Origin of the sequence: Mammaliicoccus sp. J-M40 (assembly GCF_022386395.1) — a bacterium.
Taxonomy (GTDB): Bacteria; Bacillota; Bacilli; order Staphylococcales; family Staphylococcaceae; genus Mammaliicoccus; species Mammaliicoccus lentus.
In genome coordinates this window covers 57672-115342 of sequence record NZ_JAJNIQ010000007.1, presented here as the reverse complement: position 1 = coordinate 115342, position 57671 = coordinate 57672, and the positions used below count along the sequence as shown (strand labels likewise).

Sequence of the window (57671 nt, the reverse complement as noted above, 5' to 3'; positions counted from 1 at the left end):
TGCTGTTTTACATCAAAAGAAAATGCTTAAACATGGGCCACCAGAACAGCAAACTTTTGATAATATAGCAGAAAATGGTGAGATGACGAATGCCTCTATTGAATGATATTTTAAAATTCAATCAGACCTTTGTGGCAAACAAAGAATATGAGAACTTTATTACTACAAAAACACCTAACGCAAAAGCAGTTATATTAACTTGTATGGATACACGGCTTACCGAACTATCAACAAAAGCATTAGGCTTTAAAAACGGTGATGTTAAAGTCGTTAAAAATGCAGGTGCTACTATATCGCATCCATATGGATCAACAATGCGAAGTTTATTAGTGGCAATATACGCTCTTGGCGCAGAAGAAATTATTATAATGGGTCATAAAGATTGCGGAATGGGTAACCTTGATGTAGGTTCAGTAATTGAAACTATGAAAAGTCGTGGTGTTACTCAAGAGACATTAAATACGATTCAACACTCTGGCATTGACATTCAACGATTTTTAAGAGGATTTGACGATGTAATACAGAACATTGAATCGAACATACAAAAAATTTATAATCATCCATTATTCGACCAATCAATTCCGATACATGGATTAGTCATTGATCCACATGACGGGTCATTAGAACTTATACAAAACGGTTATGACGCTATTAAATAGCACTTTAACTTGTAAAATACTATTAGAGATTTAAATATCAATCACATAGTCAAAATAATGCTGCTACTTCGTTGAATTTTAGTCAACCGAGTAGCAGCATTTATTTATATATGATTTTGTATGTGTGTACTTATTTTTAATTTATCAAATTGTGTTGAAAAGCGTAAATAACAGCTTGTGTTCTATCTTGTACTTCTAATTTACTCAAAATATTACTTACATGTGTTTTTACAGTTTTAATCGTAATATGTGAAGCACTAGCAATTTCTTGATTAGAATAGCCTTTTGCAATTAATAATAGTATTTCCATTTCGCGATCTGTGAGCATCTCAAATAATTCAGCTTTTTGATTCATACGGTTACGCATTTTAACTAATACTTCCGCTTCAAATACTGATTCTTTATTATAAGTTTTACGAATAGCATTAGCGATATCATCTGCTGAAGTTGTCTTTAAAATATAACTATCAACTCCTGCATCTAAAGCTTGATATACTTCATTGTCATCTATAAAACTTGTTAACATCACAATTTTAACGCTTGGCTCGTGTTGCTTAATATATTGAGTTGCTTCGATACCGTTCATATCATCCATCACTAAATCCATTAATATTATATCTGGTTTCAGTTCTTCTGCTTTCTCGATTCCTTCTCTACCAGAAGCAGCTTCACCCACTACTGAGATATCTTCTTGTGTTGATAAATAACTTGATATACCTATTCTTACCATTTCGTGATCATCAACGAATAATACTCTAATTGTCATACTCTTCCTCCTTATTATTCGGTACCTTCACTTCTATTCTCGTTCCTGAATTAGGCATAGAAATAATATTAAGTGTTGCGCCAATTTCAAGTGCACGTTCATTCATAGTATTTAAACCATAGCTTTGAGGATCTCTTTTAGATGTGTCAAAGCCTACGCCATCATCTTGTAATCTTAAAATAACGTAATCGCTTGTTTCGATTAATTCTATTGATAACTTCGTACCTTTAGAGTGACGTAATGTATTTGAAATTGCTTCTTGCGTTATTCTAAACAAGTGGTCTTCAGTACCTTTAGCAATTTCTATATCCTCTATATCATAAACAACTTTCATAGGTATTTTTTGTTTTAAATCGACGACTAAATCTTTAATACCTTCACCTAATGATTTGTTTTTTAAACCTAATGGTCTTAAATGGAGTAACAATGCTCTCATTTCAAGTTGTGAATCTTGAATCATCTTTTCTAATAAATTAACTTGTTTTGCTAAAGGATCGGTTAATTCAGTAGATTTAATAGCAGATAACATCATGCTCGCAGCAAATAATTGTTGGCTGACAGAATCATGTAGTTCTCTAGCTAATCTTTGTCTTTCGTCTTCTATAATTTTCTTTACAACAGAATCTTGCATTTGGTAAGACTCATTAATAATTTGTTGAGATTTCAACCTTAATGTATAAAGTTCTTCATGTAATGGGATTAAAGTTTGATAAATTTCTAACGTTTCTTTGTGTAAATCTATTTCATGATTATTAACGCCCAACACTTCACCTTGAAAAGAACGTTCTAATTGTTCTTTAATCCAATGGTGTTGCTGATTAATCTTATAAGCTACTGCTGAACCTATGATAATACAAAGAAGTATAACAACAATATTAACGAATAAAAAGGCAGGTATACCCATTATTTGTGTATAAAACAAACCTTGAAAATAAATAATATTAATAAATATTCGATCTAAGAAAAACAATACAACTACAATTGAATAAACAAGTATTAACATTGAACCAATGATACGTGAATAGTTATTCATCGGAAAATCACCTCAACATCTCCCATAAATGTTGAGTAAAATATATTCACTTTAAATGTATTTTTGTGACTATTAACGTTGTAGTGTACAGTTTCATTTTTAACTCTGTAAACTTCGTCATTTAAATATAATCTACCAAAAAGAGCTGTAACATGTACATTAACTTGGTAATTATATGGTACGATAACTTGAGTTTTACCTATAAGTTGCCTTACAACTATTACATTGTTTTCGGATAAATTGGCAGCTAAAGATAAATCTAATTCTACATCTCCTACAGCTTGTTGAATTTGGATATCATCCCATTTATATATGTAGTGAGGTGTTTTTTGAGGTAAGAACCAACGTTGTTTAATGAAAGACTCATTTATGTTTTCGTTAGCTGTCGTTTCGACATGCTCGACTTTCAAAGGTTTTTTCCTGTATATAATATAGCGAATCACTAAAAATATTAAAAATAAAAATAAAATCATAAGCATGTACGGGTTTGAAAGTAACGCATAAATTAACAAGATAGCCCCTATCCAAAATAAAATTAGACCCCTTAATTTATGGAAGTATAAATAGCCTACATAAATAAAAATCATGCCCGTTATTACAACAAGCAGTAATCCTATTTTTTCAAAGAAGATATAGTAAATATTCGATAATAAAATTAAAATTGTTAATACAATTAATAATTCTGTCGATATAAATTTATTCTTCAATCTACCACTCCTATTTTAGAGAAGCGAATTCATTTGTGTGAGCATTGACCGCTCAGCTACAGCATGTGCAATTTGATCTAAAGTACGTTTTATCGTTTCTTCAATCTTTGCTGAATCACTTTCTAACATATTGATTTGTTTTTGTAACCATACTAAATCATGGTCTTCTAATTTTTTGGCATACGTAATTTTAAAGTCTTCTATTTTGTCCATATACTTATTGTCTAATTCTAAAGTATACTTTTCAATTAGTTCAAATAAGTTTTGACGCTTTTGTTCTAAATATAAAATATATTCTTCCATTGCTTTTATTTTAACATCTAATTGCTTTGCACATGTATCTAAACTTTCATAATAAGAAACAAGAATAAGTTGCTTTAATTGATTTGAAACAACATTAAACATAGAATCACCTATTTCTTTCAGATTAACCTCTATTATAAAATGTTATTAAAAATCTCGAAATGGACCTAGGAACCAACTTTCTATAGGTCCTTAGTCTTAGAAAAGAAAGTATATAGAATGAATTAGGCTGAGACATTGATCAATGTCTCAGCCTCTGTTTTTAGTCTTCTAATTTCGTTAATAATAATGGTCCATCTTTAGTAACAACTATAGTATGTTCTATTTGAGCGACAAAACTTTTATCTTTCGTCTCAAATGCCCATTCATTTTTACCATCGCCAACAATTGTAGCGTTTGATGAAATAAACGGTTCAACTGCTAAAACCATTCCTTCTTTTAGCAATTGCTTTTCTAAAGGATCAAAATAGTTCATAACATGTTGTGGTGAGTCATGTAGTGAACGACCAACACCATGGCCAGTTAAGTTTTTAATTACTTTCAAGCCATTCTTTCTTGCTGTAGAATTTACAGCTCTACCAATTTGAGATAATTTAGTGCCTGGTTTAATCTTTTTCATTGCTTCTTCAAAAGCCATTGCTGCAACATCTACTACAAGTTGTTTTTTAGGATCATCTGCTTCTCCTACAACGAAAGAAATACCTGTGTCAGCATAGTATCCATTCTTTCTTGCTGAAACATCTATATTAACTAAATCACCTTCATTGATTACACGGTTACCAGGAATACCATGCGCAACTTCTTCATTTACACTTATACATGTATAACCAGGAAAATCATATTCTGCGATAGGAGCAGATTCTGCTTCTAATTCCTCAAATCTTTCCTTCGCTATGTTATCCAACTCTTTAGTTGTAATTCCGGGTTTCGTTGCTTCTTTCAATTCATCACGAATTATTGCACAGATTCTGCCTATTTCTTTAAGGCCTTCAAGTTCTTCATTGTTTTGAATAATCATTTAAATCCCGTTCTTTCTTTTAAATTTTTTGTCGTCTTTATTATATCAGAAAATACATGGTATACTATAAAAAAATGATTTTGGAGTTTTGTATATGAAAGAAAATTGGTTAATCAGATTTATAGGTGCAAGAATTATCAAAACAGGTTTAGCTACATTTTTAACTGCACTAATATGTATGGTTTTGAATTTAAATCCCATTTTTGCGGTTATAACATCAATTGTCACAATAGAACCTACAGCAAAAGCATCTTTAAAAAAAGCTTTTGTCCGCTTCCCAGCTTCTATATTGGGCGCATTTATAGCAGTAATCAGTACATACTTCTTCGGTGAGTCGCCATTAAGTTATTCTTTGGCTGCTACAGTAACTATATTTGTATGTTACCAACTTAAACTTATAGATGGTATGCTCGTAGCTGCTATTACAGCGGTTGCAATGGTGCCTGTTATCCATGATGCTTTTGTATATAACTTTATATCTCGTTTAGCAACAACGACAATCGGGTTAACAACAGCAGGTTTAGTAAACTTCATTATATTACCACCCAAATATATTACACAAATTGAAAACATAAATAAAAATATGGAACGTCGTATTTTAGAAATTTACATAAACAGATTAAAAGAATTACTCATCGGAGAATATGAATCCAATATATCAATGAAACAAATGACTTCATTGCAACAGTCAGCAACAAAAATAGAACAATTGATTAAATATCAAAAAGAAGAATATGATTATCACCGTACAAAAAAAGAATCTAAAGCATATATTAGAAAAGTCGAAATGGCCTATCACACAAATAGATTATTGAATTCTCATTTATTAAATCTCATTTATTTACCTGAAGAAACATTCATAACGTTTACTGAAAATGAAAGAAGAGCAATTTCTAATTTAATCATTTCTTATAAAGATTTATTAAATCATAAAGAATTTAAAAAGCAGAAAAAAGCTGCATCTATCCTTAAAAACAGCGTTAAAGGCCTCGATGAATTTGATGAAAACCAAATAAAAAGCCATATCATATACGAAATCTTAATGATAAACCGAATTATAAACGATCGTTTTTCTAATATAACGAAAAAGGGTTAAAGTAATAAAACAAAAGTCTGGGACATTAATTATGTCCCAGACTTTTGTTTTTATATTATTTTTCTTTTAACAACCTATTTATAATAGCTCGTTTTGCTGCTTCTTCAACTGAATTATCTAATTCTTCTGGACTGAATTCAATCTCTTTTCTTTCACAAGCTTTTTTCAATAAATAATCAGTAATTTCATGATTTTTTGGTAATATTGGTCCATGTAAATACGTACCTATTAAGTTTTTATAATGTATACCTTCTTTTTTATCTGTATCATTATTTCCGTACCCATTTATAACTTTACCAAGTGATGGATATTCATGATATGTACGACCACCATGGTTCTCAAAACCAACAATTTGACCAAATGTTTCAGACTCCATAACAATATCTCCGGTAAGCCTTTGTTTTTTAGATTCAGTATATATGTCTAAAATATTTAAGCCTTCAAGTCTCGTACCGTCTGGCGTTACATATTCAGAACCTAAAAACTGATAACCACCACAAATCGTTAATGTTGGCAAGCCGTCTTCGATTGCGTCTTTTAGTTGTGTTTTAATTTTCTTAAGTTGTTCAGTAGCAAGACTTTGTTCTCTGTCACTGCCTCCTCCAATAAAGAAAATATCACAATCATCCAAACTCAAACCTTCTGTATCTATAATATCTACGACTTCTACTTTAATATTGCGCCATTTAGCACGTTGCTTTAAAGCAATAATATTACCGATATCTCCGTAAAGATTTAATTTATCTGGCATAAAATGAAATATTTTTATCGCTGACATTATACTTCCTCCTTAAACGCTCTATTTAGTACACGATGCATCGGAGATAGTGAAGTATAGTTAGGTATAGCAACAGTAAATTGAGGATACTCCATTGACATTCCAGTCGCTTTTTCAATAGACTTTTCAATGATAATGTCTGCATCTACTTCTGCATATTTTAATCTAAGTGCTAGTTCTTCAGCTCTTTGTCCCGTACATATAACTGCTTTTATATTTTGGCGTGATAACTTTTCAAAGTCCGCATCGTAAATCCAAGAAATATCTCTACCATCAGCCCCATTATCATTTAAACTGATAATGTATACTTTCTCCGAATCTATTTGTTCACCTACTGATAGACTAGCATTTAAACCAGCTGGATTTTTAGCTAAGTTAATTAATACTTCTTTATGACGATTTTTGTAATATTGCATACGCCCATTATCAGACGTATAAGATTCAAACCCGGCATTAATACTCTTATCGTTCAACCCTAATTCCCTTAAAACTGTATATGCAGCAACAACATTAAACACGTTGTAGTCTCCAGCTATTTTCATATCAAAAATAGTACCATTTATACCTGCATCTATAAATGGCTCTTGTTTAAAGGAGGAAACTTCATATTTAGGTTTTTCACGTTTAAATCCACAAACACAATCATAATGACCAATTTGATTGTAATGAACATGTTTGTAATTTAATAATCGACCACAATTCGGGCAATATTTACTTTCAACCATCGTACTTTGTTCAAATTCATGAATGCCCGCTTTCATGCCGTAGTATATAACTTCATCACTAGCAATTTTTAATCTACTTACGAATGGATCATCAGCATTTAATAATAGTTTAATACCCCTACCCTTAATTGTATTAGCTATATTATCGACCATTGTATCAATCTCGCCAAATCTATCCATCTGGTCTCTAAAGAAGTTTGTTACGACCATCATCGTTGGTGTCATTTCTTTCAATACTCTTGGTATTGAACCTTCATCAATTTCGATAATAGCAATTTTAGTATCTTTATTAGACTGAATAACAAAGCTTGAAGTAATACCCGCTGCCATATTGGCACCTTCATTATTATGTATTATATTTATATTATTTTTCTTTAAAGTATGGCCAATTAAATTGGAAGTAGTCGTCTTACCATTTGTTCCACTTATCATTACAATTTCATCAACATCATTTGCTAACTTTCTTAATATAAGTGGATCTATCTTACGAGCGACTTGTCCCGGAAGGTCGGTACCTTGTTTTCCCATTTTTCTACTTGCAAACCTAGCAAGTTTAGCCATATTTTTCGCAACATACTTCTTCATACGTTACCTCCTTATTCTGTCATATTATTATAACACGTTCAAAAGCATTTAAAAAAGACTTTCACTAAGTTAAAACATTGGTATACCCTTACAAATAATGTATAATAAATATATAAACAAGTTTATTATAGAAGGGAAGATTTTAAATGTTATCTAAAAATATACTAGACGCTTTAAACAATCAATTAAATCACGAGTTTTATGCAGCACACGCATATATGGCTATGGCAGCATATTGTGCGGATAAGAGTTATGACGGTTTTGCAAACTTCTATATTCAACAAGCTAAAGAAGAACGTTTTCACGGTATGAAAATTTATAATTATATAAATGACCGTGGTGAAAAAGCTATCTTTACATCATTAGAAGCTCCAAAGACTGAATTTAATTCATTATTAGAAACATTTAAAGATGGCCTTGAACAAGAAAGAGATGTAACACGTCGCTTCTATAACTTATCGGAAATCGCTAAAAATGAAAATGACTTTGCGACTATTTCGTTCTTAAATTGGTTCTTAGATGAACAAGTTGAAGAAGAATCAATGTTTGAAACACACATTGACTACTTAGAAAGAATCCAAGAAGATAATAATGCACTATTTATATATGAAAAAGAATTAGCTGCTCGTCAATTTGATGAAGATGGTGAATGATTCTTAAGATAAGTAAAGGTCTAGGACATAAATGTCCTAGACCTTTTTATATTGCAATTTTAAAGTTGAACGTTGCACGTGAATCTCGTCTTGCAACATTCGCCCTCCCCACCATCTTTATTTTTATCATTTCGAACAATTTTATTTACATTTTCATTATATATCCATATAATGACTTTCAAAGGAAGTGATTGAATGTCTTCATTTGTCGCGTTAGATTTTGAAACGGCTAACGGAAATCCTGAAAGTATTTGTTCAATAGGAATGGTTAAAGTTGTTGACCATCAAATTACTGAAGATTTTTATACTTTAGTTAATCCTAAAGATTATTTTTCTAAATTTAATATTAAAATTCATAAAATACAACCATCTGATGTGGAAAGCTCCCCTACTTTTGATGTAGTCTTCCCTTATATGATGGACTTCATAGGCGATTTACCTGTTGTCGCACACAATGCAAAATTTGATATGAATGTATTATTTAAATCGCTTATCAAATTGAATATAGAAATACCCGATATGACATATTTTTGTTCTTGTATATTAGCAAGAAAAACAGTAAATAATCATAGATACGGTTTAGCGCATATGATGTCTTATTATAATATTGATTTTAAAGGTCATCACCACGCTCTTAACGATGCAAAAGCATGTGCAATTATCACTTATAGATTGTTGCAACACTATCAAGATTTAAACAGTGTCATAAACATTTACGGTAAAACTTTATCTGACAAAAAATATGTATATAAAAAATAGGGAAACAACTTAATTAAAAGTTGCTTCCCTATTTTTTATTTTATTCTTTGTGCTGAAATTCTTTTTTAATATCTCTTTTAAGACTTGCTTTATTGACTGGTCTTTCTAATTTTCGATCTGCCCAGAATAATAATAAAGCGATAGCAACAATACCTATTAATTTAACAATATCAAAACTTCCTGTATCGATTGTACTCTTTACAAAAAGTAAAATCATTAATACTGTTATTCCGATAATAGCAAATTTAAATTTCATATCAATCTCTACTTTCTGAATAATGAATAATGAATAATGAATAAATACCCGTTCAATGTGATTTCAAAACTTAATCACAATCTATATTAGGATACTAGTACTTTAACACTTTATCAAGTTTTCTACTTATAAAAAGTCATATATCGTCAAATTCCGGTATGTTTTAGACACTAAATTTCCTATTGAAACACCAATTAATCTAATTGCTGTATCTTGATCTTTAAGACTGTTATATAGTTCATATGCAATGTTATATATTTCTACTTCATCATGTACAGGGTTATTCACACTTGTTTGTTTAGACAATGTTTCAAAATTATGAGTTTTCATTTTCACCGTTATAGTACGACCTGCAAGTTCGTGCTTATCTGCTCTAACAGCTACTTCTCCACTTAAAGTACGTATTTTATTTAATATGAAATCATCATCATTTTGGTCTGTTTCAAAAGTAGTTTCTCTACCTATAGACTTTCTAATTCTTACTGGTTTAACAGGTGAGTTATCAATTCCTCTTACTTTATTATAAAAACTCAATCCTCTTTTCCCAAACATTTGAATGAGTTCCATTTGACTATAATCATATAAATCTTGACCAGTATGGATGTTCAATTCTTTCATTTTTTCTTCAGTCACTTTACCTACTCCTGCAAACTTACCTATTGGTAGTGACATCAATAAGTCATGTGTGTTCTCATAATTTATAACTGTTCTACCACTCGGCTTGTTCATACCACTAGCAAGTTTTGCTAAAAATTTATTATACGAAACACCTGCCGAAGAAGTAAGTTGTGTCTTATCGTAAATGTCTCTTTGAAGATATTGAGCAATAGTAGAGGCTGATAAATCTCTGCGAACTAGTTCAGTTACATCTAAATATGCCTCATCTAAAGATAATGGTTCAACTATATCAGTATAACTTTTAAATATCTCCATAATTTCATTAGAAACTTCTCTATAATGATTAATTCTAGGCCGAACATAATAACCATCAGGACATAATTGATGGGCTCTAGCCATAGGCATCGCAGAATGTACACCATATTCTCTAGCTTCATAGCTTGCAGTCGATACAACGCCACGTCCAGAAGCTCTACCACCGATGATAACCGGTTTACCTTTTAACTTTGGATTATCCCTCACTTCTACTTGAGCAAAGAATGCATCCATATCTATATGAATGATTCGACGTTCCATCTTAAACACCTCAATAAAAAATAGGAATATGGTTTCCCAAATTCCTATATATTATAACAAAAATTGTATTAAGTTGTTGAAGATATGTTTTTCTTGTCAGTATATAAATTTATGCCTACATCAGTATCTTCGATATATTTCATTTGTTGATGATTATATAAAACTTGCACCATATAGAAATCCCCTATACAAGCTGCACCATGGAATGCAAAAATATATATAATCGAACTTAATTTCAACCATAATAGTACCAAAAGTAAACCAATACTAATAATTACAAATGGAGCTAGCGCGATGGTATAAAATTGTCTACGTGTAAATATTTCTTTTGGCATAGATGCGTAGAACATACCACTTTTGTAACCGTATTTTACTTTTTTCGATGGTTGAAAAATTTTAAAACAAATACCATGAATAAGTTCATGAATAAATATTAAAATTATTAAACCAATAACACCTACAATAATATTTCTAAGAATACCTTCTTCTTGTATATATATAAAATTCGCCATTACTTTAAAACCAATTAATACGAGTGAAAGAAATAGGACAAATTGTAATAATGCTAATCGTTTTAATATAGAAGTGCTATTGAGTAAGTCAATTTTTAACATACAATTCCTCCATCAGATTGAATCTCTTTATCCGTCCCCTCATATTATAGATTAAAAACGATATTAATTCTATTCTTAATTTAACTTATTTGATATTATTTTAATTGGTTTAATGGTATTTTATATAGCTTATCATCATTATCAGAAGGATTACCTCTACCATCTGAATTATTACTAATGAAATACAACGTTTCTCCTTCAATCATGACATCTCGAATACGTCCGTGATCTGTAATGACCTTTTTAACTTTATCATTTTTAGTGTCAAATTCTAGAACTGCTTCGCCTCTTAAAGCTGCAGAATAGATTTTCCCATCATGGTAAGCTAAACCTGAAGGAGCCCATGTTTCATCTGCTCCAGAAGTAAATAATGGTGACACCATACCATCTTTTTCTTCATTACCTTCTATAACCGGCCAACCATAATTTTCACCTTTCTTTATGTCATTAATTTCATCATTAGCTAAGTCTCCGTGCTCGCTAGCATAAAGCTTATTATCTGAAGGCCACACAAGACCTTGTGGATTTCTATGACCATAACTATAAACATATGAATTTGAAAATGCATTATCTTTCGGTTTACTACCATCTAAATTTAATCTTAAAATCTTGCCACCTAAAGAATCTTTATCTTGTGCAATTTCATCATTTGCAGCGTCACCAGTAGTAGCATACAACTTATCATCAGGACCAATCTTCAATCGACCACCATGATGGAAATCTCCACTCGGAATTTTGTCTAATAATACTTCCTCTTCTTCCCATGAGTCTCCATCTAACTTCAATTTTACAATTCTATTAAACTGCCCTTCGTTGCCTTCATACGTATAATAAGCATAAGCTTCATTGGATTCTTTAAAGTCAGGTGCCAACACAAAGCCTAATAATCCCGCTTCAGCAGCAGTTGCAATCTTCTCATCTAAGTTCACCTTTTGATCAGTCTTCTGATTACCCTCAATCTTAACAATCTTGCCAAGACGCTCAGTTAAATAAAAAGTATTATCCATCTTCTCAATAGACCAAGGTGTGTTCAAACCATCAACCACAGTCTCCATACCTTTAGATTCCTCATCATTAGACTTCTTCTCATCCGAATCACTTTGTTGTTTATTAGAATTATTTTGCTTTTCATCACTACTCTCTTCAGTCTTATTCACACTCTCCTCAGAATCATTACCACAAGCCGTTAATAAAAAACTTACAGAAATAGCACTTGCCAACATTCGTTTCATAAACAACCCTCCTTAACTTATTTATACAGATGAATGCGTTTACAAACAATAATATCGCTCAAAATAATAAAAAACAACCAGCTAATAAACTGGTTGTATAATAAATTTATTTACTTAAATTCTTCTTCGTAGATCCAATTAAATATCCATTGTAAATTTATTTTTGGTTTAGGTTGAACGTCAATAATTGGCTGAACGATATCTCTAATTTTTTGCTTCGTTTCTTGTTCCATTTCGGTGCTAAGTGAGTAACTATATCCTTCTTCATCTTTATATACAGAAAAAAATTCATATTTTTTATTAAACTCATATATATATCTTTTTTCATCAAATAAATCTATATCTCCGAAACTATACATAACATACATATCAAGATCAAATTTATTACCACTATAATTTATTTTTTTAACGAGATTTTCACCTTTAACATAATCATAAACTAAAAATTTTGTTTTTGGCTTTTCAATATATTCTAAATTTTTCATTACCATTTGAACCTCAGGGTCTTTATCATGACTATGTTTTATATTCTTCGCATAATAAACAGAATAATAATCAAGGTGTGAAAATAAAAAATATTTTAAGAGGAAGAAAATAACTATACTAGGGACAATATACAAGACACTTATTTCAAATATTTTTTTAATTAATATTTTTATAAATTTCAAAGGCAATCACCTCCGATGTTAAATATTTATTGGTTTTTAAATTCATCACCATACCACCAAGTAAATATCCATTGTAAATTGATCAGGGGTTCTGTTTGTTCATCTATAACAGGTTTCACAACTGCATACATTTCTTTTTTTATTTTCTTTTCATCTATACCGTTGATAGGTTTTTCTGTAAAGTTATCGACATAGTAAGAGAATATTCTGTAATTTTCTGTAAAGTGATAGCTTTCATTTCTATATGAATATAAATAACCATTAAGTTCCCTATCCAATTCTACATTTCTGTACTCTACTGAACCCTCCTTTCCTTCCGAGACTCCTTCAATACCAACTTTGCGATATTTTTGACAGTTTCCTAATTCTATCACACAAAAATTTAAATAATCTAAACCCTTTATTTCAGGTGTATATACTTTATCTAAATTATGTAATAGCATTTCTACTTGCGGATTTCTACCTTCACTATGAGGTATATATTTAGCATAATATACAGAATTTCTTGTTAAGTTGGAATACACATAAATGGAAAGCAGACTCAAAATTACAAACGACCTCACTAAGCTTAAATAGAAAGTAAAAACTAACGATACTTTGAATTCTTTCCAAGTTTTTTTAAGCACACATATCACTTCCAAAACATTTTCTTCAAATATCTTTTTATATTCTTAAAATTAACTCTTCTATTTTTATTTCTATATTTTCTATTTGAAAATACGAATTTTCTTATATACCTTTTTACTGGTCTCACTACTCTACGTATTGAATTTGTTATTCTTCTTTTTATATATCTTCTTGCCGGTCTCATTACTCTACGTATTGAATTTGTTATTCTTCTTTTTATATATTTACCTATTGCTTTTATTGTTGGTTTAAGGGTTTTTGTTATTTTTTTAACTTTTGACCTATTACTTTTTATTGCTATTGGTTTTATTCTATTTTGTTTAAAAGGTTTAAGGATTTTTTTAGCTTTATTAACTATACTATTTAAGGATTTTTTTAAAGTAGCTTTTATCTGATTTTTCATAGATTTAACAATTGTGGGTCTTAAATTCTTAAGCATTTTAAGTAACTTCTCTCGATTATTTTTATTTTTAAATATTAAATATAATCCGACTACACTGAATATAGAGCCCATAATTAAAAAACTATGTTTATCCCCTTTAATATCAGGAAATGCTATTTTAAAAGCTTCGTTATAATATTCTCTCCTTTTTTCTTTTAAATCTTTTTGACCATAATACTTTTTTATTCTTTCATTCAAAGGTAAATCTTTAAAATCTGGATGATAGTTTAAATTAAACGAATCAATATTTGTATTATTATCTTTCGAATCCAAATTTGTTAACAAGTCACCAACATGTGAGTTTAATTGAAAAAAACATCCTTAGTTGAAATACCTTTAAAATATGTTGGAGAGTATCCAACAATATGTTTTAGAATTTCTTTATACCAACTACTTTTTTCTACTGTTGACAATGTAGCACCCAAGTGTGGAAAATCTATAGGGTAATCACCATGATTATGCATAACATCAAAGAGATCATCACTTTTCTTTCTTTGCCCACTTTCTTTATTTATTATCATGACAAATTTATCTGAACTTTTGAGATTTACTTTTACTTTTACAAAATCATTAACAAAATTTTGTAATGTATCATTATGGTATACTCTATAAGAGATGGCATTTGCAACTTCATGGTTTATTTTATTAATATCTCCGTTAAATTTTTTTCTTGCTATCCTCGCTATATTGTCAATATATTCTATAAATTTCTTTTTTTCTCTACCTTTTAATCCTGTATTTATTGCGAACCAATCTATGTCATTTTTTCTAGGAATGAATATATTTTTATTCTCCTTAAAATTTTTTCTAACTATACTTAAAGAATAGTTCTCTTTTTCATTATGTTTGATCCTAGTATTTAAAGTGCTTTTTTGAGTTTTATAGATTATATAATTACTATTAATTGAGATACTTTTATTTTCTATGTTTTTTGGTTGATAAGAAATATTCGCCTGAGGTTTTATATATTTTTGAGGCTTTTTTGACTTTGAGCTATTTCGAGGTTTATTGCTAACTCTAGTTGCATTAAAATTTTTAGAATTGTTTTTGAGTGCTACTGTATATTTACTTTTATTAGTCATTCTTGGTATATTTTTCTTTATATCTAAGTTTTTAGGCAATGCTTTAAAATGTTTTTTCTTACTTAAATTTTTATTTTTTTTAATTGCAAGTTTTTCATTAAAAATTTTAGCATGTTTATAAATAAAGTTATGAACATTGTCTTTTTCTATTACTTTATTATAATTTTCAGGTTTCATAAATCCTTTAATCAAGGGTGGAGTGTAATTTAAGTGAGTTCCTACCTTCTCAATCCGGGTTATTGATTTTTTTAATTTTTCACCCTTTTCATCAATAAAATTATAAATAATTCTAGGAACCTTGTTAAAGTATATATTTACAATCGGATTATTTTTATTACCAAAATTGATAGTATGATGTATTTTTGTGAAATTATTTATTTTAGGTACATTTATTTTATACACTTTATCTGTATACCCATAATAAACTTCAGGTTTTTTAAGATTCTTACCTTTTATATCTAAATAATTTACATCGATTTTTTGTTTTATTCTTGTATCTATTTTAACTTGTAAACTACTGCCGAAAATATCATATCTAACTGCAACTGCATGATTGTAAGAACTTTTTCTTCTATTTGGGGCAGGTGAATAAAATGTATAGTTAAAATTCGAAAGAAATCCTGCACCTAGATATCCACCGTGTGGCAAGTCTACTGAACCATTTAAACCAACAACCCTTGGAGTAGCATCGTAGATTACATTATCACTAACCTTAAGATTCGATTCCTTAGGTATTATCTGTACAAGGTTCGCTAAATCACTTTTTACACCTTGAGCTGCGTCTATATCTGTGGAAATAAAACTCAATAAAACTGGATTTTCTTCAAAAGTTCCATGTTTTACTATTTGATAAAAAAGACTAAGTTTATTAGCTTCATTATAAAGAGTAACGATTGAATTACCACTAGTATTTGGTATTAACTGTTCTCCTGTAAAAGCTAATCCCTTTACGCGACCGTTATTACTATAACCAGAATTCTTTTTCCATTCTTTATTATCAGAATCTTTAACAGTCCATAATAAATCTAAGTTTATTCCTGATTTTGTTTTGCCTACAAAATTTATCCTTCCTTTATCACCATTATTCATACTATACGCTTTTACTGGTTTGATAGGTGTATTTTGAAAGCCAAAGGTGTCTATATCATTAATTTCTCCCCTTTCTTCTCCTTTAATAATATCTACATGCGTTTTATCTGACCAATGTAACCCTTCTTTTGTAAGAATATTATCATCAGTAATGTTTTCACTAGTTACTTTTATTTTTATATTGTCAAAGTAAGCAACTCCTGTTTTGCTATTATCTTCTTCTCCTTCAACCTCAGTATTTGTTATAATTGGTTCAGTATTTTCAGATATTAAATCGGTTTCAATACTTGGAGAAATAGGTTTCTGGTCAGTGGAGTTATTATTATAAATAATTATAGTATCCGTTTTATCTTCTACCTTAATTGCTTGCAATTCTGTTTTTATACTTCCATTCTTATCAAGATTGTTTTCATTAGTTTCTGCATATGTCTTTGATTGTGTAATTATTAGAATAATAATTACGATTAAACAAAAACTTATTTTCTTAAATGCTTTCATATTTCATCTTCCCTTATTCAATTGTTTTCATAGTATCTATATCATCACCCTCTTTATTTTGTTTCTTCCTTGTAATTAAAATAATTTTCACTCAATATATCAAATAGCCATTGTAGATTGATTATAGGATCAGGTTGATAATCAATAATTGGAAATACAATATGTTTAATTTCTTTTTTAACTTCATTAACATTCACTCTATTTAATGGAACTGATTTATGTTCGCTATCTGATGCTTCAACTAAATCAAATTTCAAATTGAAAGTATATGTATATTTCTTAGAATCTATCAACTTTCTAATGAGTGAGAAAATTATGACAATTGTTATCCACATTTTATTTTTGCTCATTTATACCCCCTGCTTTCGACTCTTTAAGTTTATAATTATATCCATTTTTTATTATTTATATAATATATAATTTAAAAATAGAATTCAAGATTTTATATGTAAAATTTTAGATAAATATATTAAAAAAACAACCAGCTAATAAACTGGTTGTTCAATAAATTTATTTACTTAAATTCTTCTAACCTGTGAAGTTGTCTTCCTTCGTCATCAAAATTCTCTTCTGCCAACCATTTATTAAATGCTTGTTTATGCTTCGGCCATTCCTCTATTAACATGGAAAACCAACATGTGTCTCTTGAGCGATTTTTATAGACTACAGCGTTTCTGAAAGTCCCTTCATACTGAAATCCTAAACGCAATGCAGTTTTATAGGAGTTAGCATTTAAAGAATCACATTTCCATTCGTAGCGTCTGTATTGAAGTTCTTCGAATACATATTTAGCTAATAAATAGTGTGCTTCTGTAGACATTCTTGTTCTTTTTAATGAATCTGAAAAGTTAACATGTCCTTCTTCGACTACTCCGTTTGCTTGATCAACTCTCATTAAACTAAATATTCCTAGAGCTTTGTTTGTTTCTTTATTTATCACCGCATAGAAGATAATTGTCGTGCTTTCAATCTTTTCGTTTAACTCTTCTTCAAAAGATTCATAGTCTTGAGGATACTCATATGGTAAGTAAGTCCAATTACTAGGATGAGAATCTCTATATGCATTATAGAGGTCTTTAGTGTGTGAATGAGATAACCGAGTAATAATAGTATACTTACCGACATAATGTATATCAGTAGGAAACTTTCTTGGCTGCCAGTTAGGTAACTCTTCACCAATTGGTAGGTTGTATTCGTTAATTCTCTGTTTCATTTAATCACCCCATTACTTATTTATTCACTTATTTTCTCTATTAAAGCGACTGTTTCTACATGTGTCGTGTGTGGAAACATATCCACTGGTGTGATTTCTTTTAGTTGATAACCGCTTCCTTTTAATATTTCTACATCTCTTACTTGTGTTGCTGGATTACATGATATATACACAATACGCTTTGGTGACAATTCAATTAGTGTTTCTATGAATGTTTGATCGCACCCTTTTCTTGGTGGATCGACCATAACGACTTCTGGCTTAATACCTTCTTTTTGCCATTTTAATATAACTTCTTCTGCTTTTCCTGCTTCCCATGTCGCATTCTCTATATGATTGATTTTCGCATTTTCTTTTGCATTTTCTATAGCTTGTTCTACTATCTCTACACCATATACGTGTTTAGCTTTTTGTGACATATATGACCCTATTGTGCCAATTCCACAATATGCATCAATTACTGTTTCTTCACCGTTTAATTGTGCGTATTCTAATGCTTTGCTGTATAGTTTTTCGGTTTGAGTTGGATTAATTTGATAGAAAGATGTATCTGATATTTTAAATTGATATTCTGCTAGTTGATCTGTAATTGTATCTTGTCCATAAAGTGTATAAGATGTTCTTCCCATTATAACGTTTGATTTTTCTCGGTTCACATTGTGTTTAATACTAACTACATTATCAAATTCTGAAGAAATAAATTCTATGATTTTATTTTTATGACTTAATTGTTTACTGTTTGTTACAAAAATAACCATAGTTTCCCCAGTATAATAACCTGTTCTTAAGATGATATGTCTTAATTCACCTTTATGCTTATGTTCGTTATAAATACTTAAATTCAAATCTTCTATTAATCGCTTTATTTTAACCATAATTGTGTCATGCTTCTTATCTTGTATCATGCAGTGATCGATATTTACAATATCATGGCTTCTTTGTCTATAAAATCCTAATTCAATTTCACCATGTTTATTTTTCCCGACTGGTATTTGAGATTTATTACGGTAATGCCAAGGGTTCTCCATACCTATTGTGTCATGTATAACGGTATCTTCAAAATTCGATTTACGCTTGAATAAATTGACGACTTGTTCTTTTTTCATTTGTAATTGGGCTTCGTAGCTTAAATGTTGTAATTGACACCCACCACAAACTTTATAATATTCACAAGGTGGTTCAACTCTTTCATTTGATGTTTCTTTTATAGTTAACAGTTTACCAATAGCAAATTGCTTTTTTACTTTTATAACTCGGAATTCTATTTCTTCATCTTTAATTGCATTTGGTACAAATATTGGGTATCTATCAAATTTTACAACGCCATGACCTTCATGTGTAAAATCTATAACTTGTCCCGTATACACTTCGTTTTTATTTACTATACTTGCCATAATTTCTCCTTCTTTCACGTACAACATAGAAAAAAGGGACAGTTAAATGTCCCTATGTATTTATTCTTCAGTTTGCTCTTCGTGAAGTCTTTCTCTTTCTCGTTCTACAGTTTCAATACCATGCTCTGCTTTCACACGTTCTAATTTAGAAAATACTTGTATATGTCTTTTTAAATTCACAAAATTGGCTGGTAGAACACCACCAAATTCACCATCTACATTCAACTGTATTTGTTCAAATGATGATACGTTAATCGTTTTTGCTTTTGTATAATGTACTTTAGGGTGGTTAATGTGATCGCCTCTAGAAGCTAATGTCATAATATGACCAAGTTCAGCAAAATTAACTTTCTCTAATATTAATAAAGTGAAATTACCATCATTGATTTCAGCATCTGGTACTAATTTTTCAAAACCACCAATTGAATTTGTTAAACCTATTAAAAACATCATGGCTTCACCTTGAAAAACATTCCCATCATATTCAATTCGAATATCTGTTGATTTAATTTGTGGTAACATTTCTAAACCTTTGATGTAATAAGCTAATGGTCCTACCATAGTCTTTAATTTGCTTGGTGCTTCATATGATACTTCGGTGATTTTACCACCACCAGCAATATTTATAAAGTAGCGATTGTTCATTTTACCAACATCTACTGGCACGAGATCACCTTTAATGATTGTATCTACAGCTTCCATAATATCATTAGGTATAAGCAATGCTCTTCCAAAGTCATTTACCGTCCCCATTGGAATTAAACCTAATTTAGGTCGATTAGTTGCTTCAGCGATACCATTGATAACTTCATTAAGAGTACCATCTCCACCAGCTGCTATAATAACATCATAATCATGTTTCAAAGCTTCTTTAGCAGCATATGTAGCATCTCCAGCACTCGTTGTAGCATGAGCGCTTGTTTCGTATCCAGCTTGTTCTAATTTAATCAACACGTCTGGTAGTGCTCTCTTAAATAACTCTCTACCTGATGTTGGATTATAAATGATTCTAGCTCTTTTTTTCATTGTGATCCCTCTTGTATATTCTTATATCTTTATATTATAGCAAATGATACATATTAGAAAGTAAAATATATTAACGTTTTGTGTACTATAAATATTTTTATATATCATTTTAATTGATTCCACAAAGTATTGAGTAATAACAAAGGTTATACCAAAGAAAAAATGGGTCTGAGACAATTAATTATGTCTCAGACCCATATATTTATCTTTTATCTTTTTTCTAATTCTGATTTTAGTAATTGGTTAACAACTTGAGGGTTCGCTTGTCCTTTTGAAATTTTCATAATTTGACCAACTAAGAAGCCCATTGCTTTGCCTTTACCATTTTTAAAGTCTTCTACTGATTGTGGATTATTGTCTAATGCTTCAGTAACAAATCCTAATAATGTTTCTTCATCAGAAATTTGAACAAGACCTTTATCTTTCATAATTTGTTGAGCGTCGCCGCCATTTTTAGCTAATTCAGGGAACACTTTTTTCGCAATTTTACTACTCATTGTTCCATCTTCAATTAACTTAATCATTCCAGCTAAGTTTTCTGGTGTTAATGCAGTATCTTGTAAATCGATTTGATTTTTATTTAAATATTCATTAACGCCACCCATTAACCAGTTTGAAGTCAATTTAACGTCTGCTCCATGCTCAATCGCTTCTTCGAAGAAATCAGACATTTCTTTAGTTAATGTTAATACGTGAGCATCGTATGCTGGTAAACCTAAGTCATTTACATAACGCTCTTTACGAACGTCTGGTAAGTCAGGAATTGTTTGTCTTACACGCTCTTTCCATTCATCATCAACATAAAGTGGCACTAAATCTGGTTCTGGGAAGTAACGATAGTCGTCTGAACCTTCTTTAATACGCATTAAGATTGTTTCGCCAGTAGCTTCGTTAAAGCGACGAGTTTCTTGTAGAATTTCTCCACCTGCTAATAACACTTCAGCTTGACGTTTTTCTTCATGTTCTAAACCTTTACGAACATAGTTGAAAGAGTTTAAGTTTTTCAATTCTGCTTTAGTACCAAACTCTTCTTGGCCGTATGGACGTAATGAAATGTTAGCGTCACAACGAAGTGACCCTTCTTCCATTTTACAGTCTGATACGCCAGTGTATTGGATAATAGCGCGTAATTTTTCTAAGTAAGCATACGCTTCTTTAGGTGAGCGAATATCTGGTTCAGATACGATTTCAATTAATGGCGTTCCTTGTCTGTTTAAATCGACTAAAGAATAACCATCTTTATGAGTCAGTTTACCCGCATCTTCTTCCATGTGTAAACGTGTGATACCAATACGTTTTGTTTCGCCGTCAACTTCTATATCAATCCAACCATTTTCACCAATTGGTTGATCAAATTGTGAAATTTGGTACGCTTTCGGATTATCTGGATAGAAATAGTTCTTTCTATCAAATTTTGATTCTGTAGCAATATCCATGTTTAATGCCATTGCTGCACGCATAGCCCAATCTACAGCAGTTTTGTTTACTACTGGTAGAACACCTGGATATGATAAATCTATTACATTTGTGTTTGTATTCGGTTCAGCACCAAAATGAGCTGGTGATGGTGAAAACATTTTTGATTCTGTTTTTAATTCGACGTGTACTTCTAAGCCGATTATTGTTTCAAAATGCATTCAGATTCACTCTCCTTGTAATGTTTTATAGTCATCATGTAAGTTAAATTGTGTTTCATATTGATAAGCAACTTTGTATAATGTTTTTTCATCGAATGGTTTACCAACAATTTGTAAACCAATTGGACGACCATTTGATTTACCACAAGGAATTGATATTGATGGTACGCCAGCTAAGTTAACAGGAATTGTTAAAATATCATTCGCGTACATTGTTAATGGGTCATCAACTTGTTCACCAATATTAAATGCTGTTGTTGGAGCAGTTGGTCCAACGATAACATCATAGTCTTTAAATATTTTTTCAAAGTCTTGTTTAATTAATGTTCTTACTTTTTGAGCTTTTTTGTAATAAGCATCATAATAACCAGAACTTAATGCAAATGTTCCTAACATAATACGACGTTTAACTTCATCTCCGAAACCTTCGCCACGAGATTTTTTATATAACTCTTCTAATGTATTTGCAGATTTAGAGTGGAAACCATAACGGATACCATCGAATCTAGCAAGGTTTGCAGACGCTTCTGAAGATGCAATGATGTAATAACTTGCTACACCATATTTAGTATTCGGTAATGAAACGCGATCAACAGTAGCACCTAAAGATTCTAAAGTTTTAACAGCTTCAGTAACTGAATTTTTCACATCTTCAGAGACACCTTCACCAAGAAACTCTTCTGGAACTGCTATTTTTAATCCTGTGATGTCTTTACCTATTTCTGAAGTGAAATCTACATCTTCAACAGGTGCACTTGTTGAATCTTTTTCATCATGACCTGCGATTGTTTCTAAAATTAAAGCATTATCTTTTACGTTTCGTGTAATCGGTCCAATTTGGTCTAATGAAGATGCAAATGCAACTAAACCAAAACGTGATACACGTCCATATGTAGGTTTCATACCTACTACACCACAATATGATGCAGGTTGGCGTATTGAACCACCTGTATCTGAACCTAATGAGAATGGTACTAAACTAGCCGCAACTGCAGCTGCTGAACCACCAGAAGAACCACCAGGAACAGCTTTATGATCAAATGGGTTTACGGTTTTCTTAAAATAAGAATTTTCGTTTGAACCACCCATTGCGAATTCATCCATGTTTAATTTACCAATTAAAATTCCATTTTCAGCTTTTAATTGATTCATTACAGTAGATTCATAAATAGGAATGAAACCTTCTAACATTTTACTTGCACAAGTCGTTTCTACGCCTTCAGTAATAATGTTATCTTTGATACCCATTGGAATACCAAATAGTTTACCTTCCATTTTATCTTCTGCTTGTAATTTATCTTGTTCTTCTGCCTGTTTTAAAGCTTCTTCTTTGTTAAGAGCTAAGAAAGCTTTTATGTTTTTATCATCTGATTCAATTGCATCAAAAATGTCTCTTACGATATCAGATGGTTTGATTTCTTTGTTTTTAATCATTTCTGATAAACGTTCTACCGTTTCATAACGAATTGTCATGCTTTAGTCCTCCTCGTTCATAATAGCTGGTACTTTAAATTGGCCAGCTTCAGTTTCTTTAGCATTTTTTAATGCTTCTTCTTGAGGAATCCCTGATTCACTCTTATCTTCTCTTAGAACATTTTGTAAATCTAATACGTGGAATGTTGGCTCAACATTTTCTGTATTAGCTTCATCTAATTGTCCTGCAAAGTTTAAGATATCCTCTAACGATTGTGTGAATTCATTGACTTCGTCTTGTGAAACTTCAAGTCTAGCTAAATTAGCAACATGTTCAACTTGCTCAGATGTTACTTTCGTCATGTGCGACGCCTCCTTAGTTAATCTAACATCATATAATTTTAACAAATTTTCATATAAAAATCTAAAGTTAATAGAAAATAACTAAATGAAAGCGTATACATTGATGTATAATAAATTATCAGAATAATTTCTGAACTTAAGTCAATGAGTGAGAGGTGGTTTTTCATGTTAATACTTGGAAATACGTTTAAAAATGTAAAAGTCGAAACTTCTTGGGAAACATATGTCATGATTGCTGTATATTTTACGATTTTGTTAGCAATCGGATTTTATGCATACAAAAGATCGACAAGCACGCTTGACGAATATATGTTAGGCGGAAGAGATTTAGGTGCATTAGTAACAGCATTATCTGCTGGGGCTTCTGATATGAGTGGTTGGATGATTATGGGGCTGCCTGGGTCTGTTTATAGTATTGGATTATCAGCTACTTGGATAGCTATCGGGTTAACGATTGGTGCATGGCTTAATTACATATTAGTTGCATCACGTTTAAGAATTTACACAGAGCTTTGCGACAATGCGATAACATTACCTGATTTCTTTGAAAAGCGATTATCGGACAATACTAGAATTGTAAAAATAATTTCTGGTTTAGTAATCGTCATATTCTTTACTTTATACACACATTCAGGAATGGTAGCAGGTGGTGTTTTATTTAATAGTGCATTTGGATTAAACTATCATGTCGGTTTAATACTAGCTGCTAGCATCGTTATTCTCTATACATTATTTGGAGGTTATTTAGCTGTATCATTAACTGACTTCTTTCAAGGTGTCATTATGATATTAGCTTTAGTGCTCGTTCCAATAGTAGCTATACTCAAATTAAATGGTCTAGATACATTTTCAGAAGTCGGCCGATTAAACCCCACTAGTCTAGATTGGTTTAAAGGAACAACAACAGTTGGCATAATCAGTTTACTCGCTTGGGGTTTAGGTTACTTTGGTCAACCACATATTATAGTACGTTTTATGTCTATTAAAACTCACAAATTAATGCCGAGAGCTAGAAGAATCGGCATTTCATGGATGGCAATTTCTTTAATCGGAGCATGTATTACAGGTCTTATCGGTATCGTTTTTGTGGAAGTAAACAATGTAAAAGTCGATAATCCTGAAACTATTTTTATTGTGATGAGTCAATTTTTATTCCATCCATTAATCGGCGGATTTTTCTTAGCAGCTATTTTAGCAGCTATTATGAGCACGATATCTTCACAATTACTAGTAACTTCTAGTGCATTAACTCAAGATTTTTATATGCTTTTAAGAGGTAAGACATTACAAGATAAAGAACACGAAAAAGAGTTCGTTCTCGTCGGACGTATTTCAGTATTAATCGTATCCTTAATCGCAATGTATATTGCTTGGCATCCAAACGATACAATACTCAATTTAGTGGGAAATGCTTGGGCTGGCTTTGGAGCGGCATTTGGTCCCCTTGTACTATTATCGTTATATTGGAAACGCCTTACTAAATACGGAGCTATAGCTGGGATAGTAAGTGGTTCACTAATTGTAATATTTTGGATATTAATGAAAGAACACGGCGGTATTTTTGAATTTTATGAAATTATTCCTGGTTTTATAACGAGTATGATTTTAACAATCATTGTAAGCCTATTCACAAATCCTCCAGAGGAAAAAACAGTAAATAATTTTGATGAAATGGTTAAAATTCTAAAAAATTAATAAGAAATTTTTAATATTTTAATTAGTCAAACTTTTAAGTTTTGGCTGAATTTTAAAAATTCGCTATACCCTACATAAACACAGGCGTCAGCATATTTTACTTTTATTCGAATTGTGTACAATTTGTGACATGAAAATCAAAACATGGTAAGCTAAATATACACTTTGGTTACTTTTTACCCTTTGAATATTATTTCAATTGTGTATAATGGGCAACGTGCAACTTTAAAATATATAAAAAATATAAAGGAGCGGGAAAATGTTTATTTTAGGACAAATTGACGCTAGTGCTGGAGTTGTTTCAGGCTGGCAGACTTACTTCATGATTATAGTCTATTTTGTTGTACTATTAGCGATTGGTTATTATGCATATAAACAATCTACAAGCAATTTAGATGAGTACATGTTAGGTGGCCGTAGTATAGGTCCTTACGTAACAGCTTTATCCGCTGGTGCATCCGATATGAGTGGTTGGATGATCATGGGGCTTCCGGGAGAAGTTTATAGCATTGGTCTATCAGCAACATGGTTAGCTATCGGTTTAACAGTAGGTGCTTGGTTAAATTACATATTAGTCGCACCAAAATTACGTGTTTATACAGAACACACAGGAAACGCGATTACAATTCCAGATTTCTTTGAAAAACGCGTAGCAGATAATTCACATGTATTAAAAGTTATTTCAGGTATTATTATAGTAGTATTCTTTACATTGTATACATCAGTAGGTATGGTTTCTGGTGGTACACTATTTGAAAGTGCATTCGGTTTAGATTATAGAATTGGTACTATTTTAACAATGGGTATCGTTGTTATATATACTTTCTTTGGAGGATACTTAGCTGTTTCTTTAACAGACTTCTTCCAAGGTGTCATTATGTTAATAGCGATGGTTATGGTCCCTATTGCAGCACTAATAACGCTAAATGGTTTTGATACATTTAACACAGTTGCAGAAGTAAAACCTACAAACCTTGATTTGTTTAAAGGTACTTCAGCAATTAGTATCATTGGTTTAATAGCATGGGGCTTAGGTTACTTTGGTCAACCTCACATAATCGTTCGTTTCATGTCAATTAAATCTCATAAACTTTTACCAAAAGCTAGACGTTTCGGCATTGGCTGGATGGCTATTTCATTAATTGGTGCTTGTTTAGTAGGTTTAACTGGTATTGCATACATTCATGATACAACTCAAACAATTGATAACCCAGAAACAATCTTTATTTTAATGAGTCAAGTATTGTTCCATCCATTAGTTGGTGGGTTCTTCTTAGCTGCTATATTAGCTGCTATCATGAGTACAATTTCATCTCAATTACTTGTTACATCAAGTGCTTTAACTCAAGACTTCTATAAGATTATAACTAGAAAAAGAGGTAAAGAAGCAGATAGAGATAAAGAATTTGTATTAATAGGACGTTTTGCAGTATTACTTGTAGCAATCGTTGCTATCATGTTAGCATGGACGCCAAACGACACTATTTTAAACTTAGTAGGTAATGCATGGGCTGGTTTCGGTGCAGCATTCGGACCTCTAGTATTAATGTCATTATACTGGAAAGGCTTAAGTAAAAGCGGTGCTATCGCAGGTATGGTAACATCATCTATCGTAGTATTATTCTGGATTATGATGAAAGGACACGGAGGTATTTTCGAACTTTATGAAATTATCCCTGGTTTCTTAACTAACGTTGTTGTAACAACAGTTGTAAGTTCATTTACGAAAAAACCAGAAAAACACGTTATTGATAATCTAGATAAAATGAATCGTATTTTAGATGAAAAATAAAATAAATGATTATAGATTATAATATTTGTAGTCAGAGTAAAGCTCCCGATCCGATGGATTGGGAGCTTTATTATGTATTGATAGCGTAAAACTGGAGACGCTATGTTGCACGTGGGCTACGTCTTGCAATTTTTAGGATTCTTATTGTCTTTTCTCATCAAACGTGTCAATAACGATAGTCTTATTGCCTTTTCTCACCAAACATGTCAATAACGGTAGCCTTGTTGCCACTTCTCGCCAAACGTGTCAATAACGATAGCCTTGTTGCCACTTCTCATCAAACATGTCAATAACGGTAGTCTTGTTGCCACTTCTCACCAAACGTGTCAATAACGGTAGCCTTGTTGCCACTTCTCACCAAACGTGTCAATAACAGTAGCCTTATTTCCTTTTCTCCATAGTCTTGGCAATAACGAGATTTCTACCCCACTCATATATTAAAAATTCTCCTAATCTGCTATTTAAAAATTAACGGATTAGGAGAATTATTTTAAGCTCTTATTTATTTGTAAATATGAATTTCTGGTTCTTTATCATCTTTTGTTTTAGTAATTAAAGACTGTGGTTCTTCCCCATCAATTATTGAAATTTCAATATCATCTATACCTTTAAAGTACTTCTCAGATAAATCTGCGACATATTGCGTCACACCTATAACTTCGGCTTTGCCATAATAATCTAGTGGAATTTTAATTTCAAGCTCTGTTAGTTTATCATCTTCAAACTTACCTGTACCTACTGATTGTGTAAAATTAGGGAAATATTTTTGTAAGTCCTGGTTAAATTGTTCGAAATTAGAATTTAAATTTTTGTCTAAATCAGCTGCTTCTGATGATGGAATCGTGACATGTTTTTCATTCATATTTTCCCAGCTTTTAACTGACCTTTTACCGCCTTCACTTGTTCCATATGTTACAAACTTACCAGGTTTAATATCACCTTCACCTGATTGAATGAATATAGCAAAATTAATCGGGATATTTTTTATATCATCTCTTACACGTAATCGAGATAAGATTTCTTCCGCCATTTCTTTACCTTGTTTCTCTGCTTCTTTTTCATCTAACTTTTTAGTATATGTTTCACCATATTCTTCTTTTTGATATATATGCTCACTGTTCATTGCTAAACCGATTGTCATACCTGAGATCTTTTGTTTCTTAGCATCACTTTCGGTAAAGTAATCTTGCTCAATAATATGAGATAAGTATGTAGGAGAATTCTCAGCTATTTTTTCAGGGTCTGTTTCGCCTTTATGACTTGGGTTCAGACCTAAATTTTCACCAGCTTGTTTTTCTTCCTTTTCTTCAGCACTCATATTCTTTATTTCATCTTTAGTATATTTAGGTGCTAAATAAGCTCTAACTGTATCTTTTTCAAGATATTGACCATCACGGTACAAATATTCATCAGGTGAAAATGTTTGTTTACTAATGTCTAACAAGCCACTTTCAAATGCTTCGCTATTATAACTAGATACCATATTATCTTGTGTTAATCCTCTAGCAGCACTTATTTTAAATGGTAATAAAGTACGATAATAATCATTTGAGATTTGCATACCAGTAGAAATCTGTTTTGTTTGTTCTTTATCTTTTTCAGATTTGTTTTGGTTATCTTTTTGAGTTGTATCAGATGAGCATGCTGTAAGTAACATAACAGATGCTAATATTAGTAACCCTTTTTTCATATCATTAACCTCTATTCATTGATATTACGATATTTATCCAACCAGTCTTGTTCTGACCAAACTTCGATATTTAATTTTTCTGCTTTTTCGAGTTTAGAACCTGCTTCTTCACCAGCTATTACAACATCTGTGTTTTTAGTAACACTATTTGTTACTTTAGCTCCATATGATTGTAATATATTAGTAGCTTCTGGTCGTGTCATCTCTGTCATTTTACCAGTTAAGACAAATGTTTTTCCACTAAAATCTGGATGACCTTCTATTTCGGATTGTTTAACACCTGTATATGTCATATTAACATTTTTCTTTTTTAATTTTTCAATTAAAACTTGTATGTCTTCATTTTCCATATATGTTACTAAAGATTGAGCCATTTTATGACCAACATCAGGAATTTCAGTTAAGTCATCAATTTGTGCTTCGAATAATCGATCAATCGTCTCAAACTTTTCAGCAATCACTCCACTTGCTTTAATACCAAGATGTCTTACACCTAATCCGAATAATAGATGTTCTAATGATTTTTCTTTAGATGCTTCGATTGCCGTTAATAAATTTTGAACTTTTTTCTCGCCCATTCTTTCTAACGGTAATAAATCTTCTTTTGTTAAATAGTATAAGTCGCCTACGTCTTTAATCTTATCGTGCGTGTATAATTGTTCGATAATTTTTTCGCCTAAACCATCTATGTTCATAGCTTGTCTTGATACAAAGTGAATGATCCCTTCGACAAGTTGAGCTGGACATTTAGGATTAATACAACGTAGAGCAACTTCTCCTTCGATTCTGACAAGCTCATGATCACAACTAGGACAATGTGTTGGCATATGATAAACTTCGCTATCTTCTGCTCTACTTTCTACTATACTACGTATAACCTCAGGTATGATGTCTCCTGCTTTTTTAATAACGACTTTGTCGCCTATTCTAATATCTTTTTCATGGATTAAATCTTCATTATGTAATGATGCTCTAGAAACAGTCGTTCCAGCTACTCTAACTGGTTCTAATATAGCAGTTGGTGTTACTACACCTGTTCTACCTATACTTAATTCAATATCTAACAATGTTGTTAAAACTTCTTCTGCCGGGAATTTATAAGCAATTGCCCATCTTGGTGATTTTTGAGTAAATCCTAGCTCTTCTTGCTGACTTAAGTCATCTACTTTTATAACAATGCCATCTATATCATAAGGCAATTGGTTTCTTTTTTCTGTCCATTTTTCAATAAATGATAATACACCTTCAATATCATCAAATGTTTCTCTTTCTATATTCGTTTTAAAACCGAGTTCATCTAAGTTGTTTAACGCTTCTGATTGACTGCTCGCTTCAATTTCTGTTAAATCATTCACACTATATAAGAAAATATCTAACTTTCTCTTAGCAGTTAGCTTAGAGTCTAATTGTCGCAATGATCCTGCAGCCGCATTACGAGGGTTTGCAAATAGTTGTTCTCCATTCTTTTCTTTTTGCTCATTTAAAGAAAGGAAAGAACTTCTAGGCATATATGCTTCTCCACGCACTTCAATAGAAAGAGGTTCTTTAATTTTTAAAGGTATTGCGTGAATTGTTTTTAAGTTTTCAGTAATGTTCTCACCAGTAGTACCATCACCTCTTGTTAAACCTTGCACAAAACGCCCATTATCATATTTTAGAGATACTGCTAGTCCATCAATTTTAAGCTCACAAGTATATTTTATATTACTTACTTTATCTCTTACACGCTGGTCAAATTTTCTAAGGTCTTCTTCGTTAAAAGCATTACCTAAAGATAACATCGGTGTATCGTGATTAATTTTTTCGAATTGAGATAAAGGTGGTCCACCAACTCTTACAGTTGGCGAATCACTTGTTTTAAGTTCTGGATGTTCTTCCTCAATTGAGATCAATTCATGTAGTAATTTATCATATTCACTATCAGGAACAGATGGATTATCTAATACATGGTATTCATAATTAAATTTATGCAATAAGTGGTGAAGTTCATCAACTCTTGATTTTAATTCTTCCATATTTATTCTCCTTTTTTCTCAATTGGTGCAAACTGTGCCAGTAATCTCTTTGGTCCTTCTTTTTGGAATATAATATCTAATTCAACTGAACCGTTCTTATCATTTACTGCACTAACCATTCCTTCGCCCCATGATTTGTGCGTTACTTTATCTCCTACATTCCAAGTAGTATTAGAATTTTGATTATTATTAACTCTTCTCGCAAAACCACGTTTAGGCGTTGCTGTTTGTTTAGATTTAAATGAAGTTTTTGGTTTAACGCCGTCTAATAAATCTTCTGGGATTTCTTTTAAGAATCTAGATTTCATATTAGCTTGAGATCTACCAAATAAACTTCTAGTCGTTGCATGGGACACATGTAATTGTTCTTCAGCACGTGTAATAGCTACATATGCTATGCGTCGTTCTTCCTCCATTTCATGTTCTTCTCCAGATTGTAAACTTCTGAAGTGAGGGAAAATACTTTCTTCCATACCCACTATAAACACTATTTTAAACTCTAAACCTTTGGCTGAGTGCATTGTCATTAAAGTAACACCCGCTTCTAAATCAGCGTCATCTACGTCTGCAACTAATGATAAGTCTGTTAAGAAATTCATTAAAGATTGTTCTTCAACTGGTGTGTTCTTTTCATAGTCTCTAGGTACTGATAAGAATTCATCGATGTTCTCTAGTCTACTTTGAGATTCTAAAGTTTGTTCATTTTCAAGCATTTTTCTATAACCAGATTTATCTAAAATTTGTTCAACTAATTCTGTTATAGATAAAAATTCTTGCTGCTGCATAAAGTTATTCATCATCTCATAAAAATCTGCACCTTCTTGAGTGACTTTTTTAGATAAACCAATAAAGTCTACTTCTCCTAATGCATCAAAATAACTTAAATTATTTATAGAAGCATATTGTGCAATTTTTTGAACAGAAGAAGGACCAATGCCTCGTTTTGGTATGTTTATAATACGCTCAAAACTAATATCATCATTACTATTTGAAACTAAACGTAAATAACTTAAAATATCTTTAATTTCTTTACGGTCATAGAACTTTGTGCCGCCTACCATAGTATAAGGAATGTTGGATTTTAAAAATGTTTCTTCAAGCACACGGGATTGTGCGTTTGTTCGATATAAAATCGCGATATCTTGATTATTATACCCTTCTTGCTTTTTCTTTAATATTTGACGAATAACATATTCTGCTTCGTCACGTTCAGTTGTCGCTTCATAATACTGAATTTTTCCACCTGAAGTATTGTCAGTCCATAAAGCTTTCGGTTTTCTCTCTGAGTTGTTTCTGATGACTTCGTTGGCTGCAGTTAAAATAGTTTTAGTTGAACGGTAATTTCGTTCTAAATAAATAGTTTGTGCGTTTGGATAATCCTCTTCAAAAGATAAAATATTTTTAATATCAGCACCACGCCAACCATATATAGATTGGTCAGAGTCACCTACCACACATATATTTTGAAACTTATTTGCTAATAATTGTACAAGTGTATATTGCGCTTTGTTTGTATCTTGATATTCGTCTACATGAATATATTGGAATTTATTTTGGTAATATTCCAATACTTCTGGTACGCGATTAAATAACTGAATCGTATACATAATTAAATCATCAAAATCTAAAGCATGATTTCTTAATAATTTTTCTTGATAGCCTTTATATACTCGTGCGACCATTGAAGCATAAAAATCATTCGCTTCTTTTTCTGCATCTTCAGCTGTCTTTAATTCGTTTTTTAAATTAGAAATAGCACCAATAAACATTCTTGGTTCATATTTTTTACTATCTATATTTTCTTTTTTTAATACTTCTTTTATAACTGACTTTTGGTCAGTTGGATCAATAATTGTGAAATTTCTTTCGATTCCAATTCGATCAATGTCACGTCTTAAGATTCTTACACACATTGAATGGAATGTTGATATCCAAATACTTTCAGCCTCAGGACCAACGAGATGACTGATTCTTTCTTTCATTTCTTTAGCTGCTTTATTTGTAAACGTTATAGCCAAAACGTTATATGGCGATACATCTTTTTCATCAAGTAAATATGCTATTCTATGCGTCAACACTCTAGTCTTACCACTACCAGCACCTGCCATGATTAATAATGGGCCTTGAGTCGTTTTGACTGCTTGTTTTTGTTCGTCATTCATTCTATCTAACAATGCGTTCATAAAAACCTTCCTTTATTGTTTTACTTTTACAGTTTGTAAAGCTTTTTTTAAATTATCATATATGATGTTACCAACTACTATTGTATCTGCGTACTCTGCCATTTCTTGAGCACTATTCAAATCATTGATACCGCCACCGTAGAAAAGTTGTGCTTGCTCTAAATGTTCTTTAATAGCTTTTACTTCTTCTACGTTGCCATACTTACCACTATATTCTAAATAAAAAATTGGTAAATGATATAATTTATCGACCATACGTGCATAACTTATTAAATCCTCAACATCCAATTGAGTATTAGCTTTAGTTAACTTTGCTACCTTACTTTCTTCATTCATAACAACGTAACCTTCTAAAAATATTTCATCGAAATCCATCATGTATCCATATTCTTTCACCGCTTCATGTAAAATACCGTTATGATATTTAACTTCATCACTGTTTAAGACACTTGGAACAAAGTAGAAATCGAACCCTGGTACAACACTTTCAATATTCGAAATTTCTAATGCACAAGGTAAAGGATAACGTCTAACACGACTCATCAAATTCAGTATATTGTCTTCTGTCACGTTATCTGTACCACCAATTATGATGGCATCTGTTCCTGATTCACAAACTTTCATTAAATCATCGTCTGTTATGGATTTAGCAGGATCTAATTTAAACACATGTCGCCACAATTTAATATCGTACATACTCAATCTCCTTTAATTATCATAAGATTAATTATAGCATTTTTGTGATTGAATTCCGAAATGAAATAGACGATTTCAAACAAAAAAGAAGCGAATAATACGCTCCTCATAATCGTAAAAATTCGCTTATTGTTTTTAGCATTTAATAAAATTAATATCCATAATCAAAATACTCTTCTAATGTTACATTTTTTTGATGAATCTTCTGTGCTAAATCTTTTCCAACATATCTTAAGTGCCATGGTTCATATTGATATCCGGTAATATCTTCTTTACCTTCTAAATATCTAATAATAAACCCGTATTCATGTGCATGTTTTTCCATCCATTTACCTTCATCAGTATCACCGAAAGAAGATCTAAAATCATCTGTAGCTGTATCAGAACCTACGTCAAAAGCGAGACCTGTTTGATGTTCTGAGTTACCAGGTGTTGCGCTATACTGGTTTGCAGCTTCTTCTCCATCTCTTGCTACATAATCTTTATATAACTGTTCTTGGCTCTCATAAGAACGATAACCACTTCTAAACACTAAATCTAAATCTTGATTTCTTGCATCTTGAATTAATTTGTTCAATTGATTTCTTGCAGTAGCATTTTCACCAGGCGCATAATCTTTAGGTAAATCAATTTTTTTATTTACAAAAACATGACCGTCAACATAAGTTACACCATTTTTCTTAGTAACTTTATGTTTATCTTTTTCATCTTGTTTTTCATTTTCTTTTTGCTTGTTGTTTTCATTTTGTTTCGATTCATTGTTAGACTTATTCTCTTCTGACTGATTATCTTCTGTATTTTGCTGTATACCACATGCACTTAATAAAAGTGTAGCAACAGCAAGTGCTGTAAATAACTTCTTCATTATAAACGCTCCCTAATTAACCTAATTTAATAATTATATAGCTTTTCATATAATTTATCAAAATTAAATATAATGAATAAGGCTGAGACATAATTAAATGTCTCAGCCTGTATTTTGAGTGAGAGATATGTATCTCAGACTCTATTATCTATTTTTCGAATTCTATGTTCATTCTTTCTAAAATCATCGTGTAAGCATCATTGCCCCATTGCAAAGAACGTTTAACACGTGAAATAGTAGCTGTCGATGCACCTGATTCTTTTTCAATATGTGCATATGTGTTGCCTTGTTTAATCATCTTAGCAACTTGAAGTCGTTGAGATAATGATTGTATTTCATTAACTGTACATAAGTCATCAAAAAATTGATAACATTCTTCTCTAGTTTCGAGCGTTAAAATAGCATCAAATAGTTCGTTTAGTGCTTGACCTCGTAATTTTTCAATTTGCAAAAAATCAACCCCTGTTTAATAAGTTCATTAATTGCATTTTAATGCATTACTCTATTAAAGTACAGCATAAACTATTTTATTCGATTCCAGCTCTCTTGAATATTGTATCTACTTGGTTTAAATGATGATTTTCATCGAAGCATTCATCTAATTCTTTAGTGTCCAATAATTCAGTAATTCTACTGTCTTGTTCAACTAATGTTCTAAATGGTGTTTGAGTTTCCCAAGATTCCATCGCTTTTGGTTGAACGATATCATAAGCTTCTTCTCTAACCATACCTTTATTGATTAATGTTAGCATAACACGTTGAGAGTATATAAGGCCAAATGTTTTGTCTATATTCTTTTTCATATTTTCAGGATATACTGTTAATCTATCTATAATATTTGTAAATCTATTTAAAGCGTAATCTAAAGCTATTGTTACATCTGGTAACATAATACGCTCTGCTGAAGAATGTGAAATATCTCTTTCATGCCATAAAGGAACGTTTTCATAAGCGGTAGTGATATAACCACGAATAACTCGTGCTAAACCAGTAACGTTTTCAGATCCAATTGGATTACGTTTATGAGGCATAGCTGATGATCCTTTTTGTCCTTTTGCAAATGCTTCTTCAACTTCTCTTGTTTCAGTTTTTTGTAATCCACGAACTTCAACAGCGAATTTTTCTATAGAAGTTGCGATTAAGCCTAATGTCGCAATGTAGTAAGCGTGTCGATCACGTTGTAATGTTTGAGTTGAAACCGGTGCACAATCTAACCCAAGTTCTTTACATACATGTTCTTCGATTTCAGGCGGGATGTTAGCGAATGTACCAACAGCTCCACTCATTTTACCAACTTCAATTTCTTCACGTACACGTTTAAATCTTTCTAAGTTACGTTTCATTTCCGTATACCATAATGCCATTTTGATACCAAATGTAGTTGGTTCTGCATGTACACCATGTGTTCTACCCATCATTAAAGTTGTTTTATGTTCAATAGCTTTATTTTTTAAAACTTCTAAAAATCTTTCTAAATCTTTTTCAATGATTTCATTTGCCTGTTTAACAACATAACTTAATGCCGTATCTACTACGTCAGTTGAAGTTAAACCGTAATGTACCCACTTACGTTCTTCTCCTAATGTTTCTGAAACTTGTCGTGTAAATGCTACAACATCATGTCTTGTTTCTTGTTCGATCTCTTTTGCACGGTCTACATCGACTTTAGCATTTTCTCTAATTAACTTTACATCTTCTTCTGGAATATGTCCGAGCTTGCTCCATGCTTCACAAGCAAGTATTTCTACTTCTAACCAAGCCTCAAAACGATTTTGTTCAGACCAAATATTAGTCATTTCTTCTCTAGAATAACGTTCAATCATTGATAAATTCTCCTATCATATATTAGTCACTTACAGTATAACAAACATCACACAATACGTACATTATTTATAAAAATATAAATATAGTTCGTGAATTAGTGCAAGAAATATATTTTTAAATACATTATACATTGTAACAGTGCTTATCAAAATTAAAAGCTAAATACGATAAAAACATAAAAAACTCCTATCAAAGTTTTACTTTTTAAGTATCTACTTTGATAGGAGTATAATGCTCAATTTAAACCTAAGTTTTAATTAATCTTTTATTTTTTTACCGACAAATTGGATTTCTTGTTTTAGCACTTCATATTCGCCCTCTTTATTTTCTATAAATACAGGTTTTTCGAATCTTTTTACAGGTGTGTATCCTTGTTCTCTCATACGTTTAAGGCACATTTCGATTGTTTCATTGTCTTCTACTTTAAACTTCATCTGTATCATACGCCTTTAATTTTTTACTTCGTACGCCTTTAACCCAGAAGCCACCATGAATATTTTTAGGTTCGTATGCTATTACGAAAGCTTTTGAATCTAACTGTTTAATTGTGTCCATCAGTTTTAATTCAAATCTTCTTGGTGTTAATATTTGCATTACTAATCGATCGCCGTCTCTTCCTTTGGCAACGTAATGCGTTACACCATATCCTAAATCTCTTAACTTCCTCGGTAAATCTGTTTCATATTCTGCAGTTGTAACGTTAACTACAATATATCCTAAAGCTATTTTTTCTTCAATCTTCATACCAACAATAATACCCGCTGCAAATCCTAACGCATAAGCTAAAATGTTTTGAATTTGATCTAAACTATTAATTACTAAACCTAATCCAATAACATAAACAACTACCTCTAGTACACTTACTGCAGCAGCTACATATCGATATCCCTTTAATGTCAAAATGGTTCTCATAGTTAAGCATGATACATAAATAATATTAATAATAAATATTGATAGTACCATCAACCATGGATTATCTAATATAGCTGACATTTAAACCCTCCATTTTTCAAAATACTGGAATCATTTTATCAACGTAATTAACAAAAGTCACGCTTTATTTTGGCCAAGTGTATCTAGTATAAGGCATTTCTCTTTTATGAGCGTTTCTTACATAATGATTTTGAATGATTTCTTGATCTTTTTCATCAATTTTCTTACCTTCTAAGAAATCATCTATCGCATCGTATGTTACACCGAGTGCTACTTCGTCTGGTAAAGCTGGTTTGTCTTCTTCTAAATCAGCAGTTGGTATTTTATTAATAAGATGATCTGGTCCACCTAAATATTTTAAAATTGCTTTACCTTGCCTTTTGTTTAAACCAAATAATGGAGCTACATCACACGCACCATCGCCAAATTTAGTAAAGAAACCTGTAATGTTTTCAGCCCCGTGGTCAGTACCTAATACTAAACCACTGTTTGCAGATGCAATTGAATACTGTACTTTCATACGTTCTCTTGCTTTTTCATTTCCTTTTTGGAAATCCGTCAATTCAACGCCCGCTTCATTTAAGCTTTTAATGCTTGCTGTCACTGCAGGTTTAATATTAACTGTTACACGTTTCGTCGGGTTAATAAAATCTAACGCATCTTGCGTATCTTGTTCATCAAATTGTTCACCGTATGGTAGTCTTACAGCTATAAATTCGTACTCAGCGCCTTCTTCTTCATTTAATTCATCTACTGTAATTTGTGCAATTTTCCCAAGCAATGTAGAATCTTGTCCACCAGAAATACCTAAAACAAGTGATTTAATAAAGCTATGCGCTTTTATATATGACTTTAAAAAGTTTTTAATTTCTATAAATTCTTGTTCTGGATCTATCGTCGGTTTTACGTTCATTTCTTTAATTATGATTGATTGTAAATCTCTCATCATTCATCCACTTCCTTTATAGCGTCTGCTACTCTTTCAGCAACTTCAAAGATTTTCTTATTCTTATTATCCCAACAAGTTTTACTTAAGTCCACTGGATACTCTTCAGGGTTCAAGTAACGCTTATTTTCTTCCCATAATATTTCTAGATTATTGAATGCAAATTCCTTAATTTCTTCAATTTCAGGTAATTTATAGACTAGTTCTCCATCTTTAAAAATATCATGGTGTAAATCGATTGCTTTAAAGTTTTTAATATATTTCATTTTATAAGTATGAACTGGATGGAACATTTTTAATTTTTCTTCTTTATTCGGATCTTCTTCTTCTAAAGTAATATAGTCACCTTCAGATTTATTTGTTTTCGTATTTATAATTCTATAAACATTTTTCTTACCAGGAGTTGTAACTTTTTCAGCATTATTTGAAATTTTAATTCTGTCTGATAATTCACCATTCTCATCTTCAATAGCTACTAATTTATAAACAGCACCAAGAGCTGGTTGATCATAAGCTGTGATTAATTTTGTGCCAACACCCCAAGCAGTTACTTTTGCACCTTGCGCTTTCAAGCTTGTAATTGTTTCTTCATCTAAATCGTTAGACGCAAATATTTTAGCATCTTCAAAACCAGCTTCGTCTAACATTCTTCTTGCTTCTTTAGATAAATAAGCGATGTCTCCAGAATCTAAACGAATTCCAATAAAGTTTATTTTATCGCCTAGTTCTTTAGCCACTTTAATAGCATTTGGTACACCCGATTTTAGTGTATGGAATGTATCTACTAAGAAAACGCAATTTTTATGTCTTTGAGCGTATTTCTTAAATGCTACATATTCATCATCATATGTTTGTACCATCGAGTGGGCATGTGTTCCAGAAATAGGAATACCAAATAATTTACCAGCTCTCACATTACTAGTTGAATCAAAACCACCAATAACAGCAGCTCTAGCTCCCCAAATTGCAGCATCCATCTCTTGTGCGCGTCTTGTGCCAAACTCCATAACGATTTCATCATGCACTACTTGCTTAATCCTACTTGCTTTAGTAGCAATTAAAGTTTGGAAATTCACTATATTTAATAAGGCTGTTTCGATTAATTGCGCTTGTATTAAAGGCGCCTCCACTCTAATTAATGGTTCATTATTAAAACAAAGCTCTCCTTCTCTCATTGCACGAATGTTACCAGTAAAACGTAATTCTTTTAAATAAGCTAAATAATCATCTTTATAGCCTACTTCTCTTAAGTATTCAATATCAGTTTCTGTAAATTTAAGATTCTCAATAAATTGAACTATTCTTTCTAAACCACTAAAAATAGCATAACCACTATTAAAAGGCATACTTCTAAAGTATAAATCAAATACTGCTGTACGTTCGTGAATGCCATCGCCCCAATAAGTCTCTCCCATATTTATTTGATATAAATCCGTGTGTAACATTAAACTATCGTCTTCATATATATACATTGTTAGATACTCCTCAGATTATGTAATTTTATATTATTTTATCATACTTTTGATAATTAATTTTAGAATTTGAAATTATTTTAATTTCTTCATATAAAGTGATTTATCTCTGTGATAAAATACTAAAGATGTCAAATAAATACGTGGGGGGCTACGAAATGAAAAATTCATCATTTAAAAAATTATTTATTATACTCTCAATCATTGTTGCTGTTTCTGGTTTTTCACAAGGGATGCTTTTACCATTAATATCAGTCATATTTGAAAGAAGCGGTGTCTCTAGTTCTTTAAATGGATTACATGCAACATCTTTATATATTGGTGTATTTCTATCTTCATTCTTTATTGAAGGTCTTGTACGTCGCAGTGGATTTAAATATATGATTTTAATAGGTGGCGCTATAGTAGCATTATCCTTACTCTTATTCCCTGTTTTAAAAACCTTATCCATTTGGTTTATTTTAAGACTTTTAATAGGTATTGGCGATAATATGTTACATTTCAGCACACAAACATGGTTAACTCATATCACACCTAAAGAAAAATTAGGTAGAACCATTTCTGTATATGGTTTTAGTTTTTCTGCTGGGTTTATGCTCGGACCTCTACTGGCTAAACTCGTAGATGTTTCAGAAACATTACCATTTATCTTATCTGCAATTCTATCCATTATTACAATTTCTTTAGTTTTATTAATACACAATGAATTTCCGTCATCTAATGTTCGTCCTATTAGCATGATTAATACATTGAAAAACTTCGGTGATGTAATCAAAACTTCTTGGATTGCATTTATGTTTCCATTATTATACGGGTTATTTGAAGCTGGTTTACACAGTAACTTCCCAGTATACGGTTTAAGAAATGGTTTAGATGTAACAAGTATCACATTAATATTACCTGCATTTAGCCTTGGAGCAATATTATTCCAAGTACCAATTGGTATGTTCAGTGATTTGCATGGACGTAAAAAAGTATTAACAGGGTTAACTTTAATAGGCAGTGTTATATTCCTATTGGGCGACTTCTTACCAACGACACCATTTATTATGATGGCTCTATTCCTTACAGCCGGATTATTCACTGGATCATTTTATGGTTTAGGTGTCAGCTTTATGACAGACTTAACACCACGACACAACTTACCTGCCGGGAATTTAATGATTGCTATGTCGTTTAGTGTTGGTAGTATTATCGGACCGATGCTAGGTGGCGCAATTATTGAAATATCAAATGGTACTGTCTTCTTTACAATGGTTGCTTCATTTATATTTATCGTGTTCATTTTATTACTATTTCATAAAACACCAACTGAAACAGCACAATCATAAAATTTCTATATTAGAGTCCGGGACATAAAAAATGACCCGGACTATTTTTTTAATTGTTTAAACTATACAAATTTTCAGAACTTTCAATTGATAAGTTAAATTAACCGTGTTATAGTATTCTCTATAAATTAAAAAACACTTTAGTTTGGTAGAGAGTAAAAGCGAGGTTAATAATATGGATTATGTACGTTATAAAGAAGATGTTATTTCAAACAAAGAGAAAGAATTAGCTTTTTTAAACTATTTTAATGAAAGAAATTTCGAAGTAATCGATATGAGTTTTATTGAAAAACTCCAATGGAAACAACTAACACAAGATGATTTAGATAGTTTAGATACACGCAGTATTTGGAAAAATGGTGATTCATTCTATAGTTTAAGAAATGATTGGACAGATCAAATACAACATTATAGCCGTGAATATCAACTGAAAGCATCCCGTGTTACTTATGCAGGACCTATCGCAGTGAATGAACATATTCACACAAACCTAGGTATCGAAATTTTTAACCCGACTAGACAAGACATGCTTCAATGTTATCAATATATCTACGATTTTATTCATACTAAACTAGATTTAAATATTGATTTTGCTGTAATCGGTCATTATCAATTATTCGATTTATTGCTTTCTTCAGAAGAACATACAGATGAATTGTATCAGGCAATAAGTGAACGTAACATTTCGAAAATATCAAAATTATTAACACAAGAACATCCTGTTGTAAAACTTTTAAAGACACCAACACATAAACAATTAGAATTTCTAACAACTTTTGCTGATGTTAATCACCCTACTTATCAGTCTCTACAATTTTGGAAAAAGGCACTTAAAGAATCTGGTGTTCAACACGTACATTTAGATATTACAACAATGCCTCCAAAATCTTATTACGTGGGAAGTTTTATTCAACTTTATCAAAACGAAAATGGAAATCCAATCGCTTCAGGCGGTCATTATAATGGCACTTTAGAAGGATTTGGCTTTGGTATCCAATTAAATTAGGAGGTTCTTATGTTAACAGTTGCATTAAGTAAAGGTCGTTTATTAAAAGACTTCATAAAATTTATTGATTCAAACGGAAACAGTAAATGGGTAGAAGCATTAAATAATAGAGAGAGAAAATTACAAATTCAAAGTGAGGACGTTAGATTTATCTTAGTAAAAGGTCAAGATGTTTCAACGTACGTAGAACAAGGTATTGCAGATATTGGTATTACAGGTAGTGATATTTTAGATGAAAAAGAGAACTTAAATGTAAATAACTTGGTCGATTTACCGTTTGGATATTGTCATTTTGCTGTTGCAAGCAAACCAGAAGTAACGGAATATAAAAAAATTGCTACAACATACGTTAAAACAACAAAAGCGTATTTTAAAGAAAAAGGACAAGATGTATCCATCATACCATTGTCCGGGTCTGTAGAATTAGCTGCAGTCGTTAATATGGTAGACGCTATAGTAGATATAGTCCAAACAGGTACCACCCTTAAATCTAATGGATTAGAAGAAAAGGAATCCATAGGAGATATTAATGCAAAATTAATAACCAATAAACATGCGTTCTTTAGTAAGTCCAAAAGCATAGAATCCTTTATTAAAGAGATTGGAGTGTCTATTAATGCTATCTAAAACTGAATTCAAACAAAAATTTGAACAAGATTGTATCACTGAAGCTAGTCATACTGAAAATGTAAAAAATATAATTAACGATGTTAAAGAAAATAAAGATAATGCATTATTTAAATATAATGAGAAATTCGACAATGTTAAACTAGAAAATTTAGAAGTTTCTAAACAAGAAATAGAAAATAGCATTAATTTAATTTCTGAAGAATTAAAACAAGCATTAATGAATAGTCACGAGAACATTAAAACATTTCAACAGAAAATCAAACATGAAAATGTCACAACTGGTCAAACATACCAACTTTATCATCCTATTGAAAAAGTCGGCATTTATGTACCCGGTGGAAAAGCAAGTTACCCTTCTACTGTATTGATGACTGCAACATTAGCAAAAGTTGCAGATGTTAAAGAAATTACAGTCGTAACACCACCTCAAAAAGATGGTATTAATTCAGCTATTCTTGCTGCATGTTATATTGCTGGCGTAAATCGCGTCTTCCAAGTTGGTGGTGCACAAAGTATAGCTGCTTTAGCTTACGGAACTGAAACAATTCCAAAAGTCGACAAAATAGTAGGTCCTGGTAATCAATTTGTATCTTTAAGCAAACAATTATTATATGGCGTCGTTGGTATTGATCAAATCGCAGGTCCTAGTGAAATAGCCATTATTGCGGACGATTATTCTAATGTAGATTACATCATTCAAGACATCTTAGCTCAAGCAGAACATGACGAGAAAGCAAGAACTTTTCTTATATCAACAGACAAATCATTTTTAACTAAAGTAAGCCAAAATTTACAAAAAGCGATTGATGCTTCTCCAAGAAAAGAGATTATAGAAAAAAGTATTTCTGACTATCACTACCCTATTCATACAGTTGACACAAACGAAACTATTGATATCGTTAACTATATAGCTCCAGAACATTTATCCATTCAAACAACTGATCCTAGTTTATATATAGGCAAAGTTAAATATGTTGGTGCAATGTTCTTAGGTCAATATTCACCGGAAGCTATCGGAGATTATTCTGCTGGGCCAAGTCACGTATTGCCTACGGACCAAACAGCAAGATTCTCAAATGGTTTAACAGTAAATGACTTTTTAACTAGCCATTCTGTTATACATTTAGATGAACATGCTTTTCAAAAAATAGCACCTAGTGCGATTAAAATTGCTGATGAGGAAGGCTTATATCAACATAAAAAATCTCTAGAAATCAGATTAAATAACAACAAGGAGTACTGATATATGATAAGGATTAATAAAAATGAAAGCCCCATACCTGCTATGGAGTCAGAAAAATTAAAAGAAATTATTGCTTCATCAGAATTTAATTTCTATCCAGATGAAGAGTATGATGCATTTCTTGAATCTTATGCTAACTTTTATGGATTATCTCCTAATCAGATTTCTGCAGCTAATGGTTCCGATGAGTGGATTCAAAAATGTATGATTGCTCTACCTGAAGGTCCTGTTCTAACTTTAAATCCAGATTTCTTTATGTATACTGCGTACGCTCAACAAATTAAACGACCTATTTATTATGTTGATGCAGAACCTGATTTCACGTTTTCTTTATATAAAATCTTAAATGAAATTAGACGCATTAAACCAGCATTTTTCATAATGAGTGTCCCTCACAATCCTTCAGGCATACAGTATCCTGAACAATTTTTAAACGAGATCTCTCAACTTATGAAAGAAATCGGAGGATATTTTGTAATTGACGAAGCATATTTAGATTTTGGTGATGCATATGTAATTGACTTAGAGGACCACGTCATTCAAATGAGAACTTTGAGTAAAGCTTTTGCATTAGCAGGCTTAAGAGTAGGAATTGTCATTTCTACTGAAAAGACTATCCAAAAATTAAATAGTATTGCTCATCCATATCCTTTAAATACACTTACTTTACAGATCGCTAAGTCTTTATTTGATGATACAGATCGGGTTCAATCGTTAATAAACAGACAGAGAAATTTAAGCATACAATTGCGCGATATATTTGAAGAACATGTGAGTGATATCATCCATGTTATACCTTCTAAGACAAACTTTGTATTAACGTATGGTGACTTAGCAAATGATTTAGGAGAATACATTTACAGTAACGGATTCTTCCCTAGATTTTATGGTGACAATAGAATGTCACATACTGTACGTTATTCTATCGCTACTGAACACCAATTGAATGAATTAGAACAAATTGTAATTGACTGGAGGAAATCATATGACTTATCGCAAGAAAAGAACAACTAAAGAAACTAATATTGATATCGAATTATCTTTTGAAAATACCGAAACAAATATTAATACCGGTGTAGGGTTTTTAGACCATATGTTAACTTTGTTTAGCTTCCACAGTGGTATCTCATTAAACATAGAAGTAGATGGAGATACTTACGTAGATGACCACCATACTGTTGAAGACATCGGCATAGTTATCGGACAATTATTACTTGAAGCTATTAAAGATAAGCAGTCATTTGCAAGATATGGTTCATTCTATATCCCGATGGATGAAACATTAGCGCGTGCTGTAACTGATATTAGTGGTCGTCCTTATTTATCTTTCAATGCTGAATTCTCAAGAGAAAAAGTTGGTACATTTGATACTGAACTTGTTGAAGAATTTTTTAGAGGACTTGTCATTAATGCTCGTCTTACGACCCACATTGATTTATTAAGAGGAGGAAATACACACCACGAAATAGAAGGTATCTTTAAAGCATTTGCTAGAAGTCTTAAGATTTCTTTAAGTGCAAATGATTATGAAGGTATCCCTTCTTCTAAAGGTGTGATCGAATGATTGCGATAATCGATTATGGTTTAGGTAATATTAAAAATATAGAACGCGCATTGCTAAATTTAGGTTACGATGCTGTACTAACATCAGATGAAAAAATGATTAAATCAAGTACTCACGTTATATTACCAGGCGTTGGGCATTTTAAAGACGCGATGTTGCAACTTCAAAAAAGTGGACTTGATCATGTAATTCACGACATTAAAGATAGTCATCGTATTATAGGTATTTGCTTAGGTATGCAAGTGTTATTTGAATTTAGTGAAGAAGGTTCAACTAAAGGACTAGGATTACTAGAAGGCAAAGTTGTTCCTATTAGCAGTCCCTACCCTGTTCCACATTTAGGTTGGAACACTTTACAGAGTACTCATCCATTACTAAATAAAGATGTTTACTTTATTCATTCTTACCATGTAACAACTGATTTACCTATTGTAGCGACAGCCGATTATGGTCAATCTATAACAGCGATTGTTCAAAAAGAAAATATTATCGGTATACAATTTCACCCAGAAAAAAGCGGTGATTTTGGACTAAAAATACTAGACAAAGCTTTGAAGGAAGGTTTTTTACATGATTGAAATTTGGCCAGCAATTGACTTAATTGATTCAACAAATGTAAGACTTACAGAAGGAAAATATGACTCTAAAGAATCTATGAATAGAACAGCTGAAGAAGCAATTAAATTTTACTCACAATTCAAAAGCGTGTCTAGAATTCACGTAATAGATTTAATTGGTGCAAAAAATCAACAACCTACTGAATCAGACTACATAGAACAACTCGTACATTTAACAGATTTACCTATAGAAGTTGGCGGTGGCATTCGAACACTTGAAACGATAGACGCCTATTTCGATAAAGGGATTGAATACATTATTGTAGGTACTAAAGGTATAAGCGATATAAATTGGCTATCTGAAATTGCGCATAGATATCCGGGCAAAATTTACTTATCTGTTGATGCTTATGTTGAAGAAATTAAATTAAATGGATGGATTGACGATGCCGGTATCAATTTATTTGAATTTATTACGCAAATTGATGGCTTACCACTAGGTGGCATTATTTATACAGACATTTCTAAAGACGGTAAATTATCAGGTCCTAACTTTGAACTCACTGGGCGTCTCGTAACCTCGACTAATATACCAATTATTGCTTCTGGTGGTATTCGTAGCAAACAAGACATTGAACAACTAGAAAGATTAAATGTTCACGCAGCGATTGTCGGAAAAGCAGCAAATACAGATTCATTTTGGGAGGGCATTTCATGATAAAGAAAAGAATAATCCCATGCTTAGACGTAAAAGATGGGCGTGTCGTTAAAGGCATTCAATTTAAAGGTTTAAGAGATATCGGCAACCCTGTTGAGTTAGCTGAATACTATAATAACGAAGCTGCAGATGAACTTGTCTTTTTAGATATTTCTAAAACTGAAAATGGACATCAAATGATGTTAGATATTATTTCTGAAACTGCATCTAAGTTATTCATTCCTTTAACAATCGGTGGCGGTATAAGTACTATAGATGATATATCATCACTACTTAACCATGGCGCTGATAAAATTTCACTAAATTCTAGCGCTCTTAACAATCCATCTTTTATTAAAGAAGCAAGTGAAAAATTTGGAAAGCAATGCATTTGTATAGCTATTGATGCTAAATGGGAAGATGATAAACAAGATTGGTATTGTTATACACATGGTGGAAAGAAAAGAACTGATGAACGTGTGTTAGATTGGGTTGAAGAAGTTGAATCTTTAGGTGCAGGTGAACTATTAGTCACAAGTATGGATTATGATGGTGTTAAACAAGGTTTTGACCATACTTTGCTTAGCGAGATTAAGAAACATGTTTCTATACCTATCATCGCTTCAGGTGGTGGCGGAAACAGTCAACACTTTGTAGATTTATTCAAACAAACTGATGTATCAGCTGGTTTAGCAGCAAGTATTTTTCATGATAAAGAAACGACAGTTCAAGCTGTTAAATCTCATTTAGCAAAAGAAGGAGTTGACGTGAGATGAATAACCTTTCCCCAGATTTTTCTAAAGGATTACTACCAGCTATATTGCAACATTATAAAACAGGACAAGTGTTGATGCTTGGCTATATGAATGAGGAAGCTTTTAATTTAACAGTTCAAGATAAAGTTTGTTGGTTTTATTCAAGAAGTAAAGAACGCCTTTGGAAAAAAGGTGAATCATCAAATCATATTCAACATGTGATAGACATAAATTTAGACTGTGATGATGATACACTTTTAATTCAAGTTAACCCAGATGGTCCGACGTGCCACACAGGTTCGCAAAGTTGCTTTAATACCGATGAGCCTTTTTCTATAGAATCTTTAGAAGAAACTATTCAAGAAAGTGTTCAATCAAACCGTTCTCAATCTTATACACAATATTTATTAAATGAAGGTATTGAAAAAATCACTAAAAAGTTTGGCGAAGAATCATTTGAAGTTGTCATTGCTTCAATGAAACAAGATAATGAAGAACTTAAAAATGAGGTGGCCGATGTATTGTATCACCTATTTGTCTTACTTCATGATAGAGGCGTATCAATAGAAGAAGTAAAAGAAGTACTATCTGAACGTCATAAAAAATCAGGAAATTTTAAAGGTGAACGAAACGATATAAAAAATTGGTAAATTGTCATAAATCAAATATTGTTAAAAATATGCAGTCGCTTATACTAGAACATAGAGGTGTTAATATGTTACAGGAAAAAGCGACTGCTTTTATTAAATCTATGCATCAAGAATTAAATATCGATAACGAAGAAACAAAGAAAAGAATCCAACAAATAATCAATGAAATAAATGAAACAAACACTTATAAACATACAACAGATGAGTTAATATACGGTGCTAAAGTTGCGTGGAGAAACTCTAATAGATGTATTGGAAGACTGTTTTGGGATAAATTAAATGTTAGAGACATGCGCTTTATTGATAATGAAATAGATTTTGTCCACTCTATAGAAAATCATATTGAAATAGCTACCAACAACGGAAAAATCAGACCATTAATTAGTATTTATTCAAATGACTTTGAAATTAAAAATGAACAACTCATTAGATATGCAGGTTACGAAAATAAGGGTGATCCAAAATCAAAAAATATTACTCAATTAGCTGAACATTTAAATTGGAAAAGTGATCACACTGATTTTGATTTATTACCTTTAATATATCGTTATAAACAACAACCATTAAATTATCATATTTATAAAGACAATCTCATAAAAGAAATACTTATTAAACATGATGAGTATCCCCTTTTAGAGCAACTCGGCTTAAAATGGTACGCTGTTCCAATCATTTCAAATATGGATTTAGAAATCGGTGGCCTTTATTATCACACCGCTCCTTTTAACGGTTGGTATATGGAGACGGAAATTGGCGTACGTAATTTTACTGATGAATATCGTTACGACAAGCTAAAAGATATTGCTAATGCATTAAACCTTGATATTACTAAGACCACAAGTTATTGGAGAGATAGAGCATTAGTTGAATTTAATTATGCTGTTTACCATTCATTTAAAGAAGCTGGTGTATCCATAGTTGACCATTACACAGCATCAAAACAGTTCAAGAAATTTGAAGAAAATGAAGAAAATAAAAATCGTAAAGTTACTGGGAAATGGAGCTGGCTTGCCCCACCATTGTCACCATCTCTTGTACATAATTATCATAAAGGATATGATAATGAAACAAGAAGTCCAAATTTTTTATATAAAAAGAAAGGCAATAAATGTCCATTTCATTAGAAAGGAAGAATTTTATGAAATTATACTATCTAGGTCCTACTGGGACATTCTCACATATGGCAGCATTAAATTATAAAAATGAAAATATTACTGATTACATACCACAATCTAACTTATATGAAGTTGTAAAGGCAATTGAATCAGATAAAGATAGTATAGCTATTGCCCCTATTGAAAATTCAATAGAAGGTACAATTAATATTATTGCTGATACACTAACAGAACAAAAAGTTCATGTTATCGATGAACTACATTTAGACATAGCTTTTTCACTATACGTTAAAGAAGGTACAAATTTAGAAGATATTAAAGAAGTTGTATCAATTGCCCCTGCTATTAATCAAACATCAAAATTTATAACAAAACATCAATTTAAATATCGTTACTCAAACAGTACTGTGCAAAGTTTAGATGAAATAGATGAACACACTGGAGCAATTGCACCAATGGGGTTAGAAAAAGATCGCAATGATGTTATCGCATTAGCAACACATATTGAAGACTATCCACATAACACAACTAGATTTTTAGTGCTTTCCTCTGAACAAAAACGAGTTGAAAAAGCGACAGATAGCATCTTACTTATAACACCTGATGAAGACAAACCAGGCTTATTAGCAAGCATTTTAAATACATTCGCTTTATTTAACATTAACTTATCATGGATTGAATCACGTCCTTTAAAAACAAAATTAGGCATGTATCACTTCTTCGTGCAAGCTGATTGTAGCGCTGATGACGTAGAAATGAAGAAAGTAATTACAATATTAAAAACATTAGATTTCAAAGTTAACGTGTTAGGTAATTTTAATAAAGATATATAGATTTTACATATAGAATTAAATGATATAAAAAAGTGCTCACAACCTTGGGATTGTGAGCATTTTTTATATCTTAATATTATTTATTTTCAGTTCCTTTTATAATTTCATTAAGTCGCTCTACATTTTTTTGTTTAATTTGCGATAAATTAAAATTATTATACAAATAGATATCTGAGGCGTTAATAAATTGAATTTTATCAGATATTTTATCAATGAATTTATTATCATAAATATAAATATCTTTATTGATTGCTTTTTCATAACTTTTTATAAGAATACTTTGTTTTGATTTAATATTTTCAAACTTATTGTTACCTATTAACAATGTGGAACCAGACTGTGCACCTTTATCTACTTTATTGATATCCATAGAATACTTACCTGTTGGCACTGCTAAATAACGAATGCCCCCCTCACAATTAACAAAGTAGTTATTTGTAATCGTAGTTTCTTTTGATTTAAGCATTGTTACTGCATAATCTCCCAACCCATCAAATCTATTATTTTGTATATGTATGTTTTCATAAAAGCAACCATACATACTTGCATGTGACCCAATAGCTCTATTCCATGCAGACATATTCATATCTCCGGAATTTCCAAAATAACAATTTTCTATTATTACATTCTTTGTAACCGTACCATCTGTTGCACCAAATTTAGGGAATGCTCCTTCTGTTTGTATATCAATTTGGATAGCTTCACTGAAAGATCTTGTGCCACTATCATCTCTAAAACCTAGAAAATGACTATTCGTCACATAAAATCCATCCAATCCACAGGCATCAATAGCGTGTCCCCCTACAACATTTTTAAACGTGACATCATGAATCTGAATATTATTAGCATGACCTATCGACATAATCGTGTTATTTGTATTATTAGTATGACCATATGCATCAAAAGTGCCACCAATTATATTAATATTGCCATGTCCTTCATAACCATAATATTTCTTAAAACTGTGTCCATTTTTCAACATAGCGCTAGGAGATTTTCTTATTAGTGTAGCATCATCGTGTAATATAAGATTTGTATTACGATAAATCACAAGTTCATATAAAATGTGGTACTCACCTTTAGGTATATAAACAGTTACTGGCCCTTTTCTCGCTTCAAATAAAGCGAGTTGAATCCCTAAAGTATCTAGAACGCCACATTTACCTTTGGCACCATAATTTGCAACATTAATTATTCTAGTCATAACTTCAAAACCACCTTGATTTAGCGTATACTTTTCTTATAAACATAGTACACCGATTATTAAATATAAACAATTAGGGGGATATTATTTTGAAGAAAGCATTAATAGTAGTGGATTATTCAAATGATTTCGTAGCAGAAAATGGTAACTTAACTTGTGGTGAGCCGGGACAAGTAATCGAAAACAATATATTTAGTAAAATTGACTCATATAATAAAAATGACGAAAATATTTTCTATTTAATGGATTATCATCATAAAGACGACCCTTATCATCCTGAAACTAAATTATTTCCGCCACACAATATCGTAGGTACTGAAGGTCGCGATTTATATCAATCATTAAAACCTCAATATGAACAAATTAAAAATCAAAAAAATGTATTTTGGATTGATAAAACTAGATATAGCGCATTTTATGGAACTAATTTAGATAGCCTTTTAAGAGAGCGCAATATTGATACAATAGAAATTGTTGGCGTATGTACTGATATTTGTGTTTTACATACTGCTGTCGATGCTTACAACCTTAATTATCAAATTTATATTGCAAAAAATTGCGTGGCATCTTTCAATCAAGCTGGGCATGATTGGGCGCTTACACATTTTGAAAATAGTCTAGGCGCTGTTGTAGAATAGACGTTTCGTTCGTGTTAAAATAAATATTAGAATAATGATAGTAAAAGGAGAATTCACATTGGTAAATACATTAATTTTTGGACATAAAAATCCTGACACAGATACTATTGCTTCAGCTTTAGTAATGCAAGACTTACAAAAAGAATTAGGTAATGATGTAGAAGCAGTAAGATTAGGAGAAGTATCTGACGAAACACAATTCGCTTTAGATTACTTCAAAGTAGAAGCACCATCACTATTAGAAACTTCTGTAAAAGATAGAGAAGTTATCCTAGTTGATCACAATGAATTCCAACAAAGTGCTGATGATATTGCAGACGCTACAGTTACTATGGTGGTTGATCATCACAGAATTAGCAATTTTGAAACAGCTGCACCTTTATACTACAGAGCAGAGCCTGTTGGGTGTACAACGACAATCCTTAAAAAAATGTATGAAGAACATAACATCGAAATCAAACCAGAAATTGCTGGTTTAATGATTTCAGCAATTATTTCAGACACTTTATTATTTAAATCTCCTACATGTACTGAAGAAGATATTAAAGCAAGTGAAGCATTAGCGAAAATTGCCAATGTTGATTTAAATGAATATGGTCTAGAGATGCTTAAAGCTGGTGCATCTGTTAAAGGTAAATCACCAGAATTCCTATTAAATATGGATGCTAAATCTTTCAATATGGATGATAAAGTTGTTAGAGTTGCTCAAGTTAACACAGTTGATGTTAATGAAGTATTAGAAATCAAAGAAGATGTTGAAAATGAAATCAATAAAATCATTGCTAATGAGCAGTATGATTTATTTGTATTCATCATCACTGATATACTAAATAGTGATTCAACAGTTATTGCTCTAGGTAAAGAACAACAAGCTGTTGAAAAAGCATTCAGTACTAAGTTAGAAAACAACCAAGCATTATTAGCTGGCGTGGTATCACGTAAGAAGCAAGTAGTACCACCAATTGATGATGTTTTAGGTAAATAACTTTTATAAGGAGTGTGTTTGCAATGGAAATTAAACAAGGTACGAACAAGTTCTATGTTGGAGAATCAGAAGATCAATTTGATGCTGAAATCACGTATCATGATTCAGATGGTAATGTTCTCGTAGTTGATCACACGTTTGTAGACCCGTCACTACGTGGACAAGGAACAGCTAGAAAGTTAGTAGACACTGTTATTGACAAGGCCCGAAACGAAGGCAAAGTTATAGACCCTGTATGTCCATATGTAAAAGACGTTATGGACAAAGACCAAAGCACACACGACGTATTAAAGAAATAATAATTTAAGTAAAAAGCCTCCTAATCCATTAATTAAAAATCTAACGGATTAGGAGGCTTTTTCAATCTAGAAACTAATGTCTCACCACTTATATATCAGTACTTTCTATTAATCTTTTCAAAAGTGTTTTATGTTTTGGTTTAGCTTCTTGTTCTGTACATTTATTCATTGGTGGATAACCAAGGTCTTTTGCATCTTTGAATGTAACTTCATCAATATAATTTGATGCTGCTTCATAATCATAACAGTTTGGAAAAGCATATTTATGATTAAAGTGATCCACAACAACTCTTGTAGTAGATGATGGTTCTTGTTTAAACGGCACAGTTGTAGCAATAACAATTAATATAATGATAATAATACTAACGGTTATTATGACTTTTTTAGTCATTAAATTGAACCCCTACTTGATTTCTAATTTCATCTAATACTTTCAAAGTGTCTATCGTTCTTTGGTGTGTATTAATAGAAGACTCTGTTTTATTATTTTCAATACATTTTATAAACTCTTCTATTTCTTCTTTCATTGTATAATCATCACTATCGCTATAAGTATCTTTTATTGAACCATCTTTATTAAATACATTTATAACAGTAGGAGCACTTATCTTATTTATAGTTACATAACCATCTTCTCCAATGATTTCAGAAGGACTTGGTCGATCACATATTTTAGAATAACTTATTGTGACTTGGAATGAATCATAATTTAAAATCGCATTACCTTGGCCATCAGCCCCTGTATTTAATTTGAACCCAGTTGCTTTTATTTCTTTAGGGAATCCGAATAAATGGATAGCCGGTGCAACTGCATATACACCTAAATCCATTAATGCGCCGTTTCCTAACTCTGGTTTAAAAGCATTTTCAACTATACCTTCTTTATATTTATCATATCGAGAAGAGTATTGATGATAGTGAAAATCTGCATAACGTATTTCTCCGATATCTGCATTTGCTTTAGCAAACTGTAAAAATGGTTTTAATACAGTTGATTTCATCGCTTCCATAACAGTTACATTATATTCATGTGCGAGTTTAGATAATGCTTCAAATTGTTCCACATTGATAGTAGCTGGTTTTTCTATTAAAACATGTTTGTTATTTTCAATTGCCAACTTTGCTTGTTCAAAGTGAAATGCATTAGGTGAAGCAATATATACAGCGTCAAAATTGGATGATTCACAAAATTGATTTAAATCTGTAAAAATTTCTTTTAAATCATGTTTGTCTTTAAAATAATTAGCTCTTTCTTCTGTTCTAGAATATACAGCATAAGGTTCGAAAGTAGCTGTTTGTCTACCACACTCTATTAATTTATCAGTTATCCAATTTGTACCTATAAAACCAAATTTCATGATGTTCACCTTTTCTTAATAAATTTTTGTTAATTTTTACTTTTTAGAAATAAAGACTTCGCTTTTAATTATAACTATTGTTAAAATATATACAATAGAAGTTATAAAGGAGATATTAACTTTGACTATAGCAAACCAATTCGAGACAATTCAATCATTTTTTGATAGCGATATAACAAAGGATATTAAATTCAGAAAAAAACAACTTAGATTATTAAAAAAATCTATTAAATCGCATGAAACAGAATTATTAGCAGCATTAAAGCAAGATTTAGGTAAAAATTCAGTTGAATCATATGCAACAGAAATTGGTTACATTTACAAAAGTATCTCGTTGATGCTTAAGGATGTCAAGAACTTGGCTGGCAAGAAAAACGTAAATACGCCAGTATTCTTATTTCCTGCAAAAAGTTATACTGTAAACGAACCTTATGGAACGGTTTTAATTATCGGTCCTTTTAACTATCCATTCCAATTAGTAATGGAACCATTAATTGGCGCAATTTCAGCAGGAAACTGTGCTGTCGTTAAACCTTCTGAACTTACGCCTAATGTGAGTCAAATCATTCAACAAATAATTGAAGATGTATTCCCCGCTTCATACATATCTTGTATAACTGGTGAACAAAATGTAACAGAAGAATTATTACAACAACCGTTTGATTTTATATTCTTTACAGGTTCTACAAAAGTTGGGCAAATTGTATATGAACAAGCGAGTAAGCAACTTATACCAGTTGCGCTAGAATTAGGTGGCAAAAGTCCAGCTATTGTAGATAAAACAGCTAATATTAAAGTTGCAGCAGAACGAATCGCTTTTGGTAAATTTATCAACGCAGGTCAAACTTGTGTAGCACCTGATTATGTTATTATTGACGCATCAATCAAACAACAATTCATTAAAGCAATTCAATCAACTATTCAAGAGTTTTATACTAAAAATGCTAAAAACAGTGAAGATTTTGGCAGAATTGTTAATGAGAAACATGCAAACAGACTGAATTCGCTCATTAATAATACAAATGGCGAAATTGTTTATGGTGGAGAAACTAACGTAACAGATCGTTATATAGAACCTACAATTGTTGATAATGTGAAGTTTGATGACGTTTTAATGGAAGATGAAATATTTGGACCAATTCTACCTATTATGTCGTACGATGCATTCGGAGATGCGATACAATTCATAAAGAATAAACCTAAACCACTTTCTCTATATTTATTTAGTGAAGATGAGAATCATACAGATGAAGTTGTTAATCGTATATCATTTGGTGGTGGTTGCATCAATGATACGTTAATGCATGTTGGCAATCATAACTTGCCTTTCGGTGGTGTAGGACACTCTGGTATCGGTCGTTATCATGGAAAAGCATCATTTGAATTATTCAGTAACCAAAAAGGAATTATGTTCAAAACGACGAAATTAGAAACAGGCGTGCTCTTCCCCCCTTATAAGGGTAAAGGGAAATACGTCAGAGCAATGTTTAAAAAATAAATAAGAGTGGGACAAAAATCTTATTTTAATAAAAAGATTTCGTAGTCCTACCCAGGCAAAGAAAGAGGCTGAGACATAAATAATGTCCCAGCCTCTTTCTTTGTATTGATAGTAATGTACTTGACTCCTATATTGTTTGTGGATTTTTCTCAGTAATCTTGCCAATAAGGAGACCGTTATGTTGCACGCAGATCACGTCTTACATCATTTGTTACCTTATTTACTCAAAACGGCTTTCTATTAATTGTTTTTTACTATTAAATAATGTTGGATATGATAGAAATCCTAATATTACACTCGTTGTAACTGCTGATGTTATTAATATAAATACAATTAAGATTTGAAAGAATACTGCATCAATTGGGTCAGCACCTGCAATAATTTGACCGCTCATCATTCCAGGTAATTGTACGAGTCCTATAGTCTTCTGTTGTTCTATTGTAGGAATAGCACTTGTTTGTATAGAAGTCATCAATTGCTTATGAATAGCTTGTTTTGGTGTGCCTCCTAAAGATAGTATCAGCTTTACTAAATTTTCATTTTGTTGAATCTCTGAAATAAATCGATTTAAGAATAAAATACTTAACACCATCGCATTACCAATAACCATACCAGTTATAGGAATTACATATTGCGGAGTTGGTGGTATAATTTTCAAACCAATAAGAATGCCTTGTGTTATTAACTCAATCGATACATACGCTAACAACAATTTCCAAGTGATACCTGGAATAGATAAGCCTTTCTTTCTAGCATTTTGAGTTGCTGCACCTATAATTAATACGACCATCAATATCATAAATATTGGATTATCTTTATCAAAAATAAATTGTAATATATATCCTACAATTAATAATTGAATAAAAGACCTTATACCAGCGATAACCGTGTCTTTTTCTAAACCTAATTTCAGTGATTTAGAAATAACTATAGGAATAATTATAAAAATTACCATTAATATCAAAGAAGTTATACTCATTATATTTTAGCTCCTATGAATTTTTTTACTTTCTTATTTGTAGTATGTCTGATTTCTTCACTTGTACCAATTTCAACAACTTCTCCGTTCATCATGACCCAAATATAATCACTCATACGAATTGCTTGGTTAACATCATGTGTAATCCAAATCATCGTAACATCATGCTTTTTATTAATGAGTGTTAATAATGATTCAATAGCTTCGACTGAGCTTCTGTCTAGAGCTGAAGTTACTTCATCTAGCAACATAACACTTGGCTTGGTAACTAAAGAGCGAGCTAATGATAATTTTTGTTTTTCGCCACCAGATAATTCTTTACTATCTTTATTTAAAAATGATATTGGTAAGTCAACATCTTTTAAAAATCCTTCAGCTTCTTTATCTG

At 31.4% G+C, this 57671-nt stretch carries 61 protein-coding genes (2 of these 61 cut by a window edge); 23 read left to right on the top strand and 38 right to left on the bottom strand.

Going from position 1 to position 57671, the window contains the following annotated elements:
• On the top strand, positions 1 to 106 hold the 3' end of the coding sequence (locus LQ688_RS09660) for a YihY/virulence factor BrkB family protein (protein ID WP_064204900.1). 962 nt of this gene lie to the left of the window's left edge; 106 of the gene's 1068 nt are visible here — the last part of the coding sequence; its start codon lies off the left edge, out of view; it ends in the stop codon at positions 104 to 106.
• Positions 90 to 659 (top strand): beta-class carbonic anhydrase, encoded by a 570-nt coding sequence (locus LQ688_RS09655; protein WP_239752752.1) that lies wholly within the window; start codon positions 90 to 92, stop codon positions 657 to 659. Before LQ688_RS09660 ends, LQ688_RS09655 begins: the two co-directional genes overlap by 17 nt.
• Positions 660 to 795: 136 nt before the next feature.
• On the opposite strand, the gene LQ688_RS09650 is transcribed toward LQ688_RS09655, so the two are convergent.
• The 5 genes from LQ688_RS09650 to map form a co-directional block, all read right to left on the bottom strand.
• A complete protein-coding gene (locus tag LQ688_RS09650) occupies positions 796 to 1425 on the bottom strand; it encodes a response regulator transcription factor (RefSeq protein ID WP_239752751.1) in 630 nt (209 codons plus the stop codon).
• Complete coding sequence (locus tag LQ688_RS09645) at positions 1415 to 2458, bottom strand: sensor histidine kinase (protein WP_016999033.1); 1044 nt, start codon at positions 2456 to 2458, stop codon at positions 1415 to 1417. Before LQ688_RS09645 ends, LQ688_RS09650 begins: the two co-directional genes overlap by 11 nt.
• Positions 2455 to 3165, bottom strand: a complete 711-nt coding sequence (gene liaF, locus LQ688_RS09640) for a cell wall-active antibiotics response protein LiaF (protein ID WP_016999034.1) — start codon at positions 3163 to 3165, stop codon at positions 2455 to 2457. Before liaF ends, LQ688_RS09645 begins: the two co-directional genes overlap by 4 nt.
• Positions 3166 to 3180: 15 nt before the next feature.
• On the bottom strand, positions 3181 to 3570 hold the full coding sequence (locus LQ688_RS09635; protein WP_016999035.1) for a hypothetical protein: 390 nt from the start codon (positions 3568 to 3570) through the stop codon (positions 3181 to 3183).
• Between the two features lie 160 nt (positions 3571 to 3730).
• On the bottom strand, positions 3731 to 4486 hold the full coding sequence (gene map, locus LQ688_RS09630) for a type I methionyl aminopeptidase (RefSeq protein ID WP_016999036.1): 756 nt from the start codon (positions 4484 to 4486) through the stop codon (positions 3731 to 3733).
• Between the two features lie 94 nt (positions 4487 to 4580).
• Here map and LQ688_RS09625 point away from each other — a divergent pair, with 94 nt between their 5' ends.
• Positions 4581 to 5582 (top strand): FUSC family protein, encoded by a 1002-nt coding sequence (locus LQ688_RS09625; RefSeq protein ID WP_016999037.1) that lies wholly within the window; start codon positions 4581 to 4583, stop codon positions 5580 to 5582.
• Positions 5583 to 5637: 55 nt separating this feature from the next.
• On the opposite strand, the gene gatD is transcribed toward LQ688_RS09625, so the two are convergent.
• Together gatD and murT are read right to left on the bottom strand one after the other, a co-directional pair.
• Positions 5638 to 6360 (bottom strand): lipid II isoglutaminyl synthase subunit GatD, encoded by a 723-nt coding sequence (gene gatD, locus LQ688_RS09620; RefSeq protein WP_135021499.1) that lies wholly within the window; start codon positions 6358 to 6360, stop codon positions 5638 to 5640.
• A complete protein-coding gene (gene murT / locus LQ688_RS09615) occupies positions 6360 to 7670 on the bottom strand; it encodes a lipid II isoglutaminyl synthase subunit MurT (protein ID WP_103269089.1) in 1311 nt (436 codons plus the stop codon). Before murT ends, gatD begins: the two co-directional genes overlap by 1 nt.
• A gap of 146 nt (positions 7671 to 7816) precedes the next feature.
• Here murT and LQ688_RS09610 point away from each other — a divergent pair, with 146 nt between their 5' ends.
• Together LQ688_RS09610 and LQ688_RS09605 are read left to right on the top strand one after the other, a co-directional pair.
• Complete coding sequence (locus LQ688_RS09610) at positions 7817 to 8323, top strand: ferritin (RefSeq protein WP_016999039.1); 507 nt, start codon at positions 7817 to 7819, stop codon at positions 8321 to 8323.
• 195 nt (positions 8324 to 8518) lie between these two features.
• The gene (locus LQ688_RS09605) at positions 8519 to 9082 is read left to right on the top strand and encodes a 3'-5' exonuclease (RefSeq protein ID WP_016999040.1); all 564 of its coding nucleotides are present in this window, start codon (positions 8519 to 8521) and stop codon (positions 9080 to 9082) included.
• Between the two features lie 40 nt (positions 9083 to 9122).
• On the opposite strand, the gene LQ688_RS09600 is transcribed toward LQ688_RS09605, so the two are convergent.
• The 15 genes from LQ688_RS09600 to gatC form a co-directional block, all read right to left on the bottom strand.
• Positions 9123 to 9338: a hypothetical protein gene (locus LQ688_RS09600; RefSeq protein ID WP_016999041.1), complete on the bottom strand. Its 216-nt coding sequence runs from the start codon at positions 9336 to 9338 to the stop codon at positions 9123 to 9125.
• 126 nt (positions 9339 to 9464) lie between these two features.
• Positions 9465 to 10532, bottom strand: a complete 1068-nt coding sequence (gene dinB, locus LQ688_RS09595; RefSeq protein WP_016999042.1) for a DNA polymerase IV — start codon at positions 10530 to 10532, stop codon at positions 9465 to 9467.
• Between the two features lie 68 nt (positions 10533 to 10600).
• Complete coding sequence (locus tag LQ688_RS09590; protein WP_016999043.1) at positions 10601 to 11146, bottom strand: DUF3267 domain-containing protein; 546 nt, start codon at positions 11144 to 11146, stop codon at positions 10601 to 10603.
• A gap of 95 nt (positions 11147 to 11241) precedes the next feature.
• Entirely contained in the window at positions 11242 to 12378 is a 1137-nt protein-coding gene (locus LQ688_RS09585; protein WP_239752750.1) for a PQQ-dependent sugar dehydrogenase, read from the bottom strand.
• 110 nt (positions 12379 to 12488) lie between these two features.
• Complete coding sequence (locus LQ688_RS09580) at positions 12489 to 13046, bottom strand: hypothetical protein (RefSeq protein ID WP_064211566.1); 558 nt, start codon at positions 13044 to 13046, stop codon at positions 12489 to 12491.
• 26 nt (positions 13047 to 13072) lie between these two features.
• Entirely contained in the window at positions 13073 to 13591 is a 519-nt protein-coding gene (locus LQ688_RS09575) for a hypothetical protein (protein ID WP_153021215.1), read from the bottom strand.
• 86 nt (positions 13592 to 13677) lie between these two features.
• Positions 13678 to 14388 (bottom strand): hypothetical protein, encoded by a 711-nt coding sequence (locus LQ688_RS09570; RefSeq protein WP_239752749.1) that lies wholly within the window; start codon positions 14386 to 14388, stop codon positions 13678 to 13680.
• Between the two features lie 29 nt (positions 14389 to 14417).
• The gene (locus tag LQ688_RS09565) at positions 14418 to 16784 is read right to left on the bottom strand and encodes a MucBP domain-containing protein (protein WP_239752748.1); all 2367 of its coding nucleotides are present in this window, start codon (positions 16782 to 16784) and stop codon (positions 14418 to 14420) included.
• 53 nt (positions 16785 to 16837) lie between these two features.
• Positions 16838 to 17134, bottom strand: a complete 297-nt coding sequence (locus tag LQ688_RS09560; protein WP_239752747.1) for a hypothetical protein — start codon at positions 17132 to 17134, stop codon at positions 16838 to 16840.
• A 164-nt stretch (positions 17135 to 17298) separates the two neighbouring features.
• Positions 17299 to 17997, bottom strand: a complete 699-nt coding sequence (locus LQ688_RS09555) for a GNAT family N-acetyltransferase (protein WP_064211559.1) — start codon at positions 17995 to 17997, stop codon at positions 17299 to 17301.
• Between the two features lie 20 nt (positions 17998 to 18017).
• The gene (gene rlmD, locus LQ688_RS09550) at positions 18018 to 19391 is read right to left on the bottom strand and encodes a 23S rRNA (uracil(1939)-C(5))-methyltransferase RlmD (protein ID WP_016999050.1); all 1374 of its coding nucleotides are present in this window, start codon (positions 19389 to 19391) and stop codon (positions 18018 to 18020) included.
• 60 nt (positions 19392 to 19451) lie between these two features.
• On the bottom strand, positions 19452 to 20417 hold the full coding sequence (locus LQ688_RS09545; protein WP_016999051.1) for a diacylglycerol kinase: 966 nt from the start codon (positions 20415 to 20417) through the stop codon (positions 19452 to 19454).
• A 209-nt stretch (positions 20418 to 20626) separates the two neighbouring features.
• On the bottom strand, positions 20627 to 22054 hold the full coding sequence (gene gatB / locus LQ688_RS09540; RefSeq protein ID WP_064204894.1) for an Asp-tRNA(Asn)/Glu-tRNA(Gln) amidotransferase subunit GatB: 1428 nt from the start codon (positions 22052 to 22054) through the stop codon (positions 20627 to 20629).
• A gap of 6 nt (positions 22055 to 22060) precedes the next feature.
• Entirely contained in the window at positions 22061 to 23527 is a 1467-nt protein-coding gene (gene gatA, locus LQ688_RS09535) for an Asp-tRNA(Asn)/Glu-tRNA(Gln) amidotransferase subunit GatA (RefSeq protein ID WP_064204893.1), read from the bottom strand.
• A 3-nt stretch (positions 23528 to 23530) separates the two neighbouring features.
• A complete protein-coding gene (gatC, locus tag LQ688_RS09530; RefSeq protein ID WP_016999054.1) occupies positions 23531 to 23830 on the bottom strand; it encodes an Asp-tRNA(Asn)/Glu-tRNA(Gln) amidotransferase subunit GatC in 300 nt (99 codons plus the stop codon).
• A 165-nt stretch (positions 23831 to 23995) separates the two neighbouring features.
• Between gatC and putP (LQ688_RS09525) the strand changes: the two genes are divergently transcribed.
• Entirely contained in the window at positions 23996 to 25525 is a 1530-nt protein-coding gene (gene putP, locus LQ688_RS09525; protein WP_064204892.1) for a sodium/proline symporter PutP, read from the top strand.
• 259 nt (positions 25526 to 25784) lie between these two features.
• Positions 25785 to 27317, top strand: a complete 1533-nt coding sequence (putP, locus tag LQ688_RS09520) for a sodium/proline symporter PutP (protein WP_016999056.1) — start codon at positions 25785 to 25787, stop codon at positions 27315 to 27317.
• A gap of 502 nt (positions 27318 to 27819) precedes the next feature.
• Here the strand turns inward: putP (LQ688_RS09520) and LQ688_RS09515 are convergent.
• From LQ688_RS09515 to LQ688_RS09465, 11 genes are all read right to left on the bottom strand, one after another.
• Positions 27820 to 29007 carry a CamS family sex pheromone protein gene (locus LQ688_RS09515; RefSeq protein ID WP_016999057.1) on the bottom strand — a complete coding sequence of 396 codons (1188 nt, stop codon included), beginning with the start codon at positions 29005 to 29007 and terminating at the stop codon, positions 27820 to 27822.
• An 11-nt stretch (positions 29008 to 29018) separates the two neighbouring features.
• On the bottom strand, positions 29019 to 31022 hold the full coding sequence (gene ligA / locus LQ688_RS09510) for an NAD-dependent DNA ligase LigA (RefSeq protein ID WP_239752746.1): 2004 nt from the start codon (positions 31020 to 31022) through the stop codon (positions 29019 to 29021).
• A 2-nt stretch (positions 31023 to 31024) separates the two neighbouring features.
• A complete protein-coding gene (pcrA, locus tag LQ688_RS09505; protein ID WP_064204891.1) occupies positions 31025 to 33205 on the bottom strand; it encodes a DNA helicase PcrA in 2181 nt (726 codons plus the stop codon).
• 12 nt (positions 33206 to 33217) lie between these two features.
• Positions 33218 to 33901: a heptaprenylglyceryl phosphate synthase gene (pcrB, locus tag LQ688_RS09500; protein ID WP_016999060.1), complete on the bottom strand. Its 684-nt coding sequence runs from the start codon at positions 33899 to 33901 to the stop codon at positions 33218 to 33220.
• A gap of 151 nt (positions 33902 to 34052) precedes the next feature.
• Positions 34053 to 34766, bottom strand: a complete 714-nt coding sequence (locus tag LQ688_RS09495; RefSeq protein ID WP_103269081.1) for a M15 family metallopeptidase — start codon at positions 34764 to 34766, stop codon at positions 34053 to 34055.
• 148 nt (positions 34767 to 34914) lie between these two features.
• Positions 34915 to 35217 carry a YerC/YecD family TrpR-related protein gene (locus LQ688_RS09490; RefSeq protein WP_016999062.1) on the bottom strand — a complete coding sequence of 101 codons (303 nt, stop codon included), beginning with the start codon at positions 35215 to 35217 and terminating at the stop codon, positions 34915 to 34917.
• Between the two features lie 76 nt (positions 35218 to 35293).
• Positions 35294 to 36589, bottom strand: a complete 1296-nt coding sequence (purB, locus tag LQ688_RS09485) for an adenylosuccinate lyase (RefSeq protein ID WP_064204889.1) — start codon at positions 36587 to 36589, stop codon at positions 35294 to 35296.
• A 258-nt stretch (positions 36590 to 36847) separates the two neighbouring features.
• Positions 36848 to 37024, bottom strand: coding sequence for an NETI motif-containing protein (locus LQ688_RS09480; protein ID WP_064498971.1), 177 nt, complete (start codon positions 37022 to 37024; stop codon positions 36848 to 36850).
• The gene (locus LQ688_RS09475; RefSeq protein ID WP_016999065.1) at positions 37014 to 37583 is read right to left on the bottom strand and encodes a DUF2179 domain-containing protein; all 570 of its coding nucleotides are present in this window, start codon (positions 37581 to 37583) and stop codon (positions 37014 to 37016) included. The genes LQ688_RS09480 and LQ688_RS09475 overlap by 11 nt, the downstream gene beginning before the upstream one ends.
• 64 nt (positions 37584 to 37647) lie before the next feature.
• Positions 37648 to 38469 (bottom strand): ammonia-dependent NAD(+) synthetase, encoded by an 822-nt coding sequence (nadE, locus tag LQ688_RS09470; protein WP_026023611.1) that lies wholly within the window; start codon positions 38467 to 38469, stop codon positions 37648 to 37650.
• Positions 38469 to 39941: a nicotinate phosphoribosyltransferase gene (locus LQ688_RS09465; RefSeq protein ID WP_064204888.1), complete on the bottom strand. Its 1473-nt coding sequence runs from the start codon at positions 39939 to 39941 to the stop codon at positions 38469 to 38471. Before LQ688_RS09465 ends, nadE begins: the two co-directional genes overlap by 1 nt.
• A 158-nt stretch (positions 39942 to 40099) precedes the next feature.
• Here LQ688_RS09465 and LQ688_RS09460 point away from each other — a divergent pair, with 158 nt between their 5' ends.
• The 12 genes from LQ688_RS09460 to LQ688_RS09405 all read left to right on the top strand — a co-directional run bounded on the left by LQ688_RS09460 (position 40100) and on the right by LQ688_RS09405 (position 50322).
• Complete coding sequence (locus LQ688_RS09460) at positions 40100 to 41272, top strand: MFS transporter (protein ID WP_064204887.1); 1173 nt, start codon at positions 40100 to 40102, stop codon at positions 41270 to 41272.
• 175 nt (positions 41273 to 41447) lie between these two features.
• Complete coding sequence (locus tag LQ688_RS09455; protein ID WP_016999069.1) at positions 41448 to 42278, top strand: ATP phosphoribosyltransferase regulatory subunit; 831 nt, start codon at positions 41448 to 41450, stop codon at positions 42276 to 42278.
• A 9-nt stretch (positions 42279 to 42287) separates the two neighbouring features.
• Positions 42288 to 42905, top strand: coding sequence for an ATP phosphoribosyltransferase (gene hisG / locus LQ688_RS09450; protein WP_064211552.1), 618 nt, complete (start codon positions 42288 to 42290; stop codon positions 42903 to 42905).
• Positions 42895 to 44151, top strand: coding sequence for a histidinol dehydrogenase (gene hisD, locus LQ688_RS09445; protein WP_064205127.1), 1257 nt, complete (start codon positions 42895 to 42897; stop codon positions 44149 to 44151). Before hisG ends, hisD begins: the two co-directional genes overlap by 11 nt.
• 3 nt (positions 44152 to 44154) lie before the next feature.
• On the top strand, positions 44155 to 45165 hold the full coding sequence (locus LQ688_RS09440; protein WP_135032125.1) for a pyridoxal phosphate-dependent aminotransferase: 1011 nt from the start codon (positions 44155 to 44157) through the stop codon (positions 45163 to 45165).
• Entirely contained in the window at positions 45137 to 45715 is a 579-nt protein-coding gene (gene hisB / locus LQ688_RS09435; RefSeq protein WP_016999073.1) for an imidazoleglycerol-phosphate dehydratase HisB, read from the top strand. The genes LQ688_RS09440 and hisB overlap by 29 nt, the downstream gene beginning before the upstream one ends.
• The gene (gene hisH, locus LQ688_RS09430) at positions 45712 to 46293 is read left to right on the top strand and encodes an imidazole glycerol phosphate synthase subunit HisH (RefSeq protein ID WP_239752745.1); all 582 of its coding nucleotides are present in this window, start codon (positions 45712 to 45714) and stop codon (positions 46291 to 46293) included. The genes hisB and hisH overlap by 4 nt, the downstream gene beginning before the upstream one ends.
• Positions 46286 to 46990: a 1-(5-phosphoribosyl)-5-((5-phosphoribosylamino)methylideneamino)imidazole-4-carboxamide isomerase gene (gene hisA, locus LQ688_RS09425; RefSeq protein WP_016999075.1), complete on the top strand. Its 705-nt coding sequence runs from the start codon at positions 46286 to 46288 to the stop codon at positions 46988 to 46990. Before hisH ends, hisA begins: the two co-directional genes overlap by 8 nt.
• On the top strand, positions 46987 to 47745 hold the full coding sequence (gene hisF, locus LQ688_RS09420) for an imidazole glycerol phosphate synthase subunit HisF (protein WP_239752744.1): 759 nt from the start codon (positions 46987 to 46989) through the stop codon (positions 47743 to 47745). Before hisA ends, hisF begins: the two co-directional genes overlap by 4 nt.
• The gene (gene hisIE / locus LQ688_RS09415) at positions 47742 to 48374 is read left to right on the top strand and encodes a bifunctional phosphoribosyl-AMP cyclohydrolase/phosphoribosyl-ATP diphosphatase HisIE (RefSeq protein WP_064205131.1); all 633 of its coding nucleotides are present in this window, start codon (positions 47742 to 47744) and stop codon (positions 48372 to 48374) included. Before hisF ends, hisIE begins: the two co-directional genes overlap by 4 nt.
• Positions 48375 to 48439: 65 nt before the next feature.
• Positions 48440 to 49498, top strand: coding sequence for a nitric oxide synthase oxygenase (locus LQ688_RS09410; RefSeq protein WP_064205132.1), 1059 nt, complete (start codon positions 48440 to 48442; stop codon positions 49496 to 49498).
• A 14-nt stretch (positions 49499 to 49512) separates the two neighbouring features.
• Positions 49513 to 50322, top strand: a complete 810-nt coding sequence (locus tag LQ688_RS09405; protein ID WP_016999079.1) for a prephenate dehydratase — start codon at positions 49513 to 49515, stop codon at positions 50320 to 50322.
• A gap of 76 nt (positions 50323 to 50398) precedes the next feature.
• On the opposite strand, the gene LQ688_RS09400 is transcribed toward LQ688_RS09405, so the two are convergent.
• On the bottom strand, positions 50399 to 51526 hold the full coding sequence (locus tag LQ688_RS09400) for a glycosyl hydrolase family 28-related protein (RefSeq protein WP_064205133.1): 1128 nt from the start codon (positions 51524 to 51526) through the stop codon (positions 50399 to 50401).
• A gap of 86 nt (positions 51527 to 51612) precedes the next feature.
• On the opposite strand from LQ688_RS09400, the gene LQ688_RS09395 reads away from it, so the two are divergent.
• Genes LQ688_RS09395 through LQ688_RS09385 form a run of 3 tightly spaced genes read left to right on the top strand, consistent with a single transcriptional unit; the run spans position 51613 to position 53448 of the window.
• On the top strand, positions 51613 to 52164 hold the full coding sequence (locus LQ688_RS09395) for a cysteine hydrolase family protein (RefSeq protein WP_239752756.1): 552 nt from the start codon (positions 51613 to 51615) through the stop codon (positions 52162 to 52164).
• A gap of 58 nt (positions 52165 to 52222) precedes the next feature.
• Positions 52223 to 53149 (top strand): manganese-dependent inorganic pyrophosphatase, encoded by a 927-nt coding sequence (locus LQ688_RS09390; protein ID WP_016999082.1) that lies wholly within the window; start codon positions 52223 to 52225, stop codon positions 53147 to 53149.
• Positions 53150 to 53172: 23 nt separating this feature from the next.
• Complete coding sequence (locus LQ688_RS09385) at positions 53173 to 53448, top strand: GNAT family N-acetyltransferase (protein WP_016999083.1); 276 nt, start codon at positions 53173 to 53175, stop codon at positions 53446 to 53448.
• An 88-nt stretch (positions 53449 to 53536) separates the two neighbouring features.
• Here the strand turns inward: LQ688_RS09385 and LQ688_RS09380 are convergent, their stop codons facing one another.
• A complete protein-coding gene (locus LQ688_RS09380) occupies positions 53537 to 53839 on the bottom strand; it encodes a hypothetical protein (protein ID WP_239752743.1) in 303 nt (100 codons plus the stop codon).
• The gene (locus LQ688_RS09375; protein ID WP_064205136.1) at positions 53832 to 54806 is read right to left on the bottom strand and encodes a Gfo/Idh/MocA family protein; all 975 of its coding nucleotides are present in this window, start codon (positions 54804 to 54806) and stop codon (positions 53832 to 53834) included. Before LQ688_RS09375 ends, LQ688_RS09380 begins: the two co-directional genes overlap by 8 nt.
• Before the next feature lie 121 nt (positions 54807 to 54927).
• Here LQ688_RS09375 and LQ688_RS09370 point away from each other — a divergent pair, with 121 nt between their 5' ends.
• On the top strand, positions 54928 to 56304 hold the full coding sequence (locus tag LQ688_RS09370) for an aldehyde dehydrogenase (protein ID WP_135021527.1): 1377 nt from the start codon (positions 54928 to 54930) through the stop codon (positions 56302 to 56304).
• Positions 56305 to 56524: 220 nt separating this feature from the next.
• On the opposite strand, the gene LQ688_RS09365 is transcribed toward LQ688_RS09370, so the two are convergent.
• Positions 56525 to 57283 (bottom strand): ABC transporter permease, encoded by a 759-nt coding sequence (locus tag LQ688_RS09365; RefSeq protein ID WP_016999087.1) that lies wholly within the window; start codon positions 57281 to 57283, stop codon positions 56525 to 56527.
• Positions 57283 to 57671, bottom strand: partial view of an ABC transporter ATP-binding protein gene (locus LQ688_RS09360; RefSeq protein WP_064204940.1) — the 3' portion only. Its footprint extends 334 nt past the window's final position; only the last 389 of its 723 coding nucleotides appear in the window; the start codon falls outside the window, past its right edge; it ends in the stop codon at positions 57283 to 57285. Before LQ688_RS09360 ends, LQ688_RS09365 begins: the two co-directional genes overlap by 1 nt.

What these genes read in the sequence shown, in the direction of transcription:
- LQ688_RS09365 (WP_016999087.1), bottom strand. Translation starts at nt 57,283, where the DNA reads ATGAGTATAACTTCTTTGATATTAATGGTAATTTTTATAATTATTCCT.
- hisF (WP_239752744.1), top strand. Translation starts at nt 46,987, where the DNA reads ATGATAAAGAAAAGAATAATCCCATGCTTAGACGTAAAAGATGGGCGT.
- dinB (WP_016999042.1), bottom strand. Translation starts at nt 10,532, where the DNA reads ATGGAACGTCGAATCATTCATATAGATATGGATGCATTCTTTGCTCAA.
- nadE (WP_026023611.1), bottom strand. Translation starts at nt 38,469, where the DNA reads ATGAGAGATTTACAATCAATCATAATTAAAGAAATGAACGTAAAACCG.
- LQ688_RS09455 (WP_016999069.1), top strand. Translation starts at nt 41,448, where the DNA reads ATGGATTATGTACGTTATAAAGAAGATGTTATTTCAAACAAAGAGAAA.
- LQ688_RS09480 (WP_064498971.1), bottom strand. Translation starts at nt 37,024, where the DNA reads ATGAAGTTTAAAGTAGAAGACAATGAAACAATCGAAATGTGCCTTAAA.
- LQ688_RS09460 (WP_064204887.1), top strand. Translation starts at nt 40,100, where the DNA reads ATGAAAAATTCATCATTTAAAAAATTATTTATTATACTCTCAATCATT.
- LQ688_RS09495 (WP_103269081.1), bottom strand. Translation starts at nt 34,766, where the DNA reads ATGAAGAAGTTATTTACAGCACTTGCTGTTGCTACACTTTTATTAAGT.
- gatA (WP_064204893.1), bottom strand. Translation starts at nt 23,527, where the DNA reads ATGACAATTCGTTATGAAACGGTAGAACGTTTATCAGAAATGATTAAA.
- LQ688_RS09375 (WP_064205136.1), bottom strand. Translation starts at nt 54,806, where the DNA reads ATGAAATTTGGTTTTATAGGTACAAATTGGATAACTGATAAATTAATA.
- pcrB (WP_016999060.1), bottom strand. Translation starts at nt 33,901, where the DNA reads ATGTACGATATTAAATTGTGGCGACATGTGTTTAAATTAGATCCTGCT.
- hisIE (WP_064205131.1), top strand. Translation starts at nt 47,742, where the DNA reads ATGAATAACCTTTCCCCAGATTTTTCTAAAGGATTACTACCAGCTATA.
- murT (WP_103269089.1), bottom strand. Translation starts at nt 7,670, where the DNA reads ATGAAGAAGTATGTTGCGAAAAATATGGCTAAACTTGCTAGGTTTGCA.
- LQ688_RS09585 (WP_239752750.1), bottom strand. Translation starts at nt 12,378, where the DNA reads ATGAAACGAATGTTGGCAAGTGCTATTTCTGTAAGTTTTTTATTAACG.
- hisH (WP_239752745.1), top strand. Translation starts at nt 45,712, where the DNA reads ATGATTGCGATAATCGATTATGGTTTAGGTAATATTAAAAATATAGAA.
- LQ688_RS09555 (WP_064211559.1), bottom strand. Translation starts at nt 17,997, where the DNA reads ATGAAACAGAGAATTAACGAATACAACCTACCAATTGGTGAAGAGTTA.
- LQ688_RS09590 (WP_016999043.1), bottom strand. Translation starts at nt 11,146, where the DNA reads ATGTTAAAAATTGACTTACTCAATAGCACTTCTATATTAAAACGATTA.
- LQ688_RS09565 (WP_239752748.1), bottom strand. Translation starts at nt 16,784, where the DNA reads ATGAAAGCATTTAAGAAAATAAGTTTTTGTTTAATCGTAATTATTATT.
- LQ688_RS09625 (WP_016999037.1), top strand. Translation starts at nt 4,581, where the DNA reads ATGAAAGAAAATTGGTTAATCAGATTTATAGGTGCAAGAATTATCAAA.
- LQ688_RS09545 (WP_016999051.1), bottom strand. Translation starts at nt 20,417, where the DNA reads ATGAAAAAAAGAGCTAGAATCATTTATAATCCAACATCAGGTAGAGAG.
- LQ688_RS09610 (WP_016999039.1), top strand. Translation starts at nt 7,817, where the DNA reads ATGTTATCTAAAAATATACTAGACGCTTTAAACAATCAATTAAATCAC.
- LQ688_RS09515 (WP_016999057.1), bottom strand. Translation starts at nt 29,007, where the DNA reads ATGAAAAAAGGGTTACTAATATTAGCATCTGTTATGTTACTTACAGCA.
- putP (WP_016999056.1), top strand. Translation starts at nt 25,785, where the DNA reads ATGTTTATTTTAGGACAAATTGACGCTAGTGCTGGAGTTGTTTCAGGC.
- LQ688_RS09380 (WP_239752743.1), bottom strand. Translation starts at nt 53,839, where the DNA reads ATGACTAAAAAAGTCATAATAACCGTTAGTATTATTATCATTATATTA.
- gatB (WP_064204894.1), bottom strand. Translation starts at nt 22,054, where the DNA reads ATGCATTTTGAAACAATAATCGGCTTAGAAGTACACGTCGAATTAAAA.
- map (WP_016999036.1), bottom strand. Translation starts at nt 4,486, where the DNA reads ATGATTATTCAAAACAATGAAGAACTTGAAGGCCTTAAAGAAATAGGC.
- LQ688_RS09655 (WP_239752752.1), top strand. Translation starts at nt 90, where the DNA reads ATGCCTCTATTGAATGATATTTTAAAATTCAATCAGACCTTTGTGGCA.
- hisA (WP_016999075.1), top strand. Translation starts at nt 46,286, where the DNA reads ATGATTGAAATTTGGCCAGCAATTGACTTAATTGATTCAACAAATGTA.
- LQ688_RS09385 (WP_016999083.1), top strand. Translation starts at nt 53,173, where the DNA reads ATGGAAATTAAACAAGGTACGAACAAGTTCTATGTTGGAGAATCAGAA.
- LQ688_RS09475 (WP_016999065.1), bottom strand. Translation starts at nt 37,583, where the DNA reads ATGTCAGCTATATTAGATAATCCATGGTTGATGGTACTATCAATATTT.
- LQ688_RS09605 (WP_016999040.1), top strand. Translation starts at nt 8,519, where the DNA reads ATGTCTTCATTTGTCGCGTTAGATTTTGAAACGGCTAACGGAAATCCT.
- LQ688_RS09645 (WP_016999033.1), bottom strand. Translation starts at nt 2,458, where the DNA reads ATGAATAACTATTCACGTATCATTGGTTCAATGTTAATACTTGTTTAT.
- hisB (WP_016999073.1), top strand. Translation starts at nt 45,137, where the DNA reads ATGACTTATCGCAAGAAAAGAACAACTAAAGAAACTAATATTGATATC.
- gatC (WP_016999054.1), bottom strand. Translation starts at nt 23,830, where the DNA reads ATGACGAAAGTAACATCTGAGCAAGTTGAACATGTTGCTAATTTAGCT.
- gatD (WP_135021499.1), bottom strand. Translation starts at nt 6,360, where the DNA reads ATGTCAGCGATAAAAATATTTCATTTTATGCCAGATAAATTAAATCTT.
- LQ688_RS09600 (WP_016999041.1), bottom strand. Translation starts at nt 9,338, where the DNA reads ATGAAATTTAAATTTGCTATTATCGGAATAACAGTATTAATGATTTTA.
- hisD (WP_064205127.1), top strand. Translation starts at nt 42,895, where the DNA reads ATGCTATCTAAAACTGAATTCAAACAAAAATTTGAACAAGATTGTATC.
- LQ688_RS09405 (WP_016999079.1), top strand. Translation starts at nt 49,513, where the DNA reads ATGAAATTATACTATCTAGGTCCTACTGGGACATTCTCACATATGGCA.
- hisG (WP_064211552.1), top strand. Translation starts at nt 42,288, where the DNA reads ATGTTAACAGTTGCATTAAGTAAAGGTCGTTTATTAAAAGACTTCATA.
- LQ688_RS09400 (WP_064205133.1), bottom strand. Translation starts at nt 51,526, where the DNA reads ATGACTAGAATAATTAATGTTGCAAATTATGGTGCCAAAGGTAAATGT.
- LQ688_RS09635 (WP_016999035.1), bottom strand. Translation starts at nt 3,570, where the DNA reads ATGTTTAATGTTGTTTCAAATCAATTAAAGCAACTTATTCTTGTTTCT.
- LQ688_RS09650 (WP_239752751.1), bottom strand. Translation starts at nt 1,425, where the DNA reads ATGACAATTAGAGTATTATTCGTTGATGATCACGAAATGGTAAGAATA.
- LQ688_RS09560 (WP_239752747.1), bottom strand. Translation starts at nt 17,134, where the DNA reads ATGAGCAAAAATAAAATGTGGATAACAATTGTCATAATTTTCTCACTC.
- ligA (WP_239752746.1), bottom strand. Translation starts at nt 31,022, where the DNA reads ATGGAAGAATTAAAATCAAGAGTTGATGAACTTCACCACTTATTGCAT.
- rlmD (WP_016999050.1), bottom strand. Translation starts at nt 19,391, where the DNA reads ATGGCAAGTATAGTAAATAAAAACGAAGTGTATACGGGACAAGTTATA.
- putP (WP_064204892.1), top strand. Translation starts at nt 23,996, where the DNA reads ATGTTAATACTTGGAAATACGTTTAAAAATGTAAAAGTCGAAACTTCT.
- LQ688_RS09440 (WP_135032125.1), top strand. Translation starts at nt 44,155, where the DNA reads ATGATAAGGATTAATAAAAATGAAAGCCCCATACCTGCTATGGAGTCA.
- LQ688_RS09465 (WP_064204888.1), bottom strand. Translation starts at nt 39,941, where the DNA reads ATGTATATATATGAAGACGATAGTTTAATGTTACACACGGATTTATAT.
- pcrA (WP_064204891.1), bottom strand. Translation starts at nt 33,205, where the DNA reads ATGAACGCATTGTTAGATAGAATGAATGACGAACAAAAACAAGCAGTC.
- purB (WP_064204889.1), bottom strand. Translation starts at nt 36,589, where the DNA reads ATGATTGAACGTTATTCTAGAGAAGAAATGACTAATATTTGGTCTGAA.
- LQ688_RS09410 (WP_064205132.1), top strand. Translation starts at nt 48,440, where the DNA reads ATGTTACAGGAAAAAGCGACTGCTTTTATTAAATCTATGCATCAAGAA.